This window comes from Massilia sp. NBRC 108631 (assembly GCF_059704565.1).
In genome coordinates this window covers 1-57,671 of the sequence record NZ_BAAKJE010000048.1, presented here as the reverse complement: position 1 = coordinate 57,671, position 57,671 = coordinate 1, and the positions used below count along the sequence as shown (strand labels likewise).

The following is a 57,671-nucleotide window of genomic DNA, read 5'->3' as shown; positions in this document are numbered from 1 at the left end:
GCATCGCCTGGGGCGCGCTGGGCGCGGCAGAGGACTGTTTCGAGAAGGCGCGCCAGTACACGCTGGACCGCAAACAGTTCGGCCGGCCGCTGGCCGCCAACCAGCTGATCCAGAAGAAGCTGGCCGACATGCTGACCGAGATCGCCATGGGCCTGCAGGGCTGCCTGCGCCTGGGCCGCATGAAGGACGAGGGCACGGCGGCGGTGGAGCTGACCTCGATCATGAAGCGCAACAGCTGCGGCAAGGCGCTCGACATTGCCCGCATGGCGCGCGACATGATGGGCGGGAACGGCATCAGCGACGAATTCGGCGTGATCCGCCACCTGCTCAACCTGGAAGTGGTGAACACCTACGAGGGCACGCACGACGTGCACGCGCTGATCCTCGGCCGCGCCATCACCGGCTTGCAGGCCTTCTCCTGAGCTGAGGGGATGCCAGCGGCATGCGGATGCGGAGCGGAGCAAGCAGCGCGGCGGGCGAGCGCTTTTGCATGTCGCGGTGGACCGAGATCGGCCAGGAAAAGCGCTGCATCACCTGCGGCGAGTACTGGCCGGCGGACGCCGAGTTTTTCGAAGCGGCCAAGAAGACGCGGGACCGGCTGTCGCCGCGCTGCATCGCCTGCATTGTGGAGAAGACCTGGTCATCGGTGCTGGTCGCCGCGCGGTGAAGGCCGCGCCGGCGGTTACGCTGGGCGCAGCAGCGCGGCGTCGCCCTTCAGCGCGAACGGCACGCCGCGCGCCCAGCGGTTGGACGACAGAGAGAAGGTCAGCGCGCGCACCTGGTGGTACCAGCCGGCCGGCACGTACAGCATGTCGCCCGGGCCGACGATGACCTCCACCATGGCGGCCTGGCGGGCCAGCGGGAACTTGTCGAAGTCCGGCGCTTCCGGGTCGAACGGAGAGCCGAACAGGATGGCGTTGGCCTCGCTGGGATAGAGGAACTCATCGTGGTGGGGCGGCGACAGGAAGATGCGCTTGGTGCCCCAGATCTGCGCGAAGATGTTGTCGTCGTAGTCGCAATGCAGCGGCGTCACCGTGCCGGCCGGGCCGATCCAGAAGCGCGGCGGCCCCATTTTCTCCAGGTAACCGGGCCAGTGGCACAGGCGGTTCAATTCGCGCAGTTCCAGGTTGCCCAGGTAGGGGGGCAACGGATGCGTGCCGGTTTGCACCAGGTCCAGGTACTCCAGCATGGTCATGTCCTGCATGGCGCGGTCGACGGCGAAGGCGGTGTTGATATAGTCGCCCACCCGTGCGCGCACCGGCAGGTGGCTGTAGTGCTCGCGCAGGGTTTCGGGCGGCAGGGCGGTCAGCGGCCACTTGTTTACCAGCCCCGTGATCAGGAAGGGCAGGCCCTGCGCGGCCCGGGCGCGGAACGCTGCCGCGTCGAGCACGCCCAGGCGCGGCACTTCGGTGATGGCGGGCAGGCTGCGCCCGGCGCGCCGGATCGCCTGCCGCATTTCATCGATTGACGTGACGCCGCGCACCAGCGCGTCTTTCTGCTCGCGCGCCAGCTTCCTGGCGGCGGCATCCTCCGGCCGGGTGGGCCGCGATGCCTCCAGCGGCGGCAATTTTTTCTCTTTTGACATCGGCTTCACCATCTCTTCTTTGCTGTCCTTGGCTATGCCAGGCGGGCAGACAGCATAACGCATGCGATGGAGATGTTCCAGCCCCGGCCTGCAGGGGAGGCGGCCGCGTGGGATAATGGCCGGCTGCCCACGATACCGCCGCCTCCGCATGCTCGACATCCTTGCCATCGTCAGTCCCATTTACATCATCCTTTTCCTCGGCTACGCCACCACGCGCGCCGGGCTGTTCGGCAAGGGCGAGCTGCTCACGTTCGGGAAATTCGTCATCAAGCTGGCACTGCCGGCGCTGGTGTTCAACGCCATCGCGCAGCGCCATATCGCCGACATCATCGTTCCCGGCTATCTGCTGGCCTATACGGCCGGCGCGCTGGCCATGCTGGGCGGCGCCTATGCGGTGGGCCGCAAGGCCGCTGGGCTGAGCCACCAGCAGGCGCTGCTGCATGCGATGGGCATGTGCAGCTCGAACAGCAGCTTTATCGGCTACCCCATCTTGCTGCTGGCGCTGCCGTCGGTGGCCACGACGTCGCTGGCGCTGAACGTGGTGGTGGAAAACGTGGTGATGCTACCGCTGCTGCTGGTCCTGCTGGAGACCAGCGTGAAGCAGGCAGGCGCGGACCAGCGGGGCTGGCGCCGCGCGCTGACGGCCACCTTGCGGCAGCTGGCGCGCAATCCGCTGGTTGTGGCCTTGCTGGCGGGGCTGGCCGTGTCCTTGCTGGAGCTGCCGCTGCCGTCGCCGCTGGGCCGCAGCATCACCATGTTCGCGCAGACCAGCGGCGCGCTGGCGGTGTTCGTCATCGGCGGCACACTGGTGGGGCTGCCGATGCGCGGTGTGGCGCTGAAGGTGGCGCCCATCGCGCTGGGCAAGCTGGTGATGCATCCGCTGGCGGTGGCGCTGGCCGTGGCCAGCCTGCCGTTGGTGGGCATGGCGCCGCTGGCGCCGGAACTGCGCAACGCCGCCATCCTGATGGCGGCCATGCCGATGATGAGCATCTACCCCATCCTGGCGCTGCCCTACGGCTTTGCCGACCGTGGCGCCGCAGCGCTGGTGCTGGCCACCGTCGGCTCCTTCGCCACGCTCAGCGCCTTGCTGTGGCTGCTGGGGAGCCTGGCGTAGACCGATCGGGCCCCACGCGGCCCGATCGCTCCCCTCGGCCTGGCCCTTTTAGTTGACGCAGCCCTTGGTGCGGATGCGGTCATACGCGGCCTTGGCCTGCACCAGGCCGTAGCCGTAGTAGACGTCGCGGCCCGGTGCGCCCAGGTCCAGCGCCGACTTGTCCAGCGTGCTGCGGATCTGCTCCGCCGTGCAGGCCGGGAAGTAGCTCCACACCAGCGCCGCCACGGCCGACACGTGCGGCGTGGCCATCGAGGTGCCGTCGAACAAGGCATAGTTGACTGCCTTGATGTCGATGGTCGCGCTCTGGCCCAGCTGGTTTTGCAGCGCCGCGCCCTCTACCCCGGACGCCGTCACCGACGGAATGGTGGTCGCAACGCCGCCCAGCGTGCCGCTGAAGCCTTCCGGCGCGTTGTTGTAGACCACGGCGCCCACGCCGCCGCTGGCCTGGCAATTGGCCACTTTTTCACCGAAGGTGATGCTGCCGCGCGCGATCAGGCACACCTTGCCCGCCACCGCCGTGTTCACCTGGTCGCCCAGGCCGAATGCGGCCAGCGGCGCGGTCACGGTGCCGGCCGGCGTGCCATCCATGCTGCCGGGCGCATAGCTGGTGGCGCCCACCTTCAGGGTGGCGACGCGGCCCTGGCCCATCGGCACGGTGGACAGCACCTGCACCCCCGGTGCGGCGATTTCCACTTTTGGCGTGAACTGCGAGAAGTCGGCAACCAGCTTGTTTTCGTCCAGCGCCGCCACCGACATCACGCTGGCGTAGCCGGCAGGGTAGGACTGCGCGTTATTGCCGTCGTTGCCCGCCGCCGCAATGGACAGCACGCCGCGCTGCGCCAGCGCGTTGAAGGCGCGCTCCTCGCCCCGGCTGGGCACGTCGCCGCCCAGCGACATGCTGATGATGTTGGCGCCGGCGTCACCGCACTTGTTCGCCGCCGCGATCAGTGTCGATGTATAGGTCCATTCCTCCGGGCCGAACACCTTGACGATGTGCAGGTTGACCTGGCGGTTGGGGAGCACGCCCACCACGCCGGTCGCCGCATTGTTGAGCGCCGCGATGGTGCCCGCCACATGGGTGCCATGATGGTTTTCGTCCGTGTACCACGGGCCGGTGCCCGGGTTGGTATGGCCGCTCAGGCGGTTGCCAGCCAGGTCCTCGTGTGCGCGGTCGATGCCGGAGTCGATGATGCAGACGGTGCGGTTGCCGGCATAGGTGTCGGGCAACTGGTCGGCCTGTACCATCGGTATTCCGTATGGCACCAGCTGGCCTGCCAGATAGGGCGCGCCGGTGGACGGCGTGCTGGCGGCTGGCCCGCTGGGGCGGCTGCGGGCCAGCAGCTTGCGCCGGCCGTCTTCCTCGACAAACTCGATGTGCGGGCTGTTGCGCAGGTCTCCCAGTGCCTTGGACGGCACTTCGGCGGCGGCGGCGTCGATGGACGGCAGATCCTCCTTGATGCTGCCCCTGGCGGCCGCGATGGCGGCCTTGCCGTTCTGCTGCGCGCCTTTCTTGAAGGCGACGATGACGCGCACGTTATCCGGCTGCGCGGCGGCGGCGGCGCTGGCGCTGACGGCGGCGGCCGTCAGGCCCAGTGCGAAGAGTGCGCTTGACTTGCTGTTTTTGGCTAAGAACATGTTGTCGTCCCATGGCTGAAAGTTCGATCGAAGCGCCCGTGGATGAGGCGTATGGCAACCGATCTTAGTCAGCAGTCAATTGACGGTCAATCATGATGATTGGCAATTTCAAGATAAAAGCAACACCTGGGGAGGGGACTTGCAGCGCCCCGGCGCAGAGCCGGAGCGCTTTGGCTCAGCGCTTGCCGGTTGCCCGCCGGCGCTGCGTCAGGGCCATGCCGGCCAGGCCGGCGCCCAGCAGCAGCAGGCTGGCCGGCTCCGGCACTACCGTGACGCCGGGATCGGAAACAACGGCGCCGATGCTGCCCTTGCCGCCCGCGGTCAGTGCCGGGGTCCAGCTGAAATCGGCCAGGGCCAGGCTGAGCGGGTTGTACGTCCCCAGCGGCGCGATGTCCTGGTCGAAGGCGGACACCAGGAAGTGCGACACGTAGCCGGTGAGCGGATCGTAGTCGCCGTCCAGGGTCAGGTCGAAGGACAGCACGCCGCCGAAGGTGGCGGTGTGCGACAGATAGTTGGAGGTGTCGTTGCGGAACTGGAAGCCGCCCGGCACCGCCGTCCAGCCGTAGTTCAGGTCCAGCGCGCCGAAGCCGGCCAGGTTGCTGACCACCGCGGTGGCCAGCGGCACGCCTGCGCTGGCGCTGAGCTGCATGTCCAGGTAACCGCTCGCCGCGCCGAAGGTGGACGTGTCGATGCTCACATGGATGGTGGCGGCGCTGGCCGGGGCGCTGCCGGCCGCCAGCGGCAAGGCCAGCGACAGTGCCAGCGCCGGCGCCAGCATCAGCTTGCGTGCCAGTGTCCGCGCCAGTTTCCGCGCCGGAGTCTGCGCAAGCGCGCGCAGCGCGGCGGAGAGCAGGTGCTGGCCCTGCTGTCGAATATTGAGTTTCATGTCATGTCTCCTTAGAAGCTGCCTTTGTACAGCACGGGCGTGTAGGCGACCACGCTGCGTGCCGGGTTGGTGAAGGTCAGCGGCACGCTGACGGTGGCGCCGGCGTTCAGCGGGCCGGGCAGGGTGATGTAGGGTGCGCCGGCGTCGGTGCCGCTGGCATTGTCCAGCGTCAGCCCGGCGGTCAGGCCGGTCAGCTTCAGCTGCAGGGGGCCTGCAAGCGCCGCGCCGCCGGTGTTGGTCACCGTGACGCTGCCGAGGTACTTGCCGGTGGCGCGGTTGAGCAGGGCGCCTTGCTGCGTCATCTTCACGCTGGCGCTCACGTCCTGCGCGGCCATTTGCACACTGCCATGGAAGCGCACTTCGGACAGGTTGCCGAACCAGTTATTGCCGTTGAAGATGCGGATATAGCGGTAAGGCACGGCGCCGGCCACCGGCAAGGTTTGCCAGTCCTGCGTCGTCACCGCCGCTGCGGTCAGGGTGGTCCAGCTGGCGTTGTCGTTCGAGCCCTGCACCACGGTGCCCTTGGCGCGCGCGGCCTGGTCCTGGCGGGCCGCCATTTCCACGCCGGTCAGCGTGGCCTGGTTGCCCGCCTTGAAGTCGAACGTGATGTAGCTGGCGGTGCCGAAATTGCCGGTGCCGGTGCGGTAGTCCGAGCTGGTGCCCAGGTTGGAGTCGAACAGCGAGTTCGTGATGGACAGCGTGGTGGCGGCCGGCCGGTTGACGGTGGAGTCGATCAGGGTGGCGATGCCGGTCACGTTCTTGATCACGTCCGCCTCGTCCACCAGCGTCAGCAGGGTGCCGTCGGTGGTGGCCGTGTTCGGGTAGCCGTCCTTGCCGGCCTGCGTCTTGTAATTGATGGCGAAGCCCACCGCGCCCGGCGCCGAACCTTGCGGCAGCACCGCGCTGGCGGTGAAGTTGACGTTGTCGGTAGTGGCCACGGTGGCCGGCACGCCATGAATGGTGGCGCTGACGTTGCTGATGGCCTGCTTGGCCGTGAACGCCACCTTGACGGTGTTGCCCGGCACCACGCGGCCGCGCAGCGCCTGCGCCGACGACAGCGACGCGGCCGAGATCATGTTCACCGACGCCACCGCGCCGTACAGGCGCACTTCGGACATGTTGCCATACCAGGCATTGCCGTTCACCACGCGGATGTAGCGGTATGGCTGCAGGCTGTTGATCTTCAAGGTCTGCCAGTCCGGCGAGCCGTTCGAGGCCGGGGAAATGGTGTCCCAGGCCGTGTTGTCGTTCGAGCCTTGCACCACGGTACCGTTGATGCGGCTTGCGTACTGGTCCTGCCGGCCAATCACCTCGACCCGGTCCAGGGTGGCCTGGCCACCGCCCTTGAAGTCGAACTTGAGCCAGCCGCCGTTGCCGGAGCCGTTGACGCGGAAGTCGGTGAAGCTGCCGAGGTTGTTGTCGAGCAGCAGCGTGGCCTGCGCCAACACGTCGGCCTGGTTCCTGCCGCTGGAGTCGCTCAGGGCCGTCAGGCCGATCGGGTCGATCAGGCCGGTCTGGTCGGAGATGAACAGGGAGGTGTCGTCGGTGGTGAACAGGGTCGGCTCGGCGTCGACGCCGGCCGCCGTTTTGTAGTTGATGACGAATTTCACGGCGCCGGCCGGGGCGCTGGCGCTGGCGATCCAGGTGGCGGTCCAGTTCACGTTGTCGGTGGTGGAGACCGTTGCCGCCTGGCCCTGCACCATCACGTTGACGTTGTTGATGGCTTCCCTGGACTTGAAGGCCAGCTGCACCGTGTTGCCGGGAACGATGCGCTTCTTCAGGCTTTGCGCCGAGCTGATGGAAACCGACGCGATCTTGTTGACGGTTTCATGGCGCTGGCCGAAGATGCGGAATTCGCCCACTTCCAGGATGGCGTAGGTGGGCTGCACCATCTGCAGCTTGAAGAAGCGGAAGCGACGGTCCCTCAGCGCGTCCTGCACCGGCAGGGTCTGCATGTCGTCCGAGATCACGGTCAGGCCTGGCGTCAAGCGGGTCCAGTTCTCGTTGTCGTCGGAGCCGAACATGGCCACGCCGCCGATCCGTTCGGGGAAGCTGGCGCGCACCTGCATCTGGAAGCCCGACGCCGAGGCCTTGAAGTCCGGGCCGAAGTCCATGATGTGCGCCAGGTTGGGCGCGTAGGTGCCGGGCGCGGTGGACCAGCTGGTCGGCGTGTTGTCCATCAACAGCGGCACGGCGTTGCCGAAGGTGGAGGTCTTGAACATGTTACGGTAGTTCATGCTGCCGTCGGCCAGCAGCGGAGTCAGTTCCTGCAAGCCCTGCACGGCGCTGTTCAGTGCCGCCAGCTTTTGCTGGAACACCGCGTCGCTGGCGCTGGCGGCCGCGCCTGCAATGTCGGCATAGGCCGCGTTGTAGGTCTCCAGCGTGGACGCCACGTACAGCGTCCCGGCCTTGTAGGCGGCATTGACGGCAGTGATGGCGCCCTGGCGGTCGCCCGCCACGGTGATCTGCACGAGCTTGCTGGTGATGGTGGTGCCGTCCGAGGTGGTGATGACAAAGCTGTAGCTGCCCGCCTGCGCCGGCAGCCAGGAGAAGGCGCCGGTGGCGGTGTCGAAGGTGGCGCCGGCCGGCAGGTTGTCCACCTGGTAGGTCAGCACGTCGCCCGCGCCGGCGTCGGTGGCGGCAAAACTGTGGTTGATGGCGGCGCTGGAGCTGGCGTAAGTCACCAGGTTCAGGTCCGCGTCGCCGCCGGTGAACACGGGCGTGGTGAAGCTGCCGCCCTGCACGTTGATATGGTCGATGTCGACCCGCGTGCCGGCGCCCTTGACAGTGAGGTACTGCACGTCGCCCAGGCCGTGGTAGGCGTCCAGCGTGTAATTCACGTAGCGCCACTGGCCGTTGGTGTTAGGCAGCGCCACGGATTCGTCGAACGCTTCCAGTGTGGCCACGCCGTTGGTGCGGATCTTGAAGGCGATGCTCTTCGAACCATGGCCGTAGCCGACCACGGCCAGCCTGGCGCCGGTGGCGGTGGTATTGATCTGCAGGAAAGACGCGGTCTCGTCCTGCATGGCAGTCACGTCGCCATCGAGTACCGTGAAGCGGTCTTCCACTTCGCGGTAAGGATCGGCGATGGGCTTGACCAGCAGCTGGCCGCCTTCGGCGTCGGCCGCCGCAGGCGGGATGAAGAGCCAGTAGTCGCCGCCGCCGTCCACGCCGTCCCAGTTGTAGCTGGTGCGCAGCGAGAACATGTGGCTGAGGTAGGGCGCGCGCTGCGCCATGTCCACCCCTTTGACGTACTTGTAATAGTAATAGGGTTCCCACAGGCTGGAGAACATGCGGCCCCGGTAGCCGCCGGCGATTTCTCGGTAGACCACGGTGGGCACGCCGTTGGCATCGGTATGCGAAGCGGTGGGGACCCAGGGCGTGTCGTAGCCGGTCATGTAGCGGCCGAAGAAGTCGGCCGCGTCCAGGATGCGGTCGTTCAGGAATTCATAGGGGCCGACCGCTTCCGGCGCGGTGGAGACCGTGCCGTCGGCCGGATCGACCTTGGTGCCCTGGGCGTTCAGCAGGCGCGCCAGGATGCCGGCGTTGGTGATGTCGCCGCCGCCGTGGGCCTGGTCGCGGCCCATTTCAACGTGCTGCACCACCGGCGTGACGGCCTCGCCGGTCAGGTCGTTCTTCTCCACCAGGCGGAACAGCGCCTTGATGGCGCCGTTCTGGCCCTGGTCCACCGCCGTCCTGTTCACGGTGAACCATTCCACGCCCTCGTTGTAGCGCGCGCGGTTGCCGCTGAAGATATAGCCCGACATCGCGCCCAGCAGCGGATACAGGTGCTGGTTCATGAAGCGGTAGTTGGTGTGCTGGAAGGTCTCGATGACCGGGTTGATCAGGTTGTTGGTGAAGTTGGCGGTGTCCTGTTCGGTCCACTCGAGCGCGGCCGTCTGGCAACTGGTGTAGCGCATGATCTCGGCGGCGGCCGCCATGCGGCTGAGCGGGATGCCGGTGTGGATATGCGAATCGACGAAGTAGACATACTGCGCCGGGTCCATCTGCGCCCAGATGCGCAGGATGCGCATGGTGTTGGCGCGGTAGGTCTCGTCGCCGGTGATGTAGTAGAGCAGGGCCTGGGTGTAGGCCTTCAGGCCGTCGGCGATGAATTTCGAGTTGAAGCCCTGGCTGCTGAAGGCCAGGCTGCCGGGTTTGGTCGGATCGCTGCCCTGGTTGCTGGAGGTGACGGTCTTGGACGCGGCGGGCGATAGCAGCATGGCGTTGAAGTGCGTATTCCACGGCTCCTTTTGCGCCAGCACCTGGGCCCGCACGTTTTCCAGCATTTCCCTGGTCAGGCCCACGCCGGGGTGCTTGAAGCCGTTGGCGTCGATGCTTTCGGCGATGGTGGGCTGATAGGCGGTGGCCAGCGTTTCTATGGTGTCGGCGGCGCTGGCGCTGGGCGGCAGCAGTGGCCCCATCAGGCCCAGCGCGAGCAGCAGTGCGGCAATGGCGGTGGGCTGGAAGGTGGGCTGAAGGGCGGGCACAGGCGTGCGCGCGCCCCGCGATCCGAGTCTTTTCATGGTTGCTTCCCTGTCTCTTTTATAAGTTGTTGTATGGTGAAACGAATCCGCCGGCGCCGTCTGTTATCGATAACGAGGATTCTCGCCAATTCTATCCAATTGTTGCAGGCCTGATGTATTCCTTTTTTACCGGCCTGCAACGGATATTTATGGCTTATCGATAACGATGCACCGTCAAGCCGTCATCAGCGCCGCCACCGCCGCGGCGCTGAGGGCGCCCCGGTAAATGCGGAAATCGTCTATCTTGCCGTTGAAGTAGGGGTCGGGATACTGCGACCGGCCGATCCAGTTCTGGCTGGTGCTGCCCAGCCGGAACGGGGCCAGGAACATGTCGGCGTTGTTGCCGGCCACTGCGCCGTTTACATACAGCGTGGCGTTTTTCCCCGACAGCGTGACCGCCACGTGCGCCCATTGCCCGGTGGGCAGCGCGGCGCTGCCGTTGACGGAGCGCTCGCCGTAGCCGCCGTTGACGGTCATGGCGAAGCGCAGCACGCCGGTGTTCGAGCGCGCCGTCAGCATCATGTAGTCGCCGGTGCCGTTGCCGAAGTCGAAAATGCGCTCCCAGTTGCGGGCGGCGTTCCAGTAGACCCAGGCGGCGATGGTGAAGTCGCCCACGTCCGTCATCAGGTCGGCCGGCAGGCTGACGTAGCCGGTGCTGCCGTTGAGCGCGACTGCGTTGGCCTGCTTGCCGGCCACCCAGCTGGCGCCGCCCATCAGCGTGCCGGGGTGGCCGTTGCCGCTGGCGTCGGCGGCAACGGCGCCGCTGGCCGCGTCGAAGGGCAGGCAGGTGTGCAGCGGCGTGCCGGTGATGGCGCGCGCTTCGTTGGAGGCGGCTGTGGCGCCCGACGGCGTGGACGCGGTGACCACGTAGTAGTAGGTGCCGGCGGCCAGGCCGCTGTCGGTCCAGGTGAGCAGGCCGGTGATGCCGCTGGCCACGGTGGTGTACGGGCCGCCCGCCACGGTGGCGCGCTTGACCGTGTAGCCGGTGGCGTAGGCGCTGCCCCACCAGGAAAGCACCACCGCGCCGCCGCTGATATGGGCGCTCAGGCCGCTGGGCGCGGCGCCGCCGGCAATGGGGTCCAGGCCGCAGGTCAGCGTGCCGTAGCCCAGCTGGTCGTAACCGCCGCTGGTGGAGCCGGAGCCGCCGCCTTCTGGCTGGATCAGCAGCGCGAACTGTTTGGACCAGGGCGCGGCCAGGCCCTTGCGGTTCACGTAGTGGTTGTACACCAGCGCCCAGCAGGGCCGCTGGTTGCCGATGCCGGCGGTGGAGAAGCCGGTCTGGTTCACATTGTCCACATTGTTATAGGTAACGTAGGGCACGCTGTAGTACGTGGTGCCGGACTGGATCAGGTTGGCCTTGGCCACATACTCGGCCGCCATCAGGAAGCGGTTGTTGTCGTAGCCATACAGGTCCACGCCCTGGTTCCAGGCCATCTCGCACAGGGCTCCCATCAGCGCGATGCCGAGCGTGTTGTGGCCCTGGTCGCGGCCGGACTCCTGCCACTGGCCAAGGTAGCCAGGGTGCACGTAGTACACCGCCTTGCCGATGGCGCCGTTGCCGGCGCCGCTCTTGAAGTAGGTGACCGCTTCGTCGAACAGCGCCTGCTCGTCGCACAGCACGCCGATGGCCATGATGGAGGCCATGTTGCACACGTCCCAGTTGGCCCAGTAGTGGGTGGCTTCGGTGTTGTTGTGGCGGATCAGGAAGTCGTGGTTGATGGGGTAGAAGATGTTGCGCATCATGCCCTGGAAGCGGATGAAGTCGGCCGCCGCCCAGCCGCTGTAGCTGCGCATCATCTCGCCGGCGTTGGCGAACTCGTAGCCGTAGATGCCGGCCGCCAGCTGGGAATCGGTGGTGCCGCTGATGGCGGTGAGGGTGGCGGACCAGCCGTTCATGATCTGTACCGCCTTGTCGGCGTAGGCGCTGTCGCCGGAGATTTTCCAGCGCAGCGCGCAGGCGTAGGCGGCGGCCACGTCGTTAAACAGCTTGCTGTAGTTCTGCGGATGGACGCCGTCGTCGCCCCGGTAGACCACCGCCTGGGGCGAGGCCACGTAGGACAACTGCGCGTGCGGGTTGGCGGTCAGCTTGTCCCAGCTGCCTTTCCATGGCTGGGTGTTGTACTTTTGCATCATCCGGTTGAAGTCGGCCTGGGTGTGCAGCAGGCCGGGGTGGGCGAAGCCGGTGGCCGTTGCGCCCAGCTGGCGCGGGGCCTGCGCCGGCTGCGCGGCTTCAAAGACGGAACCGCCGCAGCCGGCCAGGGCCAGTGCGCCCAGGCTGTAGAGGAAACTGCGGCGCGGGAGGTCGGTTCCGTCCTGCTCCCTGGATTGCGCGTGCGCCGATCTTGGTGCTGTCATCTGTCTGTCTCCATAAGTGTTGTTATCGATAACATTCCGTGGCACAATGATTTGTGCAAAATCATTCTAGGTAGCCGCCGACACAAACACGTATAGCATTTCGTCAAAAATGCATATCGATTTGGGATAGCTGCTCAAAATTTTCTGTGCTACCATCGTTTCTGTTATCGATAACTTGCAGCATCCGGTAGCAGGGGTAAGACCAAGAAACGAGGGGTTGATTGAAGCAAGCACGCGCTGTAAAGCGCGAAACTAGAATAATTGGAGACAGAAATGAACAAGCAACTGAAGCACTCGCTGCCGATTTCCGCCATGGCGCTGGCTGTGGCACAAGGCCTGTTTGTGGCGCCATGCGCGCTGGCCCAGGACAACACCGTGGTGGTGACCGGCATCCGCGCCAGCGCCCGCTCGTCGGTGGCCATCAAGCGCGACACGATGGAGGTGGTCGATTCCATCACCGCCGAGGACATCGGCAAGCTGCCGGACCTGAACGTGGCCGAGACGATGACCCGCATCCCGGGCGTGCAGGGCTACCGCTACGGCGGCGAGGGCGCTTCGCCGGTCGGCGCCGGTTCCGGCCTGACCATCCGCGGCCTGAGCAACCAGACTGCTTCGCAAATCAATGGCCGCTCCTTCAACACCGCCGGCGGCCGTGAATTCAACATCGAGAGTGCGATCCCGGGCATGATCGCCGGCGTCGATGTGTACAAGAATCCATCGGCCGAGCATATCGAGGGCGGCATCGGCGGGCTGGTCAACATCCGCAACCGCAACCCGAGCGATTTCAAGGGTCCGACCTTCGCGGCGTCGGTCAGCTTCAGCAACAACGATCTGGCCAAGAAGACCGATCCCGAGCTCTTCGTCATGGGCGCCAACCGCTTCGACCTGGGCGGCGGCAGCCGCATCGGCGTGATGGGGGCGGCGGTCTACCAGAAAAGCACCGGCCGTTCCGACAACAACCCGGCCAACCGGGGCGGCAGCCTGAAGCGCGCGGTGCGTGCCGACAGCGCCGAGTATGCAACGCGCGCCGCCGCCAACACGGCCAACAACCCGTCCCTGCCGATGTCGGCCTATGTCGGCCGCAACGACGTCAGCTTCCTGGACAACGTGGGCACCACCGGCGCCAACATGCCCAACCTGGCCGGCCTGACGGCGGACCAGATCGGCAACGTGATGTCGGCCACCGGCGTGACCAGCAACGTGTTCCAGGAAACCATCATGCGCGAGCGCAAGGGCCTGAACCTGGCCGCCGACTACCGCGTCAGCAACACCTTGCGTTTCTATGCCGAGGCGAACTACGTCTACTACCTGTACCACCAGAACTACCGCGGCCTGAACTCGGTGGACGGCGCCAACGTGCAGAACCTGCAGACCACGCCGTTCAATTACACTGAATCGCTGGCCAACCGCAACGTCAACGGCGGCAGCGACGACGTGCTGGTCAACAAGCGCCTGCTGAGCGGCAGCTTCCTGAATTCCGCGCTGACCAGCCTGGGCGGCGACGAGCACACGCCTTACACCACCTGGGTAGGCGCGGCTGGCGCCGAATGGAGCCCGACGGCGGACCTGGCGCTGAAGGCCGACTTCTCCTACATCAAGTCCGACAAGACCCAGGACAACCGCTCCGTGATCATGGACTCGGCGCCGGGCAAGCTGTGGTCCACCAACCGCATCGCCGACGGCGCGCCGCACCAGCTGACCTTCAACGGTCCGGACCTGGGCGACCCGGCCAACTTCGTGTTCCGTTCGTATGACAACGGCACCAACCAGAGCTGGGACGACAGCGGCCACGCCACCGCGCTGAGCGGCGCCTACAGCCTGGATGCGGGCCCGTTCAACAAGCTCAAGTTCGGCACCCGCTACGCCCACATGGATAGCCTGTACAAGAACTACCGCTTCACCGGCAAGCCGCTGACCACCGACGGCCTGGCCCTGACGGCCAACCGCTCGAACGCCATCTACGCCTCGTCCATGCCCGGCGTGATCCAGAACGCGCCGACCAACTTCATGGGCGGCGACGCGGGCTACGCCGGCGGCTTCGCCGTCTATTCGCCGGACGCCCTGCTGGGCAACGGCGTGCAGACCGCCTTCCCGAAAGCGGGCATTGCGCAGGACGGCGCCTATCCTGAAATCGCCGCCGACCGCCGCTACGTCGAAGAGAACACGCTGGCCGGCTACCTGGTGGGCGAATTCTCGGCGCTGGACGACCGGCTCAAGGGCAATGTCGGCGTGCGCGTGGTGCGCACTTCCGGCGAGGCCGTGGCGCGCGTGGTGGGCTTGAACGGCTCGCTGGTGGATGTGGTCGGCAAAACCCGCTACACCAACGCTCTGCCGTCGTTCAACGCCACTTACGACATCACCAAGGAACAGCTGGTGCGCTTCGCCTATGGCCGCGGCTTGACCCGCGCCGGCATCGGCGACCTGAATCCGTCCATCAGCGGCGTAAACACCGCCAACGGCACGGCCAACGTCGGCAATCCGGAACTGCGTCCGCTGGTGGCGGACAGCTTCGACCTGTCGCTGGAACACTACTTCAACAAGACCAACTACGCCTCGGTTGCCGTGTTCGACAAGGAGATCGATGGCTTCTTCAATTCGCTGATCTCGTGCCAGACGCTGGACGCCGCCATCGCCGCGCCTTACACCGGCCCGGCCAACGGCTGCTCGGGCGGCCAGTACTCGGTCAGCAAGCGCGTCAACGCTGAAAAAGGCTATGCGCGCGGCGTGGAAGTGGCGGGCCAGTACTTCTTCGACAGCTCGGCGGGCTTCCTGCAGAACTTCGGCGTGTCCGGTTCGTACACCTTCGTGAAGACCTCCAATCCGCTCAACTTCGGCACGGCCGCGGCGCCGAACGTGGTGAGCATGCCACAGCCGTTCCAGTCCAAGCACAGCTACAGCCTGTCCGGCATGTATGAGGACAAGAAGCTGTCGGCTCGCCTGGCCTACACATGGCGTTCGATGTCGCTGTTTAATGATGTGGCGGTCAATCCGATCGACAGCCGTTCCATCGACGCCTACGGCATCCTGGACGGTTCGGTCAACTATGAAATCGCCGACAACCTGACGCTGTCGTTCAACGTCAAGAACATCACCGACAAGGCGCTGCACCGCTACATCGGCGAGCCATCGCACAAGACCGGCATCGAGTTGCAGCACTATGGCAACGGCCGCACCTTCGTTCTCGGCCTGCGTTACAAATTTGGCCAGTAATATCTGGTAGTCTGCACGTACAAATGGATGGACGGCTTCGGCCCTCCATCCATTTGTCCAATTTGATCATGGATGTGATCAAGAATTTGATCATCAGTTGATCTCCAGTCGAACCCTTTGAATAAAAAGCCCATGCCCAAGCAACTTAGCCCGATCGCCTTAGCCGTTTTCATGCTGTGTTCCACCCTGGCGCCGCACGCCGCAGCGCAGCAGCCCGCGCAATCCGTGCCCGAGTGGGAACAGCCCGAAGTCTTCGCCGTGAACCGCGAACCGATGAAGACCACCTTCTTCAACTTCGAAACGCGCGAGCAGGCGATCAAGGGCGACATGGCGGCTTCGAAGTACTACCGCTCGCTGGACGGCGCCTGGGCCTTCGCCTACTCGCCCACGCCGGAAGCGCGGCCGGTGCGCTTCTACGAACCGGGCTATGACGTCAGCGGCTGGAAGTCGATCCAGGTGCCGGGCATGATACAGGCGCAGGGTTACGGCCTGCCGGTGTTCACCAACATCCAGTACCCGTTCCCGATGAACGAGCCTTTCATCCCGCACGGCATGAACGAAGTGGGCTCCTACCGGCGCGACTTCGAGGTGCCGGCCAATTGGGACGGACGCGACGTGTTCCTGCATATCGGCGCGGCCGGCGCGGCCTACTACGTATGGGTCAACGGCCAGAAGGTGGGCTACTCGGAGGACTCCAAGCTGCCGTCCGAGTTCGAACTGAGCCGCTACGTCAAGCCGGGCAGGAACACCATCGCCATCGAAGTCTACCGCTGGGCCGATGGCTCCTACCTGGAGGACCAGGACTTCTGGCGCGTGTCCGGCATCGAGCGCAGCGTGTACGTCTACGCCGAGCCAAAATCGCGCCTGCGCGACTACCGCGTGACGGCGCTGCTCGACAAGCAGCGCTACGCGGACGGCGAGTTCACCCTCCAGGCCGACATGGCCGGCCTGCCGGCCAGGGGCGAAATCGCGGTGACCGTGTACGATGGCGAACGTACGGTGCTGAGCGGGAAGGGCGCCGTCGCCGACGGCCGCGCCGCGCCGGTCACGGGGGTGATCAAGAACGTCAAGCCGTGGTCGGCCGAGACGCCCAAGCTGTACCGCATGGTGGTGGAATACAAGGGGGCCGACGGCGCGCTGCTGTCGGCCACCTCGAGCCGGATTGGCTTCCGCACGGTGGAAGTGAAGGATGGCGAAGTGCGCGTGAACGGCAAGCGCGTCATGATCAAGGGCATGAACCGGCACGAGCACGACCCGGTCACCTACCGCGTGATGTCGATGGAGTCCATGCGCAAGGACATGGAGCTGATGAAGCAGGCCAATGTCAACGCCGTGCGGACCTCGCACTATCCGAACGATCCGCGCTGGTACGATCTGGCCGACGAGTACGGCATGTATGTGTTCGACGAAGCCAATATCGAAACCCACGGCTACATGGAAGCCGGCGACAAGGCCGGTCCGGGCAAGCGCGAGGCCATCCAGTTGGGCTACAAGCCGCATTGGAAGGCGGCCCACCTGGACCGCGTGTCGCGCATGGTGCAGCGCGACCGCAACCATCCTTCCATCATCTTCTGGTCGCTCGGGAACGAGGCCGGCACCGGCCCCAATTTCGAAAACGCTGCACAGTGGATACGCCAGAACGACAGCACCCGCCTGGTGAGCTACCTGGGCCATGGCACACTGGGCGAAGAGCACAAGCCGAACAACTACGTCGACATCTACGCGCCGATGTACGACGATATCGAGAAGATGGCGGACTACGCGCAGGACCCGCGCTACAAGCAGCCGATGATACAGTGCGAGTACGCGCACGCCATGGGCAATTCACTGGGCAACCTGGAAGATTACTGGCAGGTGATCCGCGCGCACAAGAAGCTGCAGGGCGGCTTCGTGTGGGACTGGGTCGACCAGAGCGTCTATGCCAAGGACAGCAAGGGCCGCAGCTACTGGGCTTCCGGCTTCGACCTGAATCCGGGCCACGGCGACAACAGCGTGGTCGGCGACGGCGTGGTGCGCTCGGACCGCACGCCCGACCCCGAGTACTATGAATTGCAGAAGGTCTATTCGCCGGTGGTATTCGAGGGCGATCCGAAAAGCGGCAAGCTGAAAGTGGTGAACCGCTACGACTTCAAGGACCTCTCCGAGTTCGAATTCAGCTGGACCGTGATGAACAATGGCGTTCCGGTGGCGAAAGGCACGCTGGACGGCGTGCGCGTGGCCGCAGGCGCCACCCAGGCCGTGCCGATCAAACTGCCGGCGCTCAAGCGCGCACCAGGGGTCGAATCGGTGCTGACGGTGCAGGCCCGCTACAAGGGCGCCACCACGCCCGGCGTCGCTGCCGGCAGCGTGGCCGGCTGGACCCAGTTCGTGCTGGCGCCGGCCGCAAGCGGCGCGGCGGTGGCCAAAGCCCCATCTGGCGTCAAGCCGGTGCGCACGGGCGACACCGTCACCATGTCCGCCGCCGGCGCGGTGCTGGCGGTCGATGCGCTGACCGGCCAGGTGAGCTACAGCGCGGCGGGCCAGCCTTTGCTCAGTGGCGGTACGCCGAACTTCTGGCGCGGCCTGACCGACAACGACGAGGGCACCGGCGTGCAGAAGACCCACGCCGTGTGGAAGAAATTCACCGAGGAGCGCAATGTGCGTGCCGTGACGGTGGGCGCCGGCAGCGTCAAGGTGCTGTACAGTTTCGGCGCCGGCGCGGCCCACTGGGAAACCGAGTATGCGTTGTCGCCGCAGGGCGCGCTGCGCGTGAGGGCGGCCTTCACGCCCTTGCGCGACGATCTGCCCGATCCGCTGCGCCTGGGCCTGCGCTTCAACCAGCCGGCGCGCCTGGAGAACGTGAAATGGTATGGCCGGGGGCCGCAGGAATCGTATGCCGACCGCTACACCGGCTTCCCGCTCGGCCTGTATCAGGGCAAGCTGGCCGATCAGTTCCACAGCTATATGCGTCCGCAGGAGAGCGGCAACCTGACCGGCGTGCGCTGGCTGGCGCTGCTGGACGGGCAGGGCTCGGGCCTGCAGGTGGCGGGTGAGCAGCCGCTGTCCGTCAACGCGCTGGCCTTCCCGTACGAAGACCTGTATCTGCGGCCGCGCGGCGCGTGGAAGAGTTCCGAGATCGCGCCGCATGGCGACGGTTCGCTGCTGGTGGACCTGGTGCAGGCCGGCGTGGGCGGCGATACCGGCTGGAGCCTGGACGGCCGTCCGCTGCAGAAATACCGGATCAGGCTGGAACCTGCAAGCTATAGCTTCACGGTGACGCCGGGCAGACTATAATGGTAGCCTTCCTACAAACAGCGGCAACAAGGGACAATGGCACCAGCAGCTAAACCAGCTAAACCAGCTAAACCAGCCAAGCAAGCCAAGCGAGTCGAACGCGGCAACAGCAGCGCCACCATCTATGATGTGGCGCGGGTTGCCGGCGTATCCGCCATGACGGTGTCTCGCGTCATGAACGGCAACACGCACGTCTCCGACATCACGCGGGAAAAAGTCACGGCGGCCATCGAGTCGCTGAACTACCAGGTCAACACCGCTGCCCGCGCGGCGCGCATCGGCACGCTGGGCATAGGGCTGTTGTACAGCAATCCCAGCTCGGCTTATATGAGTGCCTTCCTGGTCGGCGCCATGGACCAGTGCAGCCAGAGCGGCGGCCAGCTGATCCTGGAACGGTGCGATGACTTGCGCAGCCAGCGCAGCGCCATCGCCAAGCTGATCTCCAGCGGCGCGGATGGCATCCTGGTGCCGCCGCCGCTGTGCGATTCCAAGTCCGCCCTGAAGCAGCTCGACGAAATCGGCATGCCGACGGTGGCGATTGCGACCGGCCGTCCGGTGGCCAGCGTATCGGCCGTGCGCATCGACGACTATGAAGGCGCCTACGCCATGATGCGCCATCTGCTGTCGCTGGGGCACAAGGACATCGCCTTCATCCAGGGCGACCCGAAACACACGCCGGCGCAGCTGCGCTACAAGGCTTACGAGGACGCGATGGCTGAAGCCGGCCTGCCGGTGCGGCCGGAGCGCGTGGCGCCCGGCCTGTTCACCTACCGTTCCGGATTGGACGCGGCGCGCCAGCTGCTGGCGCAACCGACGCGGCCCACCGCCATTTTCGCCAGCAACGACGACATGGCCGCAGGCGCCATGGCGGTGGCGCACGGCATGCACCTGCAGGTGCCCGAGCAGCTCACCATCTGCGGTTTCGATGACACGCCGGTCGCCACCACGGTGTGGCCCGAGCTGACCACCATCCACCAGCCCATCGGCGACATGGCGCGTGCCGCCGTGGACCTGCTGGTGGAGCTGATCCGCCGCCGCCGCGCGGGCGAGCCGGCGATGGTGCAGCACAAGCTGCTGCCGTTCACCCTGGTCACGCGCGAATCGGCCGGCCCCATCGGCGCCTAGCATTGCGACAACGCGGCAGGGCGGGTTGGCGGGAGTTCCGCGTAACCCGCCAGACCCGCCTACAGAACGAGTATCCCCTGCAGCGACGACAGCTTGCCGGCGTCCGACCAGCCGCCCAGCAGCGTGCCCGCCGCGTCGAACTCCAGCAGCTGGCGCCCCTTGGCCCCGTTGTCCGGTCCGTGCCCCTGCCAGTTGGCCACCACCACATGTCCGTTGTCCAGCACCTGGAATGTGGCATAGAAGAAGGGCGCCACCTCCTCCCGCAGCGCCTCCGGCAGCTGGTCCGCGCCTCCGAAAGTGCCTGCCAGCTTGCCCTGCGCATCGAAGCGCGCCATGAACGCCCCATAACCGGCCGACACCAGCGTGCCGCCGTCCGCCATGCGCTGCGCCTTCCACGCGTGTTCAAAGCCCGGTGCCGCCAGCGTGCGCAGGGCGTTCAGGCCGTGGTCCGTTTCAAGGATATGATCGTTGGCGCACAGCAGATAGCTGCCGCCGGCCGGGCGCATCAGGCGCACGTAGTCGCCCTCGCGGCGCGCCGACGCGGTTTGCACCAGGTCGGGATCCAGCGTCAGGACGTTGATGCCGTTGCTGCCACCGTCGAGATCCATGCCGGTGAGCAGCGTGTCGCCGTTGTCGAGGCGGCAGGCGGCCGTGACGCCGCTCCAGCGGTCGCACGCGCGCAGCACCTCGCCGCTGGCAATGGCCAGCTCGAAAAAGCCGCGCTCGAAGCCCACCAGCGCGCGGTCCGGGCCGATGCGCTGCATGTCGCGCGCCAGCGGGAAGTCCGCCAGGCCGCGGCTCCAGCCTGCGGCCGGGTCGCTGGTGTCGATCAGGTGCAGGCGCTGGCGGCCTTCGTCTATTGCGAGAAATCGGTGTTGCAGTGTCATGCCTTGGTCCTTACCAGTATGGTTGCCAGTCGCGGGTCAGCCGCACCAGCGCTTCAAAATAAAAATAGTCGCCCCAGATGCAGCTCTCGTCCACGCCCATGCGCTGCGGCTTGTGGTACACCGCATGCTTCAGCAGGCCGCTGCCGGGAGCGCCATCGGCGATCAGGTAGCGGCTGGACAGCTCTTGCACCATGCCGCCGGCGGCGCGCTGGTAGGCGCCGCGCAGCGGATCGGCTTCCGGCAACTGGCGCGCCAGCTCCAGCAGGCCGCAGGCAGCAATGGCGGCGGCCGAACTGTCGCGCTCTTCCGGGCCGGAAGTGAAGATCAGGTCCCAGTAGGCGATGCCGTCGTCCGGCAGGCGGTTCAGGAAGTAGTTCGCCACCACCTTGGACAGGTCCAGCAGGCGCGTGTCGCCGTTGTGGCGGCATACCAGCGGAAAGCCGGAAATGCCCCAGGCCTGGCCGCGCGACCAGCACGAATCGTCCGCAAAGCCCTGGTGGGTCTTGCCGTGGCGCGGCAGCCCGGTGGCCGGGTCGAAGAAGAAGGTGTGGAAGGTCGAGCCGTCGGCGCGCACGATATGGCGCGCGGCCGCCTCGATGTGGCGGTTGGCCGCGTCGGCGAAGGCGCGTTCGCCGCTGTGCTGCGCAGCCCAGTACAGCAGCGGCAGGTTCAGGTTGCAGTCGATGATCATGCGGCCGGCCTGTTCCGGGTCGTTCAGGTCGCCCCAGGCCTGGATGATGCCGGCGCGTTCCATATAGCGCTCCAGCAGCAGCCGCGCCGCGCCCATGGCCGCTTCGGCGGCCAGTTCGCTGCCGGTGAGCTTGTGCGCGGCGATGCAGGAGAGGCTGTACAGGAAACCCAGGTCGTGGTGGTTGGTGTTGATGCGCTGCGCCTGGCGCTGGTGGAAGCTGCGCACATGCGCTTCGGCCGCCTCGCGGTAGCGGGCGGCGCCGCTGACCTCGTAGGCCAGCCACAGCATGCCGGTCCAGAAACCATTGGTCCATTCGATATTGCCCATGGCGGGATAGACCGAATTGACGCTCGATGGCGCGGGGAACGCCGTGCCGAAGTGCTCCAGGTTGCGGTCGATGGCGGCCAGCACCTGCGCGAGGGCCTGCTGCAGCGCAGCCTGGTCCGGCCGCGCTTCCCAGTGACGCGGCAGCGCACCGGACAGCGGCTCCATGGCGGCCGGGTTGAGGGATGGGGACATGCTTTGCTCCTTGTCTGTCTTGTATTGTCTTGTTTATCGGGCGCTGCCGATGGGCTGCGCATCCTTGCTGGTCTTGGCAGGGGGCCGGAACTCGGCGGGGGTCGGTTCGAGCGCCCAGATGGAGATCACCCAGAACACCAGTCCCAGCGCGGCCAGCAGCAGGTAGGTGTGCGGGAAGCCGATGGCGTCGTAGCTCATGCCGACCAGCGGCGACAACGCGGAAAGCCCCAGCGAGTGGCCGAAGCTGAAGCCGACCATGTACACGGTGGAAGCGAGCCGGTTGTCGAAGTGGCAGGCAATGTAGCGGAACACGGACACCACCAGGATAGGCAGCTCCACCGAGTGCAGCATCTTCAGCGCGGAGATGGCCAGCGGACCGTCGGCCAGGCCGGAGCCGGCGATGCGGACCAGCATGATCGACCCGGCCAGCAGCAATCCGTTCTTCGCGCCGATGCGTTTGATCAGCAGCGGCGCCAGGAACAGGCCGCCGGCCTCGATGAAGATCTGCGCCGAATTCAGATAGCTGAACATGGCAGTCCCTTCCTCAGGCGTGGGGAACAGGGAGCGGAAATAGTTCTGGAACTGCTGGTCGAAAACCAGGTAGAGGTTGGTCACGCTCAGGATGAAGACCATGAAGCGCCAGAAGTGCTTGTCCTTCATCAGGGCCAGCGCCTCGTTCAGTTGCACGCGTCCGGCGGCTTCTCCCGGGTCTTCGTCGGCGCGGGTACGCCAGACAACCAGCATGACCAGCATGAGCACGCCGGCGCTGGAGGCCAGGAAGAAGTTGATGCCCGGGTTGATATTGTAGATATTGCCCGCGAATATGGCGGCGCTGGCGAAGCCCAGCGAGCCCCACAGCCTGACGCGGCTGTATTCGAAGCCGTATTTGCGGCCGACGCGGTCGACGTACGACTCGATGGCGTAGCTGCCGGCGTAGAAGGTGATGCCCAAATACAGGCCGCCCAGCGCGGCGCCCAGGTAGATATTGGTCCTTAGCAGGGGCGCGTACACGTACAGCAGGAACAGGCCGCATAGGGAGCACAGCAAGCTCACCGTGAACAGGATGTGCTTGCGCATGCCGATGCGGTCGGAGACGTAGCCGTAGATGGGTTGCGAGATCATGGCAGCGATGAAGTTGGCGCCGAGGACGATGCCGGTTTCCGTTCCGGTCAGCTTGAGCTCCGAGCGCAGCCAGGTCGCAAGCAGCGAGATGCTCATGGCCTGCGCGAAGAAGTACACGTACACAAAGGCGCTGAGGAAGCGGTAGTGCGACTGCCTGGTGTTCATTTACTAGTCTCCTTATCTTTCCGGCGTCAGCCAGATGGCCTGGCCGCCGGACGGCGGCAGCTCGGCTTCGATGACCGAGTCTGCATTGACGCGGCGCTTGCTGATGCCGACTTTGGTTTTCGTGGGGGCGGCCGCATCGTCCGCGTAAATGGTGGCGGTGTAGCTGCGGCCCGCTTCGAGGAAGTCCAGCTTCACGCTGGCCTTGCGCGCGTCGTTGTTGGTAATGGTGCCCACGAACCAGTCCTGGCCCTTGCGGCGGGCGGTGCTGACGAACTGGCCCGGTGCGCCCTGCAGCACCTTGCTGTCGTCCCAGGTGGTTGGAATGCGGTCCCAGAATTCCAGCTCGGGCTCATTGGCCGACATCTCCGGCTTGTCGTACCAGTACAGCGTTTGCAGCGGGCTGTAGTAGATGGCGGCGAGCGCCAGCTGGTGCGCGTGCGTGGTCTTGATGCGCGGGTCGTAGTAGCAGATGGTGTAGTCCGCCGCGCCGGCCAGAAAGCGCGTGAACGGCAGCACGGTGTTGTGCGTGGCGTCCGGCATTTCCTCGTTACCGCGTATGCCTTCGGAGGTCATCAGGTTGGGCCAGGTGCGCTGCTCGCCGGTGGGGCGCCAGTCGTCGTGGATGTTGACCATCAGCCCGGCGTCCGCGGCCTGGCGCACGGCCTGTTCCAGCCACGTGGTCCAGCGGTGCGAGCCCACCTGCACGAAGCCGAACTTCACGCCTTTCACGCCCCACTGCCGGTAGGTCTTGAAGATGCTGTCGCCCTGCGCGAGCAGCGCCTGCTGGTTTACGTACAGCCACACGCCGATACCTTTGCCGGCCGCGTAGCGGATGATCTCGGGCAGGTCGAAGTCCGGGATGGCCACCTTGGTGGCATCCGACCCGAACGAGAAGGCGTGGCCATACCACTTCCAGTCGAACAGGATGTACTCCAGCTTGCGCCTGGCGGCAAAGTCGATATTGGCCTTGGCGCTGGCGGTGGTCTGCGTCATCACGCGCATGATCTTGCCGGGCTTGATCCAGTCGGCCTTGGGGATGGCGGACGGCGGGTTCAGGTTCAGGATGAAGTGGTTGTTATCCGCCAGCGCGCCTGCGGTTTCGGCCACCATGATGCCGCGCCAGGGCGTAACGAAAGGCGAGATCAGGTCGGCCGGGTCGTGCATGGCGGTGACGATGGTGTTCGGCTTGGTCTTGTGCAGCTTGAACTTGGTGCGCGAGTAGTCCACCATGTTCGCCTCCAGCAGTGCCACGTGGATGCGGCCCAGCACTTCCAGCGTCAGCGGGCGCTCCGATTCGTCCGGCCATCCAGCCAGCGGCAGCAGCCGGTAGGGCGCTTGCGCCCAGCCGTGGAACCAGGCCTTGGTCTCGACCGGGAAGGTGAACTCGGTGTTCTCCTGCACCACGCGGTAGTAGGTGCCTTTTTCGTTCTCAGGGAAGACGAAACGGAACGCCACGCCTTCGTTGTAGGCGCGCACCTCCAGCGACAGCGGATAGATCGGGTTGTCGTCCTTGACCATGTTCACCGTCATCTGGTTGTAGTGGTCGCGGATAGTGGCGCGTTCGCCGGTTTCCGGCTTCCAGGAGCTGTCGTGCGCGCCATGCCTGATGGCGGTGATGGCCAGGTTGTCGAACCACTTTGCCTGCCTGTCGACCTTGAGCGCCATCGCGCTCTCGGACAGGTGGTTGTCCAGCTGCAGGTCGAGCAGCGAGTCGAGGATGATGGTCTTGTGCTTGTAGGTGACGCGGTAGTACAGCTCGCGCTTGCCGCCAGCGTCGGCCTTCTGGTAGAACACGAAGCGCAGGTTCTGGTCCGGCGAGGCCACGCTGGCCTGGCCCGGTTGCTCGTTGACCTGTGCCGTGGCGCCCAGCGGCAGCAGCAGGGCGGCGAGGAAAAGCAGGATGGTTTTCATGCGGCGTTTTTTCCAGTTGATGAGGACATCAAGTTCGTCACTTGCTGCAAGGTGGGCGGCGTGGCGCCCGGCGCGAGGCAGGCTGCCGCACCGGCGGCGACGGCAAAGCGCAGATGCGACTGCAGTTTTTCGGCGGGCCGCCCGATGAAGCTGTAGAGCAGGGCGCCGATGCTGGCGTCGCCCGCGCCGACGGTATCCACCACTGCAATTTCCGGCGCCGGCGCCTTCCAGCAGTTGGCTCCCTGGTAAAGCTGCGCGCCGTCCGCGCCGCGTGTGTACAGGTAGATGGCGTCCGGATTCATGGCGCGCAGCTTGCCGAAGGCCAGCTCCGCGTCGCCGGTGCGGAACAGTCCGCGCAAATCCTCATCCGACACCTTGATGAGGTCAGCCAGCGCCGCCATGCGCTGCAGCACGGCGTCGTAGCGCCGGTCCATCAGGGCGCGGAAGTTGGGGTCGTAGCTGATGGACACGCCGTGCCGCTTGAGGTCCTCGGCCATTGCCAGCAGCTTGTCCGCCAGCGGTTGGCGCGCCAGGCTGATGCCGCCGAAATGCACCCAGCGCGCGCCGGCCTGCCAGCCCTGCGGCAGCAGCGCGGCGTCGAAATGCAGGTCCGCGCTGTCGTCACCGATGAAGAAGTAGTTCGGCGGATCGAGTTCGTGCACCACGGCCAGCAGGGGCGCCTTGTCCAGCTGCTGCAGGAAGCGGCCGTCCAGGCCGGCGGCGGCGTTGGCGGCGGCCAGCTGCGCGCCAAACACGTCGCGGCTGACGGCGCCGGCGAAGGCGCTCGGCACGCCCAGGCTCGCCACTACACGCGCCACGTTCCAGGTCGAGCCGCCGACCAGGCTGCGCCAGCCGTCCGGGCCGCTGCGTATCAGGTCGGTCAGGGCTTCGCCGGCGGCGACGAAGGCGGGGAAATCGGCGGAGTCCGGAGTGTTCATGGCTGGCGTCCAATAGCAGGTTCGGTAGCAAGGGCGATCACATTGAGCACCTCGTGGCAGGCGCCCATCGTATGGTAGTCGACTTTCCCGGCCGGGCTCTTCTCGGCGCTGATCTTGCGGTTGTCCGGTGTCAGGATGCGGTACCAGGCGCCGTGGCGGTGGTCCACCATGTGCTCCCAGCTGTAGGCCCAGATCCTGTCGTACCAGTCCCAATAGCGCTCGTCGCCGGTGCGCGCGGCCAGCACGGCGGCGGCGGCCAGGCTCTCGGCCTGCACCCAGAAGTATTTGTCGCCGTCGCAGATTTCGTCCTGCGGGCCGAAGCCGTAGTGGATGCCGCCGTGCTCACGGTCCCAGGCCTTCTGCAGCGCCAGGTCGAACAGCTGCGCGGCGCGCGGCGCCAGCCAGTCCGACGCGGCGGCCAGTGCATCGGCATGGCGCTCCATGATCAGCAGCAGCTTGGCCCATTCGGTGAAATGGCCGGGCTGGTAGCCCCATGGGCGGAAGATGTTGCTCTTGTCGTCGCGGTTGTAGTCCCAGTCCACCGACCAGTCGGCGCGGTAGTGCTCCCAGATCATGCCGCCGGCCAGCGCGGCCTGGCGTACCGTGATGTTGTATGCCAGCTGTTCGGCGCGGTGCAGGTAGCGCTGCTCGCCCGAGGCCTCATAGGCGGCCAGCAGGGCTTCGCAGGCGTGCATGTTGGCGTTCTGGCCGCGGTAGCCGTCCAGCACGGACCAGTCGGCGCTGGCCTGGTCGGCGTACAAGCCGTGGTCCGCCTGCCAGAAGCGGCGCTCCATCAGTGCGAAGGTCTCGTCCATCCAGCCGCGCGCTTGCTCGACGCCGGCCGCCAGCGCATGCGAGTAGGCCAGCATGACGAAGGCCAGGCCGTAGCAGTGGTTGTCGCCGTCGAGTACGCGCCTGGCGCCATCCTTCCATTCCAGCTGCCAGGCATAGCCGCCGGTGTGCGGGTCGCGGTGGGCGTTGCGCAGGAAATCCACCCCGTGGCGCACGGCGTCCAGGCAGGACGCCTCGCCGAACCGGCGGTAGGCCATGGCGTAGTTGAACACGAAACGCGTGCTGCTGACCAGATGGCGCGTGCTGCGGTCGTAGATGCTGCCGTCGTCCAGGTAGAAATGGTAGAAGCCGCCGCTGGGATCGATGCAGCGCGGGTGGTAGAACTGCATGGTGTGCGCGATGTGCGACAGCAGCATGCCGCTGGTGCGGAAATTCGGTTGCATGGTGTATTCGTCAGGATTGATCGGGCGCGGCCTGGTTCCAGGCTGCGATGCGGTATTGCGTTTGCCATGGTTGCTGCGGCGACAGCATCAGTCCCAGCCGGTCCGCCAGCGGGTGGCCGGCAGGCGCGTGCGCCACGCGGCCCAGGTCGAACAGGCTGTTGACCGGCTCGGCGCCGATGGCGAGGTGGCGGCTCATCCAGGGAAAGTGGATGCGGCCGCCGTTGCTAATCCAGAGCATCAGGTCGGGCAGCTGCGCGGTGTCCCACCACATGCCGACGCAGGCGGCGTAGTCGAGATAGTGCAGCGTGAAGGGCGCGGCGCTGCCATGGCCACCCTGCACGCCGCGCACCTGCAGCAGTTCTTCGCTGGGGCCGGGCAGTGGCAAGCGGCTCAGGTCCAGCGGGCCGTCCATGCCGGCCATGTGCGCCAGGCTGGCCGAGTGCGTGTCGGCGCGCAGGCGGGAGATGGCCCCGGGGGCGTTGCTGGGGTAACTGTGCACGCCCTCGTGCGCTCCCAGTTCGACCCGCACGCGGCCCGCCGCCGGCGGCAGGCGGAACGTGGGGTGCAGGCCGGCCGGCAGGCGCGCTTCCCGGCGCGCGTGGATGATGAGGGTGATGTCGAGCGCCGGCGCGTGCGGATCGGCGGCGATGATGCGTTCAACCCGCGCCACGGCCGATTCGTCCGGATAGTCGATCGCCAGGTGCAGGCGCTGCGGCACGGCCTCGATGCAGTGCCAGGCGTGGTTGGCGGCGTAGCCGTGGTCCCACCGGTCTTCTGCGGGGTGCGTGCGCCAGTCCGGCGGCAGGTCGTGCGGCCGGTCGGCGCGGCCGAAGGGCACGCAGGGCCATTCGCCCCGCAGGCGCTGCAGGATGCCGGGCAAGGTGTCGGCGGCCGTCATGCCGTGCCACGGCGCCACGTGCATGATGTCGACATCGCGTCCGCCGTCCAGGCGCAGCGTGACCGGGCCCAGCATGCCTCCCAGCGGCTGCACTTCGGCGCTGCCGTGCTCCCATTGCAGTCTCCACGGGCGCATCATGTGGCGCTCCCGGCGCGGCGCGGCCGGCTGCATGGCCGGGCCGCAGCGCTAACGTTGGCGTTAGCGGCGCACATCGAGCGCTCCCGTCATGGCCGCCTGCACCTGGGCGGCGCTGACCAGGTTGAAGTCGCCCGCGATGCCGTGCTTCAGCGCTGCGGCGGCCAGGCCGAACTGCAGCGTGTCCGTGTGCGCCCAGCCGCTGTGCAGGCCGTGCAGCACGCCGGCCGCGAATGCGTCCCCGGTGCCGATGCGGTCGACGATACCGTCCAACTCCACCGGCGCCGCGGCGAACGTTGCGGCGCGCGTGTGCAGGGTGGCGCCCAGGGTGTGGCGGCAGGTGCTGTGCTGGAAGCGCACCGTGGCGGCCAGTGCTCCGAGCTTGGGGAAGGCGGCGAAGGCGGCAGCCGCCGCAGCGGCACGGCGGTCGCCGGACCTGTCATGCGGGCCCTGTTCGAGCTCCGGGCGCCGCAGCACCAGGGCGATGTCGCGCTGGTCGGCAAAGGCCAGGTCGGCATGGCTCATCAGTTCGCGCAGTATTTCGGCGCCGTCCTGGCCCTGCGCGGCCCACATGGACGCGCGGTAGTTGCCGTCGTAGGCCACGCGCACGCCCAGCGCGCTGGCGGCGCGCACGGCGGCCAGCACTGCTTGCGCCGCGCCGGGCCCGATGGCAGGCGTGACGCCGGAAACGTGCAGCCAGTCGGCGCCTTCCAGCAGTGCGGACCAGTCATGCAGGCCGGCGCGCGCTTCCGCGAACACCGAGCCGGCGCGGTCGTAGATGATTTCGGACGGCCGCGTGACGGCGCCCGGCGTGAGGAAGTACAAGCCCATGCGGCCGGGACGGAAGGCGATGGCGCCGGTGTCCACGCCATGGCCGCGCAGCACGTTGCGGGCCGCGTGGCCGAGCGCATTGTCCGGCAGCGCGCTGGCCATCGCGACTTGGTGGCCGAACTGGGCCAGCGACACCGCCACGTTGGCCTCGGCGCCGCCGATGCACACTTCGAGGGAGGGCGATTGCAGCAAGATGCGGCCGGCTGGTGCGGACAGGCGCACCAGCACTTCGCCGAAGCAGACGACGCGGCCGGTCATCGCGCCAGCCATCCGCCGTCTACCGGCAGCACGGTGCCGTGCACGTAGTCGCTGGCGCGGCTGGCCAGGAACACTGCCGCACCGCCCAGGTCGGCCGGCTCGCCCCAGCGTCCGGCCGGGATGCGGGCCAGGATGGACGCATTGCGCTCAGGGTCCGCCTTCAGGGCGGCCGTATTGCTGGTGTCGAAATAACCCGGCGCCAGCGCGTTGACGTTGATGCCTCTCGCGGCCCATTCGTTGGCCAGCGCCTTGGTCAGGCCGGCCACCGCGCTCTTGCTGGCGGCGTAAGCCGGCACGCGGATGCCGCCCTGGAAGGACAGCAGCGAAGCCACGTTGATGATCTTGCCGCCGCCATGCTGCGTCATGTGGGCCGCGGCCGCTTGCGACAGGAAGAACAGTGATTTCAGGTTGGTGTTGATGACGGCGTCCCAGTCTTCCTCTGTGACCTCCAGGCTGTCCGCGCGGCGGATGATGCCGGCGTTGTTGACGAGGATATCCAGCCGCCCGTGCGGCGATGCGGCCAGCGCTTCGGCCATTACGCGCGGTATCGGTTCCAGGGAGGACAGGTCGGCTTGCACGAAGCCGAAGCGGCGGCCGGCAGCCGTCACTTGCCCGGCGGTGCCGGCGTGGCTGGCGGCGTCGCTGCGGCCCACCGCTACAATATCGGCGCCGGCCTGGGCCAGCGCCACCGCGATGGCCTGGCCCAGGCCCGTGTTGGCGCCGGTGACGAGGGCGGTGCGGCCGTCCAGCTTGAACAGTTCAGACATGGCGGCCCCTTATTTCAGCTGGCAGATGTCGAGCACGTTCATGTCGGTGTAGTCGAGGTTTTCCCCGCCCATGGCCCAGATGAAGGCATAGTTGGCGGTGCCCGAACCCATGTGGATGGACCACGGGGGCGACACCACGGCTTCCTCATTGGCCACGATGATGTGGCGCGCGGAGTCCGGCTCGCCCATGAAATGGAACACGCGCTCGCTTTCCTTCAGGTCGAAGTAGAAATACACTTCGGAGCGGCGGTCGTGCAGGTGCGGCGGCATGGTGTTCCATACGCTGCCCGTTTTCAGGATGGTCAGGCCGAGCAGAAGCTGGGCGGACTGGCACACGCCAGGGATGACATATTGGTAAATGGTGCGGGCATTCGCGGTTTCCGCGCTGCCGCGCTCCAGCGGCACCGCTTCCGCGTTCGAGATCTTCTTTACCTCGTAGCGGACATGGGCCGGGGTTGAGGCCAGGTAGTAGCGCGCCGGCTGCGCCGGGTCCAGCGATTCGAACGTGACATCCCGGGTGCCCATCGGCAGGTACAGGCCGTCGCGCGGCGCCAGTTCGTAGGCTGTGCCGTCCACCGTGACGCGGCCGGCGCCGCCCGACACGTTGATGACGCCCATCTCGCGCCGCACCAGGTAAGGCTGGCCAGCCGCGGAGGCCGGTTCGGCGTGCCGTGGCAGCGAGACCGGACCGCTCACGGGAGCCGCGCCGCCGATCACAAAACGCTCATGATGGGAGTAATTCAGCTGCACGGTGTCCGCAACGAAGAGCTTGCTGATCAAATAGCGCTCACGCAGCTGATCGTTGCTGACATGGTCCATCATGTCGGGATGGGTGGCGTGGTAGGTTTTTTCGTACATTGCGGTCTCCATACTGCGCATCAAAACGCTTGCGATCTGTTATCGATAACAACTATAATACCCATGTCGGCTGAAAATGCCAAGCAGAACAAACATAACGAGAGACGAGACACAGTGATGATCAAGCAGCTATGCATGTTGGTGCTGGCCGGGGCGGCCGGCGCAGTGAGTGCCAGCGCAGTGTCCACCGCCGCCGGCCCGGCCGGTGCGCAGCCATGGGCTGCGGACCTGGGCAACGGCCAGTACCGCAACCCCATCCTGTATGCCGACTACTCCGATCCCGATGTGATCCGCGTCGGCGCCATGTTCTATATGACTTCGTCCAGTTTCAGCAACGCCCCCGGCTTGCCGCTGCTGCAGTCGACCGACATGGTCAACTGGGAATTGGTGGGGCACGCGCTGGCGCAACTGCCGCCGGCGGAGATTTTCGCCGTGCCGCAGCCGGGCAAAGGCGTCTGGGCGCCGGCCCTGCGCCATCACGACGGCAAATTCTGGATCTTTTATCCTGACCCGGACGCCGGCATCTACGTGATGACGGCCGAAAAATTCGCCGGCCCCTGGAGCGCGCCCCGGCTGATCCTGGCGGGCAAAGGCATTATCGACCCAGCTCCGCTGTGGGACGACGACGGCAAGGCCTGGCTGGTGCACGGCTGGGCCAAGAGCCGCTCCGGCATCAACAACATCCTCACGCTGCGCAGCATGGCGCCTGACGGCAGCAAGCTGCTGGACGAAAAGGGCAGGGACATCATCAACGGCGACAAGCTGCCGGGCTACTTCACCATCGAAGGCCCCAAGCTGCACAAGGCGCACGGCTACTACTACGTGTTCGCCCCGGCCGGCGGCGTGGAAAACGGCTGGCAGTCGGTGTTCCGCTCGCGCAGCATTGAAGGCCCGTACGAAGACCGCATCGTGATGGCGCAGGGGATGTCGGCCGTGAACGGGCCGCACCAGGGCGCCTGGGTCGATGGCGTCGACGGGCGCGACTGGTTCTATCATTTCCAGGACAAGGGTGCGTATGGCCGCGTGGTGCACTTGCAGCCCATGCGCTGGAAGGACGGCTGGCCGGTCATCGGCGAGGACAAGGACGGCGACGGCGTGGGCGAACCGGTCATGCGCCATGCCAAGCCCGCGGGGCAGGACAGCGGCGTGCTGGTGCCCGCCACCACGGACGAATTCTCGGCCAAGGCGCTGGGCCTGCAATGGCAATGGAACGCCAATTACCTGCCTTCGTGGGCTACGCTGACCGCGCGCCCGGGCTATTTGCGGCTCGCCGCATTGCCGGCAGCCGACGGCGCCAGCCTGCGCGGGCTGCCGTCGGTGCTGACGCAGAAATTCCCCGCGCCCGCCTTCGGTGTTGATGCCAGCATCGTACTGGGCGGAAGCGGCGGCGCGGGCGGCAAGGCCGGCGGCGCGGATGGCCAGCGTGCCGGCCTGATGGTGCTGGGCATCCGCTATGCCTGGGTGGGGCTGCGCAGGCAGGGCAATGTCACGCAGCTGGTGCATTCAATATGCGAAGTCCCGGCCGACACATGCCAGGAACGCAGCGAGGTGCTGGCGTCACTGCCGGCCGGCGCAGCCGGGGCGTCGGCTGCATCTGCTGCGACCGGCCCGGTGTACCTGCGCCTGCGCGTCGATGCCGGCGCGATGGCACAGTTTTCGTACAGCCTGGACAACAAGACTTTCACCCCTGCAGGCCGGCCGTTCAAGGCCAGCGTGGGGCGCTGGGTGGGCGCGCAGCTAGGCCTGTTCAGCACAGTACCCGCAACCGCGGCAAGCAAGAGCGCCTGGGTGGACGTCGATTACTTCCGCGTCACGCCCTGAGCAGCGACTACAACTAGGAGACATAGTGATCTGTAAATTGATACGCGCGCTGGCCACCGGCGTAGCCGCTGCAGCATTCTGCGTGCCGGCAATGGCGGCCGCCGCAGCCCCGGCGCCGGCAACGCTAAACGCCCTGCAGGTGCATCCCTTCCCGGAGGCCTTCCGCTACTCGCACCATAACGACGACTACACGGTGCGCGTGCGCACGCCCGGCGGCGTGTGGCAGGACCTGTACGAATACAACGTGAAGGTGGACCTGGACAAGCCGGTCAAGGATGCGTCCATGGTCTACTTCAACTTCGACGGCAGCGTGGAAGTGGCTGTGCAGAAGAACAACGGCAGGTTCTCGGAAGTGGCTGTGCGCCCGAGCGCGCGCGGCATCAAGCCGACGGTCAGGGGAAACGTGGCCTACTTCACGCTGAACCGCGCGGAGAACTTGAGCGTGGAGTTCGACGGTGACCGCCACCATAACCTGCACCTGTTCACCCACGCCATCCGCAAGGACATGCCGCGTCCCGCAGCACCGGTCACCGGCATGAGCACCGGCAAAGGCGCCACGCCGGACTTCACCCAGCCGGTGGTCTACTTCGGCCCCGGCCTGCACGACGGCGAGTTCACGCTGCGCTCCAATACCACGGTCTACATCGATGGCGCGGCAGTGCTGAAACGGCCGCTCATCATCGACGCAGTGGAGAACGTCAAGGTCTACAGCGATGGCCTGTTCATGGGCGCCAGCCAGCTCCAGATCCGCAACTCGCGCAACGTCCTGATCGACGGCCCGATCTTCATCAACCAGCCGGAAGGCACCATGCGCTGCATCACCTCACAGGACCTGGAGGAGCGCAGCATCCGCACCATCGGCGGCGGCCAGTGGTCCGACGGCCTGGGCCACTTCGCCTGCGAGCGCGTGAAGATCTCCGACAGTTTCATCCGCACCTCCGACGACTGCATCACGCTGTACAACCACCGCTGGGATATCTGGGGCAATACGCGCGACATCAGCGTCAAGGACAGCACGCTGTGGGCCGACGTGGCGCACGCCGTCATGATCGGCATCCATGGCAATACGCCCACGCCCGCGCACCCGGACCAGGAAGTGCTGGAGCGCATCCGCTTCAGCAATATCGACATCCTGGAGCACGACGAGGATGACCCGGAGTATGAAGGCGCCATCGGCATCATGGCCGGCGACGACAACCTGGTGCGCGACGTGACTTTCGAGGACATCCGCGTCGAGCGCATCGAAGAGGGCAAGCTGTTCAACCTGCACATCGCCTACACGCCCAAGTACAACACCAGCCCGGGACGCGGCATCGAGAACATCACGCTGCGCAACATCAGCTACACCGGCAACGGTTCGCCCAGCGCTTCGGTCATCTACGGCTACGACGCCACCCGCAAGGTGCGCAACATCGTCATTGACAACGTGACGGTGGGCGGCCGCAAGCTGAAGGGCGCCGAGGCCAACTTGCTCGACATCGGGCCGCACGTGGAAGGAGTGCAGTTCAAATGACAATGAAACGATCCGCCCTGGCATTGAGCCTGGCGCTGCTGGCGGCGCCGGTGTGCGCGCAAACGCTGCTGACCAGGCACTTCAGCGCCGACCCGTCGCCGCATTTCTTCCAGGGCAAATACTACGTCTACGCGACGGACGACCAGAACAATTCCGGCGAGAAGTGGGACTCCACTTCCTGGCGCTTGCTGGTATCCAGCGACCTGAAAAAATGGGAAGACAAGGGTCCCTTCCTGCCCGCCACGGTGTTCAAGTGGGCGGCGGCGGGCGCTAACGCCTGGGCCCCGGAAGCGCTGGAGTACAAGGGTAAGTACTACTTCTTCGCGCCGGTGAACCAGACCCAGATCGGCCTGGCGGTGAGCGACAAGCCGGATGGCCCATTCGTGGATGCGCTGGGCAAGCCGCTGGTGGACAAGGCGCGCGACGCCAACGCCGGCGCCGAGCCCATCGACCCGGCGGTGTTCGTCGACAAGGATGGCCGCATCTATATGTACTTCGGCACCCGGGTGCCCAAGGTGGTGGAGCTGGCGCAGGACCTGGGCGGCACCGTGGGCCCGATCCGGGACGTGGCCGTAAGCGGCTTCCCGCCCAAGAGCAAGCCCTATGGCGAAGCGCCTTTCCTGCACCGGCACAAGGGCCAGTACTATTTTTCGTTCTCCACCGGCTGGCCGGGGCAGATCGTGTACGCCACCGGCAGCTCGCCGCTCGGTCCGTTCAGCTACAAGGGCGTGCTGATCGACTACCTGAAAATTTCAACCAACCACCACGCGATCCTGGAGCAGGCCGGCAAGACGCTGCTGTTCTATCACGACAACGTGCTGCCCGGCGGCGGCAGCCATAAGCGCTCGATCCTGATGCAGGAAATCCGCTATGACGCCGACGGCAATATGCTGCGCCAGTAACTGAACCGATCTCCGGAGCCGGGCGGCGCGGTTTTTTCCTCTTTCCGTGTCGCCTGTTCCCTCTTTGCCCGCTTGCTCGCGTAAGCGGGTTTTTTTTGGGCTATGCCAAAACTCTGCAAAAAACTCATAGCTCAGTTAAAAAAATATATAGGTGCCGCGCGCGGAAGGCGGGTACGCTGCCGGGATACTCCACTACCTGCACCTATGCCATGGCAACTACCTCTCCAATCAAAATCGGCCTGGTCGGCCTCGGTAAAATCGCCGTCGACCAGCATATTCCGGCCATCCGCAACAATCCCGGCTTCGAACTGGTAGCGGGTTGCTCCCCGCACGCCCGTCCCGAGGGTATTTCGGCCTATAACGACATGGCGGCCATGCTGGCGGCCCACCCCGAGATCGAGGCGCTGGCCATCTGCACGCCGCCGCAGGTGCGCCACCGCATCGCCAAGGAGGCGCTGGCCACCGGCCGCCACGTGTTCCTGGAAAAGCCGCCCGCCACCACACTGGGCGAAGCGGAAGCGCTGCGCGATTTCGCGGCCCAGAAGCGTGTCACGCTGCTGGCGAGCTGGCATTCGCGCTTTGCGCCGGCGGTGAACGCGACCCGCGAATGGATTGCGCAGCGCAAGCTGAAGAACATGCAGATCGTCTGGAAAGAGAACGTGCGCCAGTGGCATCCGGGCCAGGCCTGGATCTTTGCGCCGGGCGGCATGGGTGTGTTCGACCCGGGCATCAATGCCTTGTCCATCCTGACCGCCGTCGTCGGCGACCAGGTGATCGTCAAGAAAGCCGACCTGCACATTCCGGTCAATTGCGATTCGCCGATCGAGGTGCAGCTGGAGATGGTGACCGAGCAGGGCGGCGTGCCGGTGCGGGCAGACTTTGACTTCCTGCAGGAGAACCTGCAAACCTGGAGCATCTACGCGGAAGCGGAGGACGGCGGCAAGCTGGCGCTGCACATGGGCGGTACCACGCTGGAGATCGACGGCGCGGCCGTGATGCAGGAGCCGGAGCGGGAATATCCCGGCCTGTACGCGCACTTCCATGCGCTGATCGCCAACGGCCAGACGGACGCCGATTTCGCACCGCTGCGCATCGTGGCGGACGCTTTCATGCTCGGTAAGCGCATCGCTGCGCCTGAATACGTGGAGTAATCGCAGGCGTACAGGCGCATCGCTGCGCTACGACCGCAGTTCTTTCAAAATGATGGCCGCGGCGCGCTCGGCCTCCGCCTCGGCCGATTGCTGGTCCGGTAGCGTGAGGTCCGCCGACACGCGCCGCTTCGGATAGATGTGCGTCATATGCATCGGGTTGGCGGAAGGGGCGAAGATGGAAACGTACGCTCCCCAATGCTCGGTGCCCTCCAGCAATTCGCCAGTAAACTCAACCTCAAAGCCGTCAATTATCTTGGCAGGCATGGCTTTCTCCTGTTGGGAAAGGCGCTTCAGCGAGCTGGAGTGCGCGCCGTGATCGGGTGGCCGGGGCGCAGCTGCCGCCGGCCTGGATTCCGACGCACGGCTGCTCCAGTGTAGCAGGGCGTGCTGCCGGCGCAACTGCTGCACCGATGGCGATGGGCCATCAACCCAGCGCCAGGAGTTTGGTTTCCTGGACAGGATTGCACGTTACCGGGGCGGTGGCGGTCAAACCGAACGCAGCGTAAATCCGCTGCATGAGGGTAAATTCAGGTAGCGCAGAGAAAAAAGCAGCCCCCGGGCTTGCGCGCCGGGGGCTGCTTCATTACGCCAGCTTACAGCACCAGCGCTATTAGATGGTTTCCAGCGCGGTGTTGAAGGTGGCGCTAGGACGCATCACTGCGGCCGTCTTGACCGGGTCGGGGAAGTAGTAGCCGCCGATGTCCATGGCCTTGCCTTGTACTTCGGCCAGCTCTGCAACGATCTTCGCCTCGTTCTCGCCGAGGGCCTTGGCCAGCGGTGCGAAGTGCGCTTTCAGTTCCGCGTCTTCGTTCTGCGCTGCCAGCGCCTGCGCCCAGTATAGCGACAGGTAGAAGTGGCTGCCACGGTTGTCCAGCTCGCCGGTGCGGCTAGACGGGGACTTGTTATTGTCCAGCAGCTTGCCGGTGGCCTCGTCCAGGGTCTTGGCCAGCAGCTTGGCTTTCACGTTGCCGGTCTTGATGCCCATGTCTTCCAGCGACACGGCCAGCGCCAGGAACTCGCCCAGCGAGTCCCAGCGCAGGTGGTTCTCTTCCACCAGCTGTTTCACGTGCTTCGGCGCCGAACCGCCGGCGCCGGTTTCGTACATGCCGCCGCCGGCCATCAGTGGCACGATGGACAGCATCTTGGCCGAGGTGCCCAGTTCCAGGATCGGGAACAGGTCGGTCAGGTAGTCGCGCAGGATGTTGCCGGTTACCGAGATGGTGTCCAGGCCGCGGAAGGCGCGTTCCAGCGTGTAGCGCATGGCGCGGGTCTGCGACATGATCTGGATGTCCAGGCCCTTGGTGTCGTGGTCCTTCAGGTAGGTCTGCACCTTCTTGATCACTTCGTTCTCGTGCGGACGGTAGGTGTCCAGCCAGAACACGGCAGGCATGCCCGAGTTGCGCGCGCGGGTGACGGCCAGCTTGACCCAGTCGCGGATCGGCGCGTCTTTCACCTGGCACATGCGCCAGATGTCGCCTTCTTCGACGGTCTGGGTCAGCAGCACTTCGCCGGTGGCCAGGTCGGTGATGTTGGCGATGCCGCCTTCCGGTACTTCGAAGGTCTTGTCGTGCGAGCCGTATTCTTCGGCTTGCTGCGCCATCAGGCCCACGTTAGGCACGGTGCCCATGGTCTTCGGATCGAAGTTGCCATGCCACTTGCAAAAGCCGATCATCTCCTGGTAGATGCGGGCGAAGGTCGATTCCGGCATGACCGCCTTGACGTCCTTCGGACGGCCGTCGGCGCCCCACATTTTGCCGCCGATGCGGATCATGGCAGGCATCGACGCGTCGACGATGATGTCATTCGGCGAATGGAAGTTGGTGATGCCCTTGGCCGAGTCGACCATGGCCAGTTCCGGACGGTTGGCGTGGCAGGCGTGCAGGTCCTTCAGGATTTCTTCCTTCTGCGACGCCGGCAGCTTTTCGATCTTCTCGTACAGGTTGCCCATGCCGTTGTTTACGTTCACGCCGATCTCGTCGAACAGCTTGGCGTGCTTGGCGAACGCTTCCTTGTAGAAGATGCGCACGCAGTGGCCGAACACGATGGGGTGGGACACCTTCATCATGGTCGCTTTCACGTGCAGCGAGAACATCACGCCGGTCTTGCGCGCGTCTTCCAGTTCGCGCTCGTAGAACTCCAGCAGCGCTTTTTTGCTCATGAACATGCTGTCGATGATTTCGCCGGCCTGCAGCGAGACCTTCGGTTTCAGCACGATGGTTTTGCCGGAAGCGGTGATCAGCTCCATTTTCACGTCACGGGCGGCGTCCAGGGTCATGGACTTTTCGCCGTGGTAGAAGTCGCCATGGTGCATGTGCGACACGTGGGTACGGGAAGCCTGGCTCCACTCGCCCATCGAATGCGGGTTCTTGCGCGCGAACTCCTTGACGGCCTTCGGTGCGCGGCGGTCGGAGTTGCCTTCGCGCAGTACCGGGTTGACCGAGCTGCCGATGCACTTGCCGAAGCGGGCTTTCAGTGCTTTTTCTTCGTCGGTTTTCGCGTCTTCCGGGTAGTCCGGCAGCTTGTAGCCGCGCGCTTGCAGTTCGCGCACGCAGGTCTGCAGCTGGGCCACGGAGGCGCTGATGTTCGGCAGCTTGATGATGTTGGTTTCCGGTTTCTGGGTCAGGGCGCCCAGTTCGGCCAGGGTATTCGGAACTTTTTGTTCGTCGGTCAGGAATTCGGGGAATTCCGCCAGCACGCGTGCAGCCACCGAGATATCGCTGGAGACGACATCGACGCCGGCGGGCGCAGTGAATTTTTTGATAATGGGCAGCAGGGAATAGGTCGCCAGCAGCGGCGCTTCGTCAGTCAGAGTGTAGATAATTTTTGATGTTGGTGTTGCCATGGTTTCCCTCGTATGCGGTCGGTGCCTAGTATTCACTTGATAAGTTTTCAGGCACAGGAATAGTCTTTCTTGCCCTGGGCGCTACGGTGTCGGCGCTGACCCCTTGTTCGCCCAAGTGCGTATTTTAGACCCTTGACACTAATAATGGGCGGAAACCCCTCGCCCGGGCGCGGATTCTTGCCAAAGTTTTATACTATTGCTATCACTGATAGCGTTCGTGGAGGGTGTTATGGCTCAATTATTGGTTCGCAACCTGGATCCTGAGCTGGTGGAGGCGCTGCGCCGCCGCGCCGTCGGCAGCGGCCGCAGCGCGGAAGCCGAACACCGCGACATCCTGCGCTCCGCCCTGCAAGAGCAGCCCCCCAAGCGGTTGCTGAAGGACGTGCTGGCATCCATGCCATACTTCGAGGACGATGACCTGTTCGACGTGCGATAGGCGCCGGCATGGCCTATCTGATCGATACCAATGTCATTTCCGAGTACCGCAAGGGCGGCCGCTGCCATCCCGGCGTGGCCCGGTTTTTCCGGGACGCGGACGATGCGGAGCTGTTTTTGCCGGTGCAGGTCATCGGCGAAATCCGCGCCGGAATCGCCAAGGTGCGCAGGCGCAAAAAGCTTTCGAAGGCCGGGATGTATGAGGCGTGGCTTGACGGACTGCAGGCCACATTTGCCGGACGGATAGTCGAATTCGATGCCGATAGCGCGCAACGTCAACCCATTTCCGAGTACTGAAGAGCTGGGCTGACGCCAGGAATCAGCCCGCCTTGGTGCGCGCCCACACCACTAGCGGCGCGAGCCAGCGCGGACGCCAGGTCAGCGTGAAGGCGACGACCAACGCCGAACCGGCCAGCGCCATCACCCACACCAGCGCCGCCATCGACGCGTGGTCCACGCGCAGGCACAGCAGCAGCGCGGCGAGCCAGGCCAGCGCGCCCAGCACCCGCAGCAGGCGCACCGTGCCGGGCGTAGCGGGCTGCGCGCCGCGCACCTGCTCCCAGTGGCTGTCCATCGACAGCGCCAGCCAGCCGGCGCCGGCCACGGTGGCAGCCAGGGCGGCGATCAGTATCAACGCATCATGCATGGGAGCCTCGCGGGTCGGTGCCGTTGCCGGCGGTGGCGTTCGGGGCGGCGGCGGGCAGGCTGTCCGGCCGCTCGCGGCGGCGCAGCTTGCGCGCGGCCACGACGGCGATGGCGGCGCTGGCCAGCATCGCCAAATCCATGCCGGCCACCGGCCAGTAGCCTTTGCCAATGGTCTTGAGCAGGTGGTCGCCGGTGGTGACGGCGTTCAGCACCGCGGCGGACACCGCCAGCACCGCGATCATCCAGCATTGCTCGCGCCAGGCCGGTGCGATGCGGGCCTGCAGCACCGGCGCGCTGCGCCAGGCTGCGTGCAGCAGGGTCAGCAGCCAGGCGCCCCAGAACACGTTCTTTTCCCAGTCGCCCCGGTGCGGCAGGTCGGCCGGCAGCAGGCGGTTGGCCACCAGCATGGACAGCGCGGCAATGAGCATGCCGGTGACGGCGGCCGTGGCCAGCGCGTCCACCCAGCGCGCGCCGGCGGCGCCTTGCTTGGCGTGCTGCCGCTTGCGCTTTTCCACATAGAAAATGAAGCCGGTGGCGATGCAGGCGCTGCCCGCCAGGCCGCCCAGCACGTAGAACCAGCGCAGCAGCCAGTGCTCGAAGTGCTGCAAATGCAGGCCGGTGAGGAATTCGTTGATGCCGGATGCCACCGTGGGCACCGGATCTTCGCTGATGACGCCGCCGGACGCGTTGAAGTGCACGGCCTGGCCGACCAGCGCCACGCGGTCGCTGCCGGCGCGGTAGATGCTGACGTAGCTGTTGGCGTCGCCGATGTGGTTCACCACCAGGAAACCCACCGTGCCGGGCATGCCGCGCTCGGCCCAGCGGCGCTTCGCCTCCACCACCATCGCGTCCACCGACGCCAGCGGCGCGGCCACGCCGGCCGGCGTGAACGGCAGCCCTTTGGCCTTGGCCTCGGCCATGGCGTGCTGCATCGCCTGCGGTTTCAGCATGGTCTCGTCCACCGGCAGGTAGATGCCGGCGAAGATCACCAGCCCGGTCAGGGCGAAGATGAAGTGGAAGGGCAGGGCCACCACGCCGGTCAGGTTGTGCAGGTCCAGCACGCTGCGCTGGGCTTGCTTCTTCGGGCGGAAGGTGAACAGTTCACGGAAGATCTTGCGGTGCATCACCACGCCGCTCACCAGCGCGGCCAGCATGGCCAGCGCCGCCAGGCCGACGATCCAGTAGCCCAGGCCTTTCCATTCGATGTGCAGGCTGTAGTGCAGCGGGTAGAAGAAGCCGCTGCCGATTTTCAGCTGGTCGTGCGGCAGCACGTTGCCGTTGCGCGGGTCGATGGTGACGTGGCCGTGCACGTGCTCGTCCGGGTCGGCCGGGTTGTTGCTCACGCCGAATTCGGCGAAAAGCTGCAGCACCGGGTCGCGGTGCGTGGTGTACGCGCTCCAGCTGCGCGCCGGGCCCACCGCCGGCGCGGCGCCGATACGGCCGCGCGCCGCTTCGATTTCCTCGTCCTCGGGCGTGATCTGCTTGAAGATCGGGGCCAGCAGCTTGTCGTAGGACGGCATCGGCTGCGGCTCGAAACGGGTCTGCGGGATGGCCCAGCGGTCGATTTCGCGGTCGAACACGGACAGCGTGCCGAAGAAGAAGACGGCCATCAGCACGAAGCCGAGCACCAGGCCGAACCAGGTGTGCAGCCAGGCCATCGACAGGCGGAAAGAGTGAAACATGGTGTACTCCGGTAGGAAAACTTGAATCGGGCCGGTTCAGGCCCGCGCCAGCAGCCAGGCGGCGCCGCTCATGGCGGCGCCGCCGCCCAGCAGCACGGTCCATACGCGCACCAGGCTGGCTGCGGCGTAGGTCCAGCAGAAGCACGCCAGGAAAACCAGGAACGCGAGCAGGTAGGCCACCGTGCGTGCTTCCCCGTAGGGCAGGCCGGCGGCCAGCAGCAGCGTGATGCCCAGCACCACGCTGCCCCAGACGAATGCGTACGCTCCCAGCAAGCTGGCGGCCACGCGCGAGACGATGTGGCTGGCGGAATGTTTCATGGCGGTTCCTTTGGATTAGAAGCGGTAGTCCATCGTCAGCAGCACTTTGCGCGGCTGGCCATAGGTGTAGGGCGCGCCCCACCAGTAGCTGCCTGAACGATATTTCTTGTCCGTCAGGTTGGAGACGTTCAGCTGCAGCGACAGCTTGTTGTCGAACGCATAGCGCGCCATCACGTCGACCAGCGCGTACGCCCCCTGGCCCACCTTCTCGGTCGCGCCGGTGGCCGGATTGGTTGCGCTGGCAGGACGGTCGCCTTCCCAGTTGACGCCGCCGCCGAAGCTCAGGCCGCTCAAGTCGCCCTGCAGGGTGTACTTGGTAAACAGTTTCAGCTGCTTGCGCGCGTGGTCCACCGCCACGTCCACGCCGTCGGCGTCCTTGGCGGAGAAGTGGGTCCAGCCCAGGCTCACGTTCCAGTTGCGGGCCAGGTCACCGTTCACTTCCATTTCATAGCCTTTCACCGTCACGCCCTGCGCGGTGCGGAAGGCGGGATTGGTGGTGCCCGGCACGAAGAAGCCGACGTCGGCCACCGCGAAGTTGCTCTGCTCGGTGCGGAACACGGCAGCCGAGGCGTTCAGTTTGCCGTCCAAGAACTCGCCCTTCAGGCCGGCTTCGTAGCTCTTGCCTTCCAGCGGGTCGAGATAGGCGCCGTTGCGGTCGCGGTTGGTTTGCGGCTTGAACTGGTCGGTGTAGCTGGCGTAGGCGGAGGTCTGCGGGGCCAGGTCGTACACCAGGCCGGCGTATGGGGTGAACACGCGCTTGTGGTCGATCTGGTAGGCCGACGCGGTCCACGCGGCCGCTTCCTCGTCGCGCTGCCAGTTGCTTACGCGGCCGCCGACGATAGCCTTGAGCGCGTCGGTGAACTGCAGGCGCGCGGCGCCGTACAGGCCGGACTGCTCGGTGGTGCCGCGCGAGCCCTGGTAGCGCGGGCCCATGGCCGGCTCCGGATAGGATCCGTCCCAGTGGTTGAAGTCCGGCAGCGGCGCCATGTCGCCCACCAGGTCGCGGTTGCTCCAGCCTTCCGTCAGGCGGCTGTGCGTCAGGCCCACGTTGAGCTCGTGGTTGCGGCCGAACAGCTGGAACGGGCCGCTGGCGCTGGCGCTCACCTGGGTCTGCTTGGGATCGGAAATGTAGTGGTAGGGCAGGCCTTGCAGGCCGAGGCCGGTGGCGCGGTCCGGGTCGCCCCACACCCACAGCAGCTTGGAGTCCTCGTTCTGGCGGTGGTGGCTGATGTCGGCGCGCAGCGTCCAGCGGTTGGCCAAGGTGTGCTGCAGGTTGATGAAGGCGGTTTGCTCGTGCGTGTCCCACTGGTTCCAGCGGGTGGCGGTGGTTTTCGCGGTGTCCCAGTCGGTGCGCGAACCGTCCGTGTACCAGTAGGGCAGGCCGGCCCACAGTACGCCGTTGCGCTCGTCGCGCTGGTCGCTCAGGCCCACGCTCAGGCGGGTGCTCTTGCCCAGGTCCGCGTCCACGACGCCGTAGAACACCTTGTTGTCGGTGTGCTCCAGGTCGATGAAAGCGTCCTGTTTGCCGATGCTGGCGACAAAGCGGCCGCGCACCGAACCGTCCTGGTTCAGCGGGGTGCTCAGGTCCACCGTGCCGGTGCGCTGTTTCCAGGAACCGAGCTGGGCGCTGACGGAACCGGTGAACACCTTGCTGTCCGCATGCTTGCGCACCAGGTTCACGGCCGCCGACGGATCGCCCGCGCCGCCCAGCAGGCCGGTCGCGCCGCGCACCACTTCGATGCGGTCATACATGGCGGTGTTGCCGGTTTCGATGCCGATATTGCCGGTGGCCATGGGGATGCCGTCGAACTGGAAATTTGTGATATCGAAGCCGCGTGCCGACAGCTGGTTGCGGCCCCGGTCCACCGGCTTGACCGAGATGCCGATGGTGCCGCCCAGTGCGTCGGCCACGGTGATCATGGCCTGGTCTTCGATGCGCTGGCGGGTGACGATGGAGACCGACTGCGGCGTGTCGCGCACCGACAGGTTCAGGCCGGTGGCCGTGCCCATGGCGCCCTTGGTGTAGGAATTCGATCCCTCGGTGGCGCCGGTCAGGCTGGCGCCTTGCACCACTACCTGGGGCAGGACCGCGTCGGCGGCGGTAGCGGTATCAGGTTGCGGCTGGTCTTCGGCCTGGCTGTGCATGGCGCACAGCGCAAGGGAGACTGCCAGGACCAGGCGGCGGGGAGCGGGGGGATTCATGGGGTATCGGCCTCTAGATGAGAATGCAAATGAGAATTGTTCGCAATATTATATGGCGAAGATGCCCAATTTGCAAAAAAATGCCGTTGCCCTAGGGGCGGCGCGGTTATCGGCCTCGCTGAAACACCACCCGTACGCCATGCCGCCCCAGCGCTTGCGCCAAGCCGGCAGGATCTGCCACATGCCCGATGCTGGCGTATGCGTAGGGGGAGGGAAACGATTGATAGAAGACGACGACAGTCTTGGCACCGTACAACATGAGGTCGCCATTGCGTATCGTTCCCGGTTTGCTGGCATCCGCTGGCAATGCCGCCGGCAGATCCGCGTGCTTCTCGTTTCCGTTGAGCTCGGCCATCTGCAGTGTCAGCGGCAGCATCCCTGCCAATGCGCGCGCGGTCGCGTTCTCGGCCAAAGTGACGCCGAAGCGGCGTTCGCCGACCACCATGCAGACCTGCGATGTCTCCACTGCAGGGCTGGTGGCGCCCGCTGCATTGGCGCCCTGGGCCGGCTGTGCGCGCGAGGCCAGGAAGGTGAGGAAGGCGGCCATCAGCAGCATGACTGCGCTCGCGATCAGCGTGCTTCGGTATCCGGCCTTGTCGAATAACAAGCCGCCGATGGTGGAGCCGGATGCGATGGCAAGCTGCACAACGGCCACCATCAGCCCGCCTCCGGCTTCCGCATCCCGGGGCAGGGTTTTCGCCAGCCAGGACCACCAGCCCACCGGCGCAGCGGTCGCAACCGCGCCCCAGATGCCCAGCAGTGCGGCCACGATGGCGACCCGGCGGCCAAAGATGGTGAGCGCCACGGCGATCAATGCCATCAGGATGGGAATCGCCACCAGCGTCCAGTAAAAGTTCCACTTCAGGAAGCTGCTGATGACGGTGCTGCCCACGAAGCCACCAACGCCAATTCCCAGCAGGACAAGCGAAAGCGTGGAGATCTCCACGCGCGTGACGGTTTCCAGGAACGGGCGCAAATAGGTGAACAAGGTGAACTGCCCCATGAAGAACGCGGCCACGGCCAGCATGCCCCATGCCACCGCCGGATTCCTGAGCAGTCTGAAGGCGTTGTGGGAGCCCGCCACCCCAGCTCGGGGCTGCATGGCGGGCAGGCTGCACCACTGCCAGGCAAAGGCAAGCAAGGCCACTGGCACCAGGCAGAAAAATGCCCCTCGCCATCCGATCACCGCCCCCAGGTAACTGCCCAGCGGCGCAGCAACCACGGTTGCCAGCGCGTTGCCGCCATTGAAGATGGCCAAGGCGCGCGGCACCTGGTGAGATGGCACCAGACGCATCGCGGTGGCTGCCGACAGCGACCAGAAGCCGCCGACAACCACGCCGATCAGGGCGCGGCCGGCCATATAGAGCAGGTAGTTCGGCGCCATCGCAACGACGGCCCCGGAAATGGCCATCAGCGCAGTCAGCCCCAGCAGGAGGATTCTGCGGTCCATGCTGCCGGCCACTGCCGAAATCGACAGGCTGGTGAGCACCGCGAACGTCCCGGAGATGGCGATCCCTTGTCCTGCCTGGCCTTCGCTGACCAGGAGATCCCTGGCCATCGGGGTCAACAGGCTGACCGGCATGAACTCCGAGGCGATCAGCGTGAAAACGCAGAGCGTCATGGCGAAGACGCCGCCCCATGCTGCCGCTTGTGCATCCGCCTGGCTGCGCCCGAGCGCGCCCTGTTGGGTAATGGTCATATTTTTTTCCAGTGTGCATAGGGAATGAGGCGAACGCTCATCCGTTCAACGCCATCCTAGGGCGCGGCCAGGGCGCCGACACGCGGGAAAGCGGAAAAAGTATATGGGTTGCAGCCATGAATGTTCGGTATATTCATGCTTAAAATCGCAGATTACTTGGGGGCGATGTATGGCCAGAGACAACATTATTGATATCCTGATCTTTTTCGAGGTCGCCCGCGAACGCAGTTTTACGCGGGCCGCGATCAAGCTTGGCATGTCTCAGTCCACGCTCAGCCACATCGTTCGCGATCTGGAGGCCCGGCTGGGCGTGCGGCTGCTGAACCGGACCACGCGCAGTGTTTCGCCGACTGACGCGGGCGAGCGCCTGCTGCGGAACGTGGCGCCCCGGCTTGACGAGGTGCACGCCGAAATCGCTGCCGTCAGCGACTTGAACGGCAAGCCGGCAGGCACGGTGCGCATCACCGCCATCGACCACATTATCGACACGCTGCTATGGCCCAGGCTGGCGCCGGTGCTGCCGGATTATCCCGACCTGAACGTCGAGATGCACTCGGACTACAAGCTGATCGACATTGCGGCAGACCGGTATGACATCGGCGTGCGCTACGGCGACCAGGTGGAGGGGGACATGATCGCAGTCCGGCTCACGCCCGACATCCCGACGATAATCGTCGGCTCGCCTGGCTACTTCTCGTGGCACTCCCGGCCAGCCACCCTGCAAGACCTCATGAAGCACAACTGCATCACCTTGCGGCTGGCAAGCAGTGGCGGCATCTACGCGTGGGAACTGCAGCACGGCGGCCGCCGTATCGAGGCCAGGGTGAGCGGGCAGACAGTTTTCACCAGCGCTTTGCCCATGGTGCAGGCTGCACTGAGCGGCAATGGACTGGCATTCGTGACGGAAGATCTGGTGGCTGAGCATGTGCGCGAAGGCCGGCTCATCAGCGTCATGCCGGACTGGTGCGGCTGCTTTCCCGGCCTGCACGCGTACTACCCCAGCCGCCGCCACGAATCAAGAGCGCTGCGCATCGTGGTCGATGCCATCCGGCACAGGGGATGAGCCGTTAACTTCAGCTGGCCGCAAGAGAATTTAATGCACCGCGTGCAGCTTGACCGCCGTTCCCTCGTCGCGCCCGCCCCAGGCGGCGATGGCGGCGGCCATGCCGATGGCGAAGGCGCCGCCCACCACCATGGCGCTGGCCACGCCCAGGTGGTCGACCGCCACGCCGCCCACCAGCGCGCCGCAAGCCAGCGACACCTGGGCCGTGGCGACGAACACGGCGCCGCCGCTTTCCATGGCGTCCGGCGCGGCGCGGAACATCCAGGTTTGCACCGAGATCGGCATCATGCCGAATGCCAGGCCCCAGGTGATGATGAGGGCGGTGGCGCCCCACAGGGTGGTGCCCAGCAGCGGCAGCAGCGCCGCCGACACGCCCATCACCAGGCCGGTGGCGATCAGCGAATTGCGCACGCTGCGCGCCACGGCCCAGCCGCCGATGAGGTTGCCGATGAAGCCTGCCGCGCCGTAGGTCAGCAGCAGGGCGCTGGTGGCTTTCGCGCTCAGCCCGCTGATCTGGGTCAGGAACGGCGTCACGTAGGTGTAGGCGGCAAACTGGCCGATGAACACCAGCAGCGTGGCGAGCATGCCCAGGCGGCCTTTTTTCACGCGCAGCAGGGCCGGCAGGTGGGCAAAGGTGGTGGCCTTGTCGGTCGGCAGGCGCGGCAGCAGGAACAGCTGCATCAGGAACACCAGCACGGAAACCGCGCCGGCCGCCGCGAACGCCATGCGCCAGCCCAGCGCCTCGCCGATCAGGGCGCCGGCCGGCACGCCGGCCACGGTGCCCAGCGAGATGCCGGCGAAGATGATGGCGGTGGCGCGCGTGGCGGACGCCGCCGGTACCAGCCGGCCGCCCAGCGCGCCGCCTATGGCCCAGAAGCCGCCCACGCCAATGCCCAGCAGCGCCCGGCCCAGCAGCACCACCGGCAGCGAGTGCGACAGTGCCACGATCAGGTTGGAGACGGCCAGCAGCGCGGTCAGGCCCAGGATCACGTGGCGCCGGTCGCTCTTGCCCACGCCGACGGTGACCAGGATGGCGGCGAACGCCGCCACCACGCCGGGGATGGTCACCATCATGCCGGCGATGCCTTCGGTCACGGCCAGCTCGGCGGCAATGGCGGGCAGCAGGCCCACCGGCAGGAATTCCGTGGTGACCAGCGCGAACGAGCCTACCGCGACGGACAGCACGGCCAGCCACGCGGAGCCGGGCGGCGGGCTGGCGGGGGAGGAAATGGGGGCGTCGCCGTCGGGCGCGCGCAGGGCGTTTGATTTGTTTTGCATGGGTATCCTTATGGCCTGTGCAGTAAAAACACTTGAGTTTTTTACTGATCGGTTCATAATCTACGCCAGCGACGCCTTTGTCAATCAATTTTTAACTGATCGGTATGAAAGATAGTTCCGCCACCGCCCGCAAAACCGGCCGCCCGCGTACCTTTGACGAGGACGCGGCGCTGGAGCAGGCCATGAACGTATTCTGGGAAAAGGGATTCGAGGGCAGTTCGCTGCAAGACTTGACCGACGCCATGGGCATGAACCGGCCCAGCCTGTATGCCATCTTCGGCAACAAGGAGAATCTGTTCCGCATGGCAGTGGAGCGCTACAGTGCGGGCCACGAACCGGAAGCCGTGGCCGCGCTGATGGAGCCGACCGCGCGCGCGGTGGTGGGGCATCTGCTGCGCGCCGCGGCGGACGCGCAAACCGAAGACGGCAAGCCGCACGGCTGCCTGGTGATCAATGGCGCGTTGGCCTGTGGGGAAGAGGCGCTGCCGCTGCGGCAGTCGCTGGCGGAGCGCCGCGCGCAAAAGGAGGACAGGCTGCGCCAGCGTTTCGAACGCGCCCGGCGCGAAGGCGACCTGCCGCCCGACACCTGCGCGCTCCAGCTGGCGCGCTATGTGATGACCGTTTCGCACGGCATGGCGGTGCAGGCCATGGACGGCGCCACGCGCCGGCAACTGCACGAAGTGGTGGACCAGGTGCTGCGCGCCTGGCCATCGTGACCTGACTTCAGCGCTGTTACGGCCTTACTTTCCCGGCCATGCTGCGCGCCGCAATGCGGCCAGCGGCAAGCCGAACAGCGCTGCCACCATCGGGTCGCGCTGCACCAGGCAGTCATTGGGACGGAACCGCAACGGTTCGTCGTCGATCAGCCGGTGCACCCGGTGGCCCTCGCGGCTCACGGTGACGTTCAACTTCGGGCCGACATACCGGCGCGCCAAGTAATCATCCATTTTTTCCTCCTGCGTTAGACCTGGCCGTCATTGTGCGCGCGCCGCGTTGGCCGCGCCATAGCTCGTCCTGCCTAGTCACTCTTCTTTTTCTGTCTCACAGGAAATCTTGATTCAGATCATATCGCCGCGCCGGTACTGGCGCGGACAATGGCGCTTGCCTATCCACACCAAAGCAGACCAAGCACACTAAGGAGTAACAGCAGATGGACAGCAGCAAAAACAACAACGATATCGATGGCGTACAGGTGAGCCGGCGCGGCTTCCTCGGCAAGGGCGCCATGCTGGGCCTGGCCGGCGCGACGGTCGCGCTGGCAGGCTGCAAGGCCGAAGGCGGCAACGCGGCGGCCCCCTCAGGCGGCGCCGCAACTGCCGGCCATGCGGGCGGCAGCGAAGTGAAGCCCGGGCAGCTGGACGACTACTATGCCTTCATCAGTTCCGGCCACGCCGGCGAAGCCCGTGTGCTGGGCATGCCCTCGGGCCGCACGCTCAAGCGCATCCCGGTGTTCAATATCGACTGCATGGTCGGCTGGGGCATCACCAACGAATCGAAAGCCATCATGGGCACGCGCCCGGACGGCACGCTGAAGTACACCACCGGCGACACCCACCACGTGCATGGCAGCTACCGCGACGGCACCTACGACGGCCGCTGGCTGTTCATCAACGACAAGCTGCACTCGCGCGTGGCGCGCATCCGCATGGACACCATGGAGTGCGACAAGATCACCGAACTGCCGAACGTCATGGGCATGCACGGCCTGTTTCCGGACAAGTGCGACCCGGTCGACAAGGCCATCAACTACACCACGCGCGTATTCTGCGGCGCCGAATTCCACGTGCCGCTGCCGAACGACGGCCACGACCTGGATGACCCGTCCAAGTGGGGCGCGCTGTTTACCTGCGTAAGTGCGGCCAGCATGGAAGTGCTGTGGCAGTGCCGCGTGGACGGCAATATGGACCTGGTGGCTACCTCGTACGACGGCAAATACGCCGCCTCCAACCAGTACAACACCGAGAACGCGTCCGACCTGGCAGGCATGATGGCCGCCGAGCGCGACGCCTGCGTGTTCTTCCATATCGAACGCATCGAGCAGCAGATCAAGGCCGGCAAGTTCACTACCATCGGCGCCTCCAAAGTGCCGGTGGTGGACGGCCGCAAGGCCGCCAACGGCGACGCCAAGACGGCGCTCACTTGCTACGTCCCGGTCGGCAAGAACCCGCACGGCGTGAACGCCAGCCCGGACGGCAAGTATTTTGTCTGCTCCGGCAAGCTCTCGCCCACGGCCACGGTGATCGAACTGGCGCGCGTGGACCAGTGGTTCGCCGGGTCCCTCAAGGACGCGCGCGAGGCGGTGGTGGCGGAGCCGGAAATCGGCCTGGGCCCGCTGCACACGGCCTTCGACGGCAAGGGCAATGCCTACACTTCGCTGTTCCTGGATAGCCAGTGCGTGAAGTGGAACGTGGACCAGGCCATTGCCCAGTTCAAGGGCGACAAGGCGGCCAAGGTCATCATCGAGAAGCTCGACGTGCACTACCAGCCGGGCCACAACTACAGCTCCATGGGCGAGACACGCCAGGCGGACGGCAAGTATCTCAACTCGGGCAACAAGTTCTCCAAGGACCGCTTCCTGCCGGTCGGGCCGCTGCACGTGGAAACCGAGCAGCTGATCGACATCAGCGGCGCCGGCATGAAGCTGGTGGCGGACCACACGGCCTACTCGGAGCCGCATGACGGCATCATCGTCAAGCGCGACGTGGTGAAGACGCGCCAGATCTACACCATGAGCGACTTCCCCAACGCGGTGACGCCGGAGACAGCCGGCATCGAGCGGCGCGGCAACAAGGTGCATGTGCGCCTGATGTCGCAGGCGCCGTCGTACAGCATGCCGGTGATTAAGGTGAAAAAGGGCGATGAGGTGACGCTGACGCTGACCAACCACGACAAGGTGGAAGACCTGACGCACGGCTGCGCGCTGCCGACCTACAACGTGAACTTCATCGTCAATCCGCAGGAAACCAAGTCGGTCACCTTCAAGGCCGACCATGCGGGCGCGTTCTGGCTGTATTGCACCCACTTCTGCCACGCGCTGCACCTGGAAATGCGCAGCCGCTTCCTGGTAGAGGCGTAAGCGATGTTCCTGCTGCGGCGCTTGCTGGCGGCCATGCTGGCCTTTCTGCTCCTGCTCGCATCGGTGCTGATGGTGCTGCTGCCGCTGCCGTCGCGCGCCGGCAGCTATGACGCGGACTTGTCCGCCGCGCTGCTGAGCGGCCCGGACTTGTGCGCGCACGCGGACTGCCGGGCAGTGCTGCCCACGGCAGTCCGCTTCACGCAGCGCAAGGGGTCGCCGCAATACGTGGAAGGCTATGCGCGCGCTGCCGACGGCAGCGAGCAGCTGGCCGGCTACGTCTTCCTGTCGACCGACGTGGTCGACATTCCGGCCTACTCAGGCAAGCCGGTGGTCACGCTGATCGGCATGGACCGCGGCGGCGTGATCGCCGGTGTGCGGGTGCTCAAACACTCGGAGCCGATCCTGCTGGCGGGCATCCCGGAATCGGCGCTGCAGCGCTTTATCGGCCAGTACCCAAGCCGGCGCGCCGACGGCCGCTTCGAGATCGGCGGCGACTCCGGGCTGGACGCCATCAGCGGCGCCACCGTAACTGCCATCGCCGAGAACCAGGTGATTGCACGCAGCGCCTATGAAATCGGGCGCCAGGTGGGCATCTTTACGGCGGCGGCCCGTCCGCCGGCCCGCTTCACCGCGCTGGACCTGCGGCAGGACTGGGCCACGCTGGCAAAAGAAGGCAGCATTGCGCGCCTGCAGGTGAGCGCGCGCGCGGCGGGCACGCCGTCGGCCGGCCCCTATATCGATATGCAGTTCGGCTATCTGAACACGGCCAGCGTCGGCAACAGCGTGCTGGGCGAGGAGGGCTACCGCAAGCTGATGTCCGGGCTGGGGCCGAACGAACACGCCATCTTCATCGTGGCGCAGGGAAGCGGCTCCTTCAAAGGCTCGGGCTTCGTGCGGGGCGGCATCTACGACCGCATCCAGCTGCGCCAGGACACCCAGACCTATACCTTGCGCGACACCGACTACCTGAACCTGTACCAGGTGCAGGCCGCCGGCGCGCCTTCTTACACCGAGTCGGCCATTTTCATCATCCGGTCGGCGGACTTCAACCCGGCCTGGCCGTGGTCGCTCAGCCTGCTGGTGCACGGCGCCAGCGCCGGCGGCAAGCCCGGTTTCACGCGCTTCGAACAGGAATACTGGCTGCCGGCGCGCTACCTGGAGGGAGGCCACCCGCGCCTGGTGCGGCCGCAGCCCGCCTGGCAGGCCATCTGGCAGGCACGCATGCCGCAAGTGGCGGCCTTTGCCGCGCTGCTGGCGCTGACCGCCTTGCTGTATTCGCAGCGCGACCGCCTGGTGCGTGCTTCCACCCGCAGGCACAAGCCGCTGATCACCATCCCGCGCACCGTGCTGTGGCTGGCCAGCGCCGGCTTCTTCGGCTTCTGCCTGAAGGCACAGCCCAGCATTACGCAGGTGCTGACCTGGGTGCATGCGCTGCTGTACCAGTGGAAGTGGGAACTGTTCCTGTCGGACCCCTTCATTTTCCTGTTCTGGATCTTCATCGCCGTCACGGTGCTGGTATGGGGGCGCGGGCTGTTCTGCGGCTGGCTGTGTCCATTCGGTTCGCTGCAGCACCTGGCCCTGAAGCTGGGCAGGCTGGTGGGGTTGGAACGCTACCAGCGCCTGCTGCCCAAGCGCCTGCACGACCGCCTGAAATGGATCAAGTACGGCGTGTTCTTCGGCTTGCTGGGCGTGTCGCTGTGGTCGATGGAGAGCGCCGAGATGCTGGCCGAAGTGGAGCCGTTCAAGACCACCTTCCTGGTCGGCGTATGGCAGCGCAGCTGGCCGTACGGCCTGTTCGTGGGCGCCATCCTGGGCCTGGCCATGTTCAGCGAGCGGCCCTACTGCAAGTACCTGTGCCCGCTGGGCGCGGGGCTGGCGCTACCCGGGCGCTTGCGCCTGTTCGGCTTGAAGCGCAAGGCGGAATGTACTTCGTGCAAGGCCTGCGCGGCCGGCTGCGGCTCGCACGCGATCGACGCGCAAGGCCGCATCGACCAGACCGAATGCATGCTGTGCCTGGATTGCATGGTGATGTACTACGACGACCACGCCTGCCCGCCGCTGGTGGGCGAGCGCAAGCGGCGCGAAAAGGCCGGGCAGGCGCTCAGCCGCATCGACGCCGGCGGCCACTTCATCGCGCTCGACAGCCTGCGCGCCAGCATGCCTGCGAAACGGAGCGAGCCATGAGGCGGGCGTTATCCTGGCTGGCACTGGGGGTGTTCGCGCTGGCGCTGGCGGCGGTGCCGGCGAGTGCGGCGGTGCATGCCGTGCAGCCGGGCATGTCGCTGGCGGCCGCCGTGGCGGACGCCGCGCCGGGCGACACGGTGCGCGTGCTGGGCGGCCAGCATCCCGGCCATCTGCTGATCGACAAGCCGCTGACACTGGAGGGCGTGCACAAGCCGGTCATCAGCGCCGGAGGCAGCGGCGACGTGGTCCGCATCAGCGCCAGCGGCGTCACGCTGACCGGCTTCATCGTGCGCGACAGCGGCGAGGACCTCACTGCGCAGAACGCCGGCATCTATGTGCAGCCGGGCGCGCACCGCGTCACCATCGCCGACTGCGATCTGGTCTACAACCTGTTCGGCATCTGGCTGGAACGCTCCGACGACGCGCGCCTGCTGCGCAACCTCGTCACCGGCCGGCGCGACCTGCAGTCGGCCGCGCGCGGCAACGGCATCCAGGTCTACAACACGCGCGGCGCGCAGGTGATCGGCAACCGCATCAGCCACACCCGCGACGGCATCTACGTCGACGTCTCGCGCGACGCGCTATTCCGGGGCAACGTGATCCATCACGTGCGCTACGGCACCCACTACATGAACACCGACCACAGCACCTGGGAAGACAACCAGGTGCACGACAACCGCGGCGGCCTGGCGCTGATGGAGGTGCGCAACCTGGTGGTGCGCCGCAACCAGGCCTGGCGCAACGCCGACCACGGCATCATGCTGCGCACCATCCAGGATTCCGTCATCGAGGACAACGTCGTCGCCGGCAACGGGCGCGGACTGTTCATCTACGACGCCGAATACAACGTCGTGCGCCGCAACCTCGTGGTCGCCAACCACACCGGCGTGCACCTGTCGGCCGGCTCGTCGAACAACCAGGTGGATGGCAACGACTTCATCGGCAACCAGGAGCAGGTGCGCTTCGTGGCCGCGCGCGACACCGAATGGGGCCGCAGCGCGGGCAACTACTGGAGCAATTACAGCGGCTGGGACCAGGACGGCGACGGCGTGGGCGATTTTGCCTACGAAGCGAACGACCTGGTGGACCGGCTGTCCTGGCAATACCCCCTGATGCAACTGCTGTCCACCAGCCCGGCCCTGCGCACCTTGCGCTACGCGGCGCGCCAGTTCCCCGTGCTGCGCGCGCCCAGCGTGGTGGACCGCCGGCCCCGCATGCAACCCTACCACCCAGATTGGAGACGCTGGAATGCGCTATTCCCCCGATAACGATGCCGACCCCGTGCAACTGCAGGACGTGCGCCGCCGCTACGGAACGGTGCAGGCGCTGGACGGCGTGTCGCTGAGCGTGCGGCGCGGCGAACTGTTTGGCCTCATCGGCCACAATGGCGCCGGCAAGAGCACGCTGTTCAAGATGATGCTGGGCCTGATCCAGCCCAGCGGCGGCACGCTGCGCGTGCTCGGCATGGACACCCGCAGCAGCGCCTTCCGCCACGCGCGCACCCGCATCGGCTACCTGCCCGAGAACTTCGTCACCTACGACAACCTGAGCGGACTGGAAGTGCTGTACCTGTTCGCGGACCTGAAGACAGTGCCGCGCAGCCGCTGCGGCGCGCTGCTGGAGCAGGTCGGGCTGGGAGCGGCAGCCGGCCGCCGCGTGCACGGCTATTCCAAGGGCATGCGCCAGCGCCTCGGACTGGCGCAGGCGCTGCTGGGCGATCCGCGCCTGTTGTTCCTGGACGAGCCGACCAGCGGCCTGGACCCGGCCGGCGTCGCCGACTTCTACGCCATCCTGCACCAGCTGCGCGAGGGCGGCGCCACCATCGTCATCACGTCCCACATCCTGGCCGAGATCCAGCAGCGGGTGGATCGCCTGGCGATCCTGCAGGGCGGACGGCTGGCGGCGCTCGGCACGCTGGGCGAACTGCGCACCAGCCAGCCGCTGCCGCTGCGCATCGACGCGACGCTGCACCGGGGTCTGTCCGCCGCCTCGCTCGACACCTTGCGCGGCCTGGGCATGACGCTGCAGCAGGACGGCGACGGCGCCGCCGCGCGCGCCGCCATCGCCTGTCCGCCCGAGCGCAAGATGCAACTGCTGGCGGCGCTGGCGCCGCTGGCGTCGGCACTGGAGATCCATGAACCCACGCTGGAGCAGCTGTTCCTGGGCTACGGAGGCGCACATGGCCGAACACACTGAGCGGCGTATTGCGTGGCGCCTGGTGGGCGTGCTGGCGGCCAAGGAGTGGCGCGACCGGCTGCGTAACCGCTGGGTGCTGGCGGTGGCGCTGCTGTTCGCACTGTTTGCGCTGGCCATCGCCTATTTCGGCGCGGCGCAGCAGGGCGCGGTGGGCTTTCGCAGCCTGGACGCCACGCTGGCCAGCCTGGCCAGCCTGGTGGTCTACCTGGTGCCGCTGATCGCGCTGCTGCTCGGCTACGACGCCGTGGTGGGCGAACGCGAACGCGGTGCGCTGGACCTGCTGCTGTCGATGCCGGTCAGCCGCTTCGAGGTCTTGCTGGGCAAATACCTGGGCCTGGGCGCGGCGCTCACCGGCGCCACGGCGCTCGGCTTCGGCGCCGGCCTGCTGCCGCTGGCCAGCCAGCTGACCGTGTCCGAAGGATGGCGCTATGCCGCCTTCGTGGCCGCCGCCATCGCCATGGGCCTGGCTTTTCTGAGCGTCGCCCTGCTGGTGTCGGTGCTCGCCCGCGACCGCGTGCGGGCCAGCGGGGCAGCACTGGCGCTGTGGTTTTTCTTCGTGCTGGTGTACGACCTGCTGCTGATGGGCGCTCTGGTCCTGAGCCAGGGTGGCATGGCCAACAGCGTGTTTGCCACCTTGTTGATGCTCAATCCGGCAGACGTGTTCCGCCTTTACGCAGCCGGCGGCACCGATGCGGGCGGCCTGGCTGCCGTGATGCCACCCGGCATGACCTCCGGCGCCGCGCTGCCGGCGGTCATGCTGACCTGGATGACGCTGCCTTTTCTTATTGCTTACTGGAGATTCAAACAATGAACACCAACATGAACACGACCCCCGGGCCGGCCCGTACCGGCAGGTCCGGCTGGGCCATGCTGTCGGCCGCGCTGCTGCTGGCAGCTTGCGGCCAGCCGGTCAGCAAGCTGGCCGCGCTGGAGCCCGGCGCCGACGCGGCCTGCGCGCTGGACGGCATGGTGCTGAAGGACTATCCCGCATCCAAGGCCCAGATCCGCTATGCCGACGGCCAGACCGACTACTTCTGCGATGTGATGGAGCTGTTTGGCGCCGTCCTGGCGCCTGACCAGCGCCGTCCCGTGGCGGGCCTGTACGTGCAGGACATGGGCCGCGCATCATGGAAGCAGCCGTCCGGCCACTGGATCTCCGCGCGTGACGCATGGTATGTGGCGGGCAGCCGCCGTCCCGGTTCCATGGGGCCGACCATCGTACCGTTTGCCTCGGCCGATGCGGCGCGCGCTTTCGCCACCGTGGAAGGCGGCAAGGTGCTGCGCTTTGACCAGGTCGATGCCGGCATGCTGCGCATGGGCGGCGGGGCGGCGCACGACCAGGGCATGGGCCATTGACCATTTTTATCACCAAGAAGGAAGCACCATGACATACCCGAAAACCGCCATCCTGCTGCTCGCCCTGTGCGCCGGCAGCGCCGCCGCCGCTCCCGTCAACGGCGAGAAGATCTATACCGCCACCTGTTTGGCCTGCCATGGCGCCGGCGTGCTCGGCGCGCCCAAGACCGGCGACAAGGCCGGCTGGAAGCCGCGCGTCGCCAAGGGCAAGCCAGCCTTGTACGCCAGCGCGCTGAACGGCGTGAAGATGATGCCTCCGCGCGGCGGCAATCCCGCGCTGAAGGACGATGAAATCAAGGCCGCTGTCGATTTCATGATAGCCAAGAGTAACTAGCAGAAATCAGCAGGCGCGGCACCGGCGGGACGGTAACCGTGCCGCCGGTG

The 57,671-nt window shown here is 66.2% G+C and carries 45 protein-coding genes (1 of these 45 running past the window's edge); 21 read left to right on the top strand and 24 right to left on the bottom strand.

Annotation, left to right across the window (positions count from 1 at the left end; all coding sequences use genetic code 11):
- Both AC6H42_RS05540 and AC6H42_RS05535 read left to right on the top strand, forming a co-directional pair.
- On the top strand, positions 1 to 422 hold the 3' portion of the coding sequence (locus AC6H42_RS05540; RefSeq protein WP_497547579.1) for an acyl-CoA dehydrogenase. It extends 757 nt beyond the left edge of the window; only the last 422 of its 1,179 coding nucleotides appear in the window; its start codon lies beyond the left edge, outside the window; its stop codon occupies positions 420 to 422.
- Between the two features lie 68 nt (positions 423 to 490).
- A complete protein-coding gene (locus tag AC6H42_RS05535) occupies positions 491 to 667 on the top strand; it encodes a hypothetical protein (protein WP_157200829.1) in 177 nt (58 codons plus the stop codon).
- A gap of 15 nt (positions 668 to 682) precedes the next feature.
- Here the strand turns inward: AC6H42_RS05535 and AC6H42_RS05530 are convergent, their stop codons facing one another.
- Positions 683 to 1,585, bottom strand: a complete 903-nt coding sequence (locus AC6H42_RS05530; RefSeq protein ID WP_497547578.1) for a cupin-like domain-containing protein — start codon at positions 1,583 to 1,585, stop codon at positions 683 to 685.
- Between the two features lie 148 nt (positions 1,586 to 1,733).
- Here AC6H42_RS05530 and AC6H42_RS05525 point away from each other — a divergent pair, with 148 nt between their 5' ends.
- Complete coding sequence (locus tag AC6H42_RS05525) at positions 1,734 to 2,699, top strand: AEC family transporter (RefSeq protein WP_057153837.1); 966 nt, start codon at positions 1,734 to 1,736, stop codon at positions 2,697 to 2,699.
- 48 nt (positions 2,700 to 2,747) lie between these two features.
- Here AC6H42_RS05525 and AC6H42_RS05520 read toward each other — a convergent pair whose 3' ends face one another.
- The 4 genes from AC6H42_RS05520 to AC6H42_RS05505 all read right to left on the bottom strand — a co-directional run bounded on the left by AC6H42_RS05520 (position 2,748) and on the right by AC6H42_RS05505 (position 12,101).
- The gene (locus AC6H42_RS05520; RefSeq protein ID WP_497547577.1) at positions 2,748 to 4,334 is read right to left on the bottom strand and encodes a S8 family serine peptidase; all 1,587 of its coding nucleotides are present in this window, start codon (positions 4,332 to 4,334) and stop codon (positions 2,748 to 2,750) included.
- Positions 4,335 to 4,509: 175 nt separating this feature from the next.
- The gene (locus AC6H42_RS05515; RefSeq protein ID WP_057153839.1) at positions 4,510 to 5,220 is read right to left on the bottom strand and encodes an NF038129 family PEP-CTERM protein; all 711 of its coding nucleotides are present in this window, start codon (positions 5,218 to 5,220) and stop codon (positions 4,510 to 4,512) included.
- Positions 5,221 to 5,231: 11 nt separating this feature from the next.
- Complete coding sequence (locus tag AC6H42_RS05510; RefSeq protein WP_497547576.1) at positions 5,232 to 9,746, bottom strand: discoidin domain-containing protein; 4,515 nt, start codon at positions 9,744 to 9,746, stop codon at positions 5,232 to 5,234.
- A 174-nt stretch (positions 9,747 to 9,920) separates the two neighbouring features.
- Entirely contained in the window at positions 9,921 to 12,101 is a 2,181-nt protein-coding gene (locus AC6H42_RS05505; protein ID WP_497547574.1) for a LamG-like jellyroll fold domain-containing protein, read from the bottom strand.
- Between the two features lie 273 nt (positions 12,102 to 12,374).
- Between AC6H42_RS05505 and AC6H42_RS05500 the strand changes: the two genes are divergently transcribed.
- The 3 genes from AC6H42_RS05500 to AC6H42_RS05490 all read left to right on the top strand — a co-directional run bounded on the left by AC6H42_RS05500 (position 12,375) and on the right by AC6H42_RS05490 (position 19,709).
- A complete protein-coding gene (locus tag AC6H42_RS05500; RefSeq protein ID WP_057153841.1) occupies positions 12,375 to 15,311 on the top strand; it encodes a TonB-dependent receptor in 2,937 nt (978 codons plus the stop codon).
- A gap of 132 nt (positions 15,312 to 15,443) precedes the next feature.
- Complete coding sequence (locus AC6H42_RS05495) at positions 15,444 to 18,584, top strand: glycoside hydrolase family 2 TIM barrel-domain containing protein (protein ID WP_497547573.1); 3,141 nt, start codon at positions 15,444 to 15,446, stop codon at positions 18,582 to 18,584.
- Between the two features lie 36 nt (positions 18,585 to 18,620).
- Complete coding sequence (locus tag AC6H42_RS05490; RefSeq protein ID WP_082551592.1) at positions 18,621 to 19,709, top strand: LacI family DNA-binding transcriptional regulator; 1,089 nt, start codon at positions 18,621 to 18,623, stop codon at positions 19,707 to 19,709.
- 59 nt (positions 19,710 to 19,768) lie between these two features.
- Here AC6H42_RS05490 and AC6H42_RS05485 read toward each other — a convergent pair whose 3' ends face one another.
- Genes AC6H42_RS05485 through kduI form a run of 10 tightly spaced genes read right to left on the bottom strand, consistent with a single transcriptional unit; the run spans position 19,769 to position 30,924 of the window.
- Positions 19,769 to 20,596: a hypothetical protein gene (locus tag AC6H42_RS05485; protein ID WP_057153843.1), complete on the bottom strand. Its 828-nt coding sequence runs from the start codon at positions 20,594 to 20,596 to the stop codon at positions 19,769 to 19,771.
- 10 nt (positions 20,597 to 20,606) lie between these two features.
- Positions 20,607 to 21,806 carry a glycoside hydrolase family 88 protein gene (locus AC6H42_RS05480; RefSeq protein ID WP_082551593.1) on the bottom strand — a complete coding sequence of 400 codons (1,200 nt, stop codon included), beginning with the start codon at positions 21,804 to 21,806 and terminating at the stop codon, positions 20,607 to 20,609.
- 33 nt (positions 21,807 to 21,839) lie between these two features.
- A complete protein-coding gene (locus AC6H42_RS05475) occupies positions 21,840 to 23,093 on the bottom strand; it encodes an oligosaccharide MFS transporter (RefSeq protein ID WP_057153845.1) in 1,254 nt (417 codons plus the stop codon).
- A 12-nt stretch (positions 23,094 to 23,105) separates the two neighbouring features.
- On the bottom strand, positions 23,106 to 25,004 hold the full coding sequence (locus AC6H42_RS05470; protein WP_057153846.1) for a glycoside hydrolase family 97 protein: 1,899 nt from the start codon (positions 25,002 to 25,004) through the stop codon (positions 23,106 to 23,108).
- Positions 25,001 to 25,942 carry a carbohydrate kinase family protein gene (locus tag AC6H42_RS05465; RefSeq protein ID WP_057153847.1) on the bottom strand — a complete coding sequence of 314 codons (942 nt, stop codon included), beginning with the start codon at positions 25,940 to 25,942 and terminating at the stop codon, positions 25,001 to 25,003. The genes AC6H42_RS05470 and AC6H42_RS05465 overlap by 4 nt, the downstream gene beginning before the upstream one ends.
- Entirely contained in the window at positions 25,939 to 27,177 is a 1,239-nt protein-coding gene (locus AC6H42_RS05460; RefSeq protein ID WP_057153848.1) for an AGE family epimerase/isomerase, read from the bottom strand. The genes AC6H42_RS05465 and AC6H42_RS05460 overlap by 4 nt, the downstream gene beginning before the upstream one ends.
- A gap of 10 nt (positions 27,178 to 27,187) precedes the next feature.
- Positions 27,188 to 28,213, bottom strand: a complete 1,026-nt coding sequence (locus tag AC6H42_RS05455; RefSeq protein ID WP_497547572.1) for a hypothetical protein — start codon at positions 28,211 to 28,213, stop codon at positions 27,188 to 27,190.
- A gap of 60 nt (positions 28,214 to 28,273) precedes the next feature.
- Positions 28,274 to 29,299, bottom strand: a complete 1,026-nt coding sequence (locus AC6H42_RS05450) for a sugar kinase (RefSeq protein ID WP_497547571.1) — start codon at positions 29,297 to 29,299, stop codon at positions 28,274 to 28,276.
- Positions 29,296 to 30,066, bottom strand: a complete 771-nt coding sequence (gene kduD / locus AC6H42_RS05445) for a 2-dehydro-3-deoxy-D-gluconate 5-dehydrogenase KduD (protein WP_057153850.1) — start codon at positions 30,064 to 30,066, stop codon at positions 29,296 to 29,298. Before kduD ends, AC6H42_RS05450 begins: the two co-directional genes overlap by 4 nt.
- 9 nt (positions 30,067 to 30,075) lie before the next feature.
- Positions 30,076 to 30,924 (bottom strand): 5-dehydro-4-deoxy-D-glucuronate isomerase, encoded by an 849-nt coding sequence (gene kduI / locus AC6H42_RS05440; protein ID WP_057153851.1) that lies wholly within the window; start codon positions 30,922 to 30,924, stop codon positions 30,076 to 30,078.
- Between the two features lie 117 nt (positions 30,925 to 31,041).
- Here kduI and AC6H42_RS05435 point away from each other — a divergent pair, with 117 nt between their 5' ends.
- From AC6H42_RS05435 to AC6H42_RS05420, 4 genes are all read left to right on the top strand, one after another.
- A complete protein-coding gene (locus tag AC6H42_RS05435) occupies positions 31,042 to 32,745 on the top strand; it encodes a glycoside hydrolase family 43 protein (RefSeq protein WP_497547569.1) in 1,704 nt (567 codons plus the stop codon).
- Between the two features lie 25 nt (positions 32,746 to 32,770).
- On the top strand, positions 32,771 to 34,258 hold the full coding sequence (locus AC6H42_RS05430; protein ID WP_497547567.1) for a glycosyl hydrolase family 28 protein: 1,488 nt from the start codon (positions 32,771 to 32,773) through the stop codon (positions 34,256 to 34,258).
- A 2-nt stretch (positions 34,259 to 34,260) separates the two neighbouring features.
- On the top strand, positions 34,261 to 35,160 hold the full coding sequence (locus AC6H42_RS05425) for a family 43 glycosylhydrolase (RefSeq protein WP_057153854.1): 900 nt from the start codon (positions 34,261 to 34,263) through the stop codon (positions 35,158 to 35,160).
- A 209-nt stretch (positions 35,161 to 35,369) separates the two neighbouring features.
- On the top strand, positions 35,370 to 36,311 hold the full coding sequence (locus tag AC6H42_RS05420; protein WP_057153855.1) for a Gfo/Idh/MocA family protein: 942 nt from the start codon (positions 35,370 to 35,372) through the stop codon (positions 36,309 to 36,311).
- 27 nt (positions 36,312 to 36,338) lie between these two features.
- Here the strand turns inward: AC6H42_RS05420 and AC6H42_RS05415 are convergent, their stop codons facing one another.
- On the bottom strand, positions 36,339 to 36,575 hold the full coding sequence (locus AC6H42_RS05415) for a hypothetical protein (protein WP_057153856.1): 237 nt from the start codon (positions 36,573 to 36,575) through the stop codon (positions 36,339 to 36,341).
- Positions 36,576 to 36,921: 346 nt separating this feature from the next.
- On the bottom strand, positions 36,922 to 39,153 hold the full coding sequence (locus AC6H42_RS05410; RefSeq protein ID WP_057153857.1) for an NADP-dependent isocitrate dehydrogenase: 2,232 nt from the start codon (positions 39,151 to 39,153) through the stop codon (positions 36,922 to 36,924).
- A 229-nt stretch (positions 39,154 to 39,382) separates the two neighbouring features.
- Between AC6H42_RS05410 and AC6H42_RS05405 the strand changes: the two genes are divergently transcribed.
- Together AC6H42_RS05405 and AC6H42_RS05400 are read left to right on the top strand one after the other, a co-directional pair.
- On the top strand, positions 39,383 to 39,589 hold the full coding sequence (locus tag AC6H42_RS05405; protein WP_057153858.1) for a FitA-like ribbon-helix-helix domain-containing protein: 207 nt from the start codon (positions 39,383 to 39,385) through the stop codon (positions 39,587 to 39,589).
- Between the two features lie 8 nt (positions 39,590 to 39,597).
- Positions 39,598 to 39,885, top strand: coding sequence for a PIN domain-containing protein (locus AC6H42_RS05400; RefSeq protein WP_497547566.1), 288 nt, complete (start codon positions 39,598 to 39,600; stop codon positions 39,883 to 39,885).
- 22 nt (positions 39,886 to 39,907) lie between these two features.
- On the opposite strand, the gene AC6H42_RS05395 is transcribed toward AC6H42_RS05400, so the two are convergent.
- From AC6H42_RS05395 to AC6H42_RS05375, 5 genes are all read right to left on the bottom strand, one after another.
- Positions 39,908 to 40,234, bottom strand: coding sequence for a DUF3325 domain-containing protein (locus AC6H42_RS05395; protein WP_057153860.1), 327 nt, complete (start codon positions 40,232 to 40,234; stop codon positions 39,908 to 39,910).
- Positions 40,227 to 41,915: a PepSY-associated TM helix domain-containing protein gene (locus AC6H42_RS05390; RefSeq protein ID WP_497547565.1), complete on the bottom strand. Its 1,689-nt coding sequence runs from the start codon at positions 41,913 to 41,915 to the stop codon at positions 40,227 to 40,229. The genes AC6H42_RS05395 and AC6H42_RS05390 overlap by 8 nt, the downstream gene beginning before the upstream one ends.
- Positions 41,916 to 41,951: 36 nt before the next feature.
- Entirely contained in the window at positions 41,952 to 42,233 is a 282-nt protein-coding gene (locus AC6H42_RS05385) for a hypothetical protein (RefSeq protein ID WP_057153862.1), read from the bottom strand.
- A gap of 15 nt (positions 42,234 to 42,248) precedes the next feature.
- Positions 42,249 to 44,435, bottom strand: coding sequence for a TonB-dependent siderophore receptor (locus tag AC6H42_RS05380; RefSeq protein WP_497547564.1), 2,187 nt, complete (start codon positions 44,433 to 44,435; stop codon positions 42,249 to 42,251).
- Positions 44,436 to 44,541: 106 nt separating this feature from the next.
- Positions 44,542 to 46,134, bottom strand: coding sequence for an MFS transporter (locus AC6H42_RS05375; protein ID WP_497547563.1), 1,593 nt, complete (start codon positions 46,132 to 46,134; stop codon positions 44,542 to 44,544).
- A gap of 169 nt (positions 46,135 to 46,303) precedes the next feature.
- On the opposite strand from AC6H42_RS05375, the gene AC6H42_RS05370 reads away from it, so the two are divergent.
- On the top strand, positions 46,304 to 47,197 hold the full coding sequence (locus tag AC6H42_RS05370; RefSeq protein ID WP_497547561.1) for a LysR family transcriptional regulator: 894 nt from the start codon (positions 46,304 to 46,306) through the stop codon (positions 47,195 to 47,197).
- Between the two features lie 30 nt (positions 47,198 to 47,227).
- Here AC6H42_RS05370 and AC6H42_RS05365 read toward each other — a convergent pair whose 3' ends face one another.
- Positions 47,228 to 48,475: an MFS transporter gene (locus AC6H42_RS05365; RefSeq protein WP_497547560.1), complete on the bottom strand. Its 1,248-nt coding sequence runs from the start codon at positions 48,473 to 48,475 to the stop codon at positions 47,228 to 47,230.
- 104 nt (positions 48,476 to 48,579) lie between these two features.
- Here AC6H42_RS05365 and AC6H42_RS05360 point away from each other — a divergent pair, with 104 nt between their 5' ends.
- The gene (locus AC6H42_RS05360; protein ID WP_057153866.1) at positions 48,580 to 49,191 is read left to right on the top strand and encodes a TetR/AcrR family transcriptional regulator; all 612 of its coding nucleotides are present in this window, start codon (positions 48,580 to 48,582) and stop codon (positions 49,189 to 49,191) included.
- 24 nt (positions 49,192 to 49,215) lie between these two features.
- On the opposite strand, the gene AC6H42_RS05355 is transcribed toward AC6H42_RS05360, so the two are convergent.
- Positions 49,216 to 49,422: a hypothetical protein gene (locus tag AC6H42_RS05355; protein ID WP_057153867.1), complete on the bottom strand. Its 207-nt coding sequence runs from the start codon at positions 49,420 to 49,422 to the stop codon at positions 49,216 to 49,218.
- Positions 49,423 to 49,625: 203 nt separating this feature from the next.
- Between AC6H42_RS05355 and nosZ the strand changes: the two genes are divergently transcribed.
- Genes nosZ through AC6H42_RS05320 form a run of 7 tightly spaced genes read left to right on the top strand, consistent with a single transcriptional unit; the run spans position 49,626 to position 57,621 of the window.
- A complete protein-coding gene (gene nosZ, locus AC6H42_RS05350; RefSeq protein WP_057153868.1) occupies positions 49,626 to 51,551 on the top strand; it encodes a TAT-dependent nitrous-oxide reductase in 1,926 nt (641 codons plus the stop codon).
- 33 nt (positions 51,552 to 51,584) lie between these two features.
- Positions 51,585 to 53,735 (top strand): 4Fe-4S binding protein, encoded by a 2,151-nt coding sequence (locus AC6H42_RS05345; protein ID WP_497547582.1) that lies wholly within the window; start codon positions 51,585 to 51,587, stop codon positions 53,733 to 53,735.
- On the top strand, positions 53,732 to 55,003 hold the full coding sequence (locus AC6H42_RS05340) for a nitrous oxide reductase family maturation protein NosD (protein ID WP_057153869.1): 1,272 nt from the start codon (positions 53,732 to 53,734) through the stop codon (positions 55,001 to 55,003). The genes AC6H42_RS05345 and AC6H42_RS05340 overlap by 4 nt, the downstream gene beginning before the upstream one ends.
- Positions 54,984 to 55,931: an ABC transporter ATP-binding protein gene (locus tag AC6H42_RS05335; protein WP_497547559.1), complete on the top strand. Its 948-nt coding sequence runs from the start codon at positions 54,984 to 54,986 to the stop codon at positions 55,929 to 55,931. The genes AC6H42_RS05340 and AC6H42_RS05335 overlap by 20 nt, the downstream gene beginning before the upstream one ends.
- Entirely contained in the window at positions 55,915 to 56,742 is an 828-nt protein-coding gene (locus AC6H42_RS05330; protein ID WP_057153871.1) for an ABC transporter permease, read from the top strand. Before AC6H42_RS05335 ends, AC6H42_RS05330 begins: the two co-directional genes overlap by 17 nt.
- An 8-nt stretch (positions 56,743 to 56,750) precedes the next feature.
- Complete coding sequence (locus tag AC6H42_RS05325) at positions 56,751 to 57,287, top strand: nitrous oxide reductase accessory protein NosL (RefSeq protein ID WP_497547558.1); 537 nt, start codon at positions 56,751 to 56,753, stop codon at positions 57,285 to 57,287.
- A gap of 28 nt (positions 57,288 to 57,315) precedes the next feature.
- The gene (locus AC6H42_RS05320; protein ID WP_057153872.1) at positions 57,316 to 57,621 is read left to right on the top strand and encodes a c-type cytochrome; all 306 of its coding nucleotides are present in this window, start codon (positions 57,316 to 57,318) and stop codon (positions 57,619 to 57,621) included.
- Positions 57,622 to 57,671: the final 50 nt, after the last annotated feature.

Coding starts and splice junctions, on each gene's coding strand:
- AC6H42_RS05425 (WP_057153854.1), top strand. CDS start 34,261: ATGAAACGATCCGCCCTGGCATTGAGCCTGGCGCTGCTGGCGGCGCCG.
- AC6H42_RS05380 (WP_497547564.1), bottom strand. CDS start 44,435: ATGAATCCCCCCGCTCCCCGCCGCCTGGTCCTGGCAGTCTCCCTTGCG.
- kduI (WP_057153851.1), bottom strand. CDS start 30,924: ATGTACGAAAAAACCTACCACGCCACCCATCCCGACATGATGGACCAT.
- AC6H42_RS05360 (WP_057153866.1), top strand. CDS start 48,580: ATGAAAGATAGTTCCGCCACCGCCCGCAAAACCGGCCGCCCGCGTACC.
- AC6H42_RS05395 (WP_057153860.1), bottom strand. CDS start 40,234: ATGCATGATGCGTTGATACTGATCGCCGCCCTGGCTGCCACCGTGGCC.
- AC6H42_RS05500 (WP_057153841.1), top strand. CDS start 12,375: ATGAACAAGCAACTGAAGCACTCGCTGCCGATTTCCGCCATGGCGCTG.
- AC6H42_RS05325 (WP_497547558.1), top strand. CDS start 56,751: ATGAACACGACCCCCGGGCCGGCCCGTACCGGCAGGTCCGGCTGGGCC.
- AC6H42_RS05495 (WP_497547573.1), top strand. CDS start 15,444: ATGCCCAAGCAACTTAGCCCGATCGCCTTAGCCGTTTTCATGCTGTGT.
- AC6H42_RS05450 (WP_497547571.1), bottom strand. CDS start 29,299: ATGACCGGCCGCGTCGTCTGCTTCGGCGAAGTGCTGGTGCGCCTGTCC.
- AC6H42_RS05405 (WP_057153858.1), top strand. CDS start 39,383: ATGGCTCAATTATTGGTTCGCAACCTGGATCCTGAGCTGGTGGAGGCG.
- AC6H42_RS05460 (WP_057153848.1), bottom strand. CDS start 27,177: ATGCAACCGAATTTCCGCACCAGCGGCATGCTGCTGTCGCACATCGCG.
- AC6H42_RS05515 (WP_057153839.1), bottom strand. CDS start 5,220: ATGAAACTCAATATTCGACAGCAGGGCCAGCACCTGCTCTCCGCCGCG.
- nosZ (WP_057153868.1), top strand. CDS start 49,626: ATGGACAGCAGCAAAAACAACAACGATATCGATGGCGTACAGGTGAGC.
- AC6H42_RS05525 (WP_057153837.1), top strand. CDS start 1,734: ATGCTCGACATCCTTGCCATCGTCAGTCCCATTTACATCATCCTTTTC.
- AC6H42_RS05320 (WP_057153872.1), top strand. CDS start 57,316: ATGACATACCCGAAAACCGCCATCCTGCTGCTCGCCCTGTGCGCCGGC.
- AC6H42_RS05335 (WP_497547559.1), top strand. CDS start 54,984: ATGCGCTATTCCCCCGATAACGATGCCGACCCCGTGCAACTGCAGGAC.
- AC6H42_RS05390 (WP_497547565.1), bottom strand. CDS start 41,915: ATGTTTCACTCTTTCCGCCTGTCGATGGCCTGGCTGCACACCTGGTTC.
- AC6H42_RS05520 (WP_497547577.1), bottom strand. CDS start 4,334: ATGTTCTTAGCCAAAAACAGCAAGTCAAGCGCACTCTTCGCACTGGGC.
- AC6H42_RS05400 (WP_497547566.1), top strand. CDS start 39,598: ATGGCCTATCTGATCGATACCAATGTCATTTCCGAGTACCGCAAGGGC.
- AC6H42_RS05410 (WP_057153857.1), bottom strand. CDS start 39,153: ATGGCAACACCAACATCAAAAATTATCTACACTCTGACTGACGAAGCG.
- AC6H42_RS05415 (WP_057153856.1), bottom strand. CDS start 36,575: ATGCCTGCCAAGATAATTGACGGCTTTGAGGTTGAGTTTACTGGCGAA.
- AC6H42_RS05490 (WP_082551592.1), top strand. CDS start 18,621: ATGGCACCAGCAGCTAAACCAGCTAAACCAGCTAAACCAGCCAAGCAA.
- AC6H42_RS05455 (WP_497547572.1), bottom strand. CDS start 28,213: ATGATGCGCCCGTGGAGACTGCAATGGGAGCACGGCAGCGCCGAAGTG.
- AC6H42_RS05510 (WP_497547576.1), bottom strand. CDS start 9,746: ATGAAAAGACTCGGATCGCGGGGCGCGCGCACGCCTGTGCCCGCCCTT.
- AC6H42_RS05535 (WP_157200829.1), top strand. CDS start 491: ATGTCGCGGTGGACCGAGATCGGCCAGGAAAAGCGCTGCATCACCTGC.
- AC6H42_RS05530 (WP_497547578.1), bottom strand. CDS start 1,585: ATGTCAAAAGAGAAAAAATTGCCGCCGCTGGAGGCATCGCGGCCCACC.
- AC6H42_RS05420 (WP_057153855.1), top strand. CDS start 35,370: ATGGCAACTACCTCTCCAATCAAAATCGGCCTGGTCGGCCTCGGTAAA.
- AC6H42_RS05355 (WP_057153867.1), bottom strand. CDS start 49,422: ATGGATGATTACTTGGCGCGCCGGTATGTCGGCCCGAAGTTGAACGTC.
- AC6H42_RS05345 (WP_497547582.1), top strand. CDS start 51,585: ATGCTGGCCTTTCTGCTCCTGCTCGCATCGGTGCTGATGGTGCTGCTG.
- AC6H42_RS05435 (WP_497547569.1), top strand. CDS start 31,042: ATGATCAAGCAGCTATGCATGTTGGTGCTGGCCGGGGCGGCCGGCGCA.
- AC6H42_RS05330 (WP_057153871.1), top strand. CDS start 55,915: ATGGCCGAACACACTGAGCGGCGTATTGCGTGGCGCCTGGTGGGCGTG.
- AC6H42_RS05480 (WP_082551593.1), bottom strand. CDS start 21,806: ATGTCCCCATCCCTCAACCCGGCCGCCATGGAGCCGCTGTCCGGTGCG.
- AC6H42_RS05485 (WP_057153843.1), bottom strand. CDS start 20,596: ATGACACTGCAACACCGATTTCTCGCAATAGACGAAGGCCGCCAGCGC.
- AC6H42_RS05470 (WP_057153846.1), bottom strand. CDS start 25,004: ATGAAAACCATCCTGCTTTTCCTCGCCGCCCTGCTGCTGCCGCTGGGC.
- AC6H42_RS05475 (WP_057153845.1), bottom strand. CDS start 23,093: ATGAACACCAGGCAGTCGCACTACCGCTTCCTCAGCGCCTTTGTGTAC.
- AC6H42_RS05340 (WP_057153869.1), top strand. CDS start 53,732: ATGAGGCGGGCGTTATCCTGGCTGGCACTGGGGGTGTTCGCGCTGGCG.
- AC6H42_RS05375 (WP_497547563.1), bottom strand. CDS start 46,134: ATGACCATTACCCAACAGGGCGCGCTCGGGCGCAGCCAGGCGGATGCA.
- AC6H42_RS05465 (WP_057153847.1), bottom strand. CDS start 25,942: ATGAACACTCCGGACTCCGCCGATTTCCCCGCCTTCGTCGCCGCCGGC.
- AC6H42_RS05370 (WP_497547561.1), top strand. CDS start 46,304: ATGGCCAGAGACAACATTATTGATATCCTGATCTTTTTCGAGGTCGCC.
- AC6H42_RS05385 (WP_057153862.1), bottom strand. CDS start 42,233: ATGAAACATTCCGCCAGCCACATCGTCTCGCGCGTGGCCGCCAGCTTG.
- kduD (WP_057153850.1), bottom strand. CDS start 30,066: ATGTCTGAACTGTTCAAGCTGGACGGCCGCACCGCCCTCGTCACCGGC.
- AC6H42_RS05505 (WP_497547574.1), bottom strand. CDS start 12,101: ATGACAGCACCAAGATCGGCGCACGCGCAATCCAGGGAGCAGGACGGA.
- AC6H42_RS05365 (WP_497547560.1), bottom strand. CDS start 48,475: ATGCAAAACAAATCAAACGCCCTGCGCGCGCCCGACGGCGACGCCCCC.